This window comes from Paenibacillus radicibacter, from assembly GCF_024721995.1.
Lineage (GTDB): Bacteria > Bacillota > Bacilli > Paenibacillales > NBRC-103111 > Paenibacillus_AM > Paenibacillus_AM radicibacter.
Genome location: NZ_JANQBC010000018.1, coordinates 1 through 57,671 on the forward strand (window position 1 = coordinate 1; position 57,671 = coordinate 57,671).

The following is a 57,671-nucleotide window of genomic DNA, read 5'->3' on the forward strand; positions in this document are numbered from 1 at the left end:
GGTGAGCCATTACCTCACCAACTAGCTAATGCGCCGCAGGCCCATCTGTAAGTGATAGATTGCTCCATCTTTCCTAACTCTCTCATGCGAGAATGTTATTTATCCGGTATTAGCACACGTTTCCGTGAGTTATCCCAGTCTTACAGGCAGGTTGCCTACGTGTTACTCACCCGTCCGCCGCTAAGCTATCCCCGAAGGAATAACTCCGCTCGACTTGCATGTATTAGGCACGCCGCCAGCGTTCGTCCTGAGCCAGGATCAAACTCTCCATTAAAAGAGCTGATTGCTCAAAATTTACTTACTAGCTTGTCTCAATCAATCGCTCGAAAGCGATGATCTTGATTGTTTGAGATTCCTTAGAATCTCATCTATTCATTCACTCGTTGTTCAGTTTTCAAAGGACAATTTCTCTTTTCTAGCTTCGCGCCGTTTTTAGCGGCGACTTCTTTAATATATCACATTCAAGTTCTCAGTGTCAAGCGCTTTTTTTAATTCTTTTTTCTTGCTTCGTGCTTGTCTGTTCTTGTCGAATGCTGCCGTTTTCAGCGGCGAGTTATAGAATAACAAATATATTAGGATACGTCAACACTTTTGCTAAAACTTTTTTGAAAACATCTAAAAACCGTTGTTATGCGAAGTCTGAATGCGGAAAACACGCGGTATATCGCTATTCCTAGGATTATCGTTGCTTCGCAATACTGACTTCCCCACCTACAAAAGTTTTGTTAATTGGGTAATCGCAAGCGGATACTTCCTTATGAAATCAAAAAAAGGATCGCAGTTCTTTAAGAAAAATGGTTTTTTCTTAAAGACTGCGATCCTTTGATATGCTCCTGAATAAGAACATTACAATATAGAATTAGTTACTTTCAGCACGCATGTGCGGGAATAACAGTACATCACGGATCGAAGGAGCGTTCGTTAGTAGCATTACTAAACGGTCAACACCGATACCTAGACCACCTGTTGGCGGCATACCGTATTCAAGCGCACGAATGAAATCATCATCCATCTCATGTGCTTCATCATTACCATGCTCACGTTCCACGATTTGCGCTTCGAAACGTTCACGTTGGTCAATTGGATCATTAAGCTCTGTAAATGCATTCGCATGCTCACGCGCTACGATAAATAGCTCAAAACGATCCGTAAAGCGAGGATCTTCTGGATTCTTTTTCGCAAGTGGTGAAATTTCAAGCGGATGTCCATATACAAAAGTAGGTTGAATCAATGTTTCTTCAACAAATTGCTCGAAGAATGCATTTAGAATATGACCAAATGTCATATGCGGCTCAACCGGTACTTTATGTTCTTTTGCCAAAGCATGAGCTTCTTCATTCGTCATCTGTACGCCGAAGTCTACGCCAGCTACTTCTTTAACAGCATCAACCATGGATACACGACGCCACTGTGGAGTTAGATCCACTTCATGACCTTGATAATTAATCTTTGTTGTGCCTAGTACTTCTTGCGCGATATGCGCAATCAGATTCTCTGTTAGTGCCATGATGTCTTTGTAATCTGCATACGCTTCATACAATTCAATCATCGTAAACTCGGGATTGTGGCGTGTAGATACACCCTCATTACGATAAACGCGACCGATCTCATACACTTTCTCTAAACCACCAACAATTAGACGCTTCAAATGAAGCTCAATTGCAATACGCATATAGATCTGCATGTCCAATGCATTATGATGCGTAATAAACGGACGCGCAGCTGCACCACCAGCGATCGTATGAAGTGTAGGTGTTTCAACTTCTAGATAACCCTTGCTATCTAGGTAACGACGCATCGCTTGAATGATACGTGAACGTGTAATAAACGTTTGTTGTACGTCTTGATTCATGATTAAATCGACGTAACGCTGACGATAGCGCATTTCTACGTCTTTAAGGCCATGATATTTCTCAGGCAAAGGAAGAAGTGACTTCGTTAACACAACAAGTTCTTTGACTTTAACGGAAGTTTCGCCTGTTTTTGTTTTAAATACAGTTCCTTTAATTCCTACCATGTCACCAAGATCAAGCAGATCAAACGCGCTGTATAACACATCGCCTACTGCATCTTCACGCACGTAAATTTGAATTTTGCCTGTGATATCTTGTAAATGTGCAAAGCTAGCTTTACCCATTGCTCTTTTTTGCATAATACGTCCAGCAAGACTTACCTCGATTGCTTGCGCTTCAAGATCTTCCTTGCTTACTTCGTCATATGCCTTAAGTACATCAGCAGCATGATGTGTACGCTCATACTTCGCACCAAACGGGTCAATCCCCATACCACGAAGCTCATCGAGCTTGTTACGTCTGATTTGCAGCAATTCATTTAACTCTACTACTACTTCTTCACTCATACGATCATCTCCCTATACAGCGTCTGAAAAGTTGCGATTTAAGCGGAAAAAGCCTCCAAAGGAAGCTTTTCGAAAAGCGTATCTTATGTCATGTAAAATACCTTATTTTTTAATATCTAAAATTTCGTATTGGATCGCGCCAACTGGCACTTGAACATCGACACGGTCACCTTTTTGCTTACCTATAATTGCTTTACCTACTGGACTTTCGTTCGAAATCTTATTGTTAAAAGGATCCGATTCTGCAGTACCCACAATTGTATATTCAACTGTGTCACCGAATTCCATATCCTTCATCGTTACAATGGAGCCAACACTCACTACATTCGTATCCACTTCATCGTTATTAATGATTCGAGCATTACGGAGCATCTTTTCAAGTGTCATAACACGACCCTCAACAAAAGCTTGCTCGTTCTTCGCATCTTCGTATTCGGAGTTTTCACTGATATCGCCGTAGCCGATTGCTATTTTGATTCGCTCCGCTACTTCACGGCGTTTTACTGACTTGAGGTATTCAAGCTCTTCCTCAAGTTTTAACAACCCGCTTTGCGTAAGAAGGATCTCTTTCTCGCTCATTTCATCTAATCTCCCGTCATGTGAATATTTTTCCAATCGCTAAGCGAATGAACTCACTTAATCCTAATATATTTCGAAGGCATCTCATGATGACTTGTCATAGAAGTAGGCTCACTGGAAACATATAAATTTACGCATAAAATCTGCCGTACGAAACACTTCGCAGGGCAGATTTACCAACAAATGTTGGGAATTGCTAACTATTGACTGATTATATTGCAACAGGTTTAAAAAGTCAATGAAAGCGCCTTATTGAACCATCGTTTTTGCTTCGTCATTTTCCGCGGCTGCATCAGCCTCGCCAGAAGCAATATAGCGCTCCAAAATGCTAACCATGCCTGATCTTGTCGTCTCTTCCATGATAGCATCCTTCACTCTTGCAGCACCGCGCATTCCTTTTAGATACCACGCTAAATGCTTACGCATTTCCTTGACAGCTACCCGCTCCGTCTTAAGCGCAATGAGGCGGTCCATGTGCAAAATTGCAATGCGCATTTTCTCTGCAGCTGTTGGATCTGGTGCAAGCTCACCATTGGCCAAGTATTGAACGGTACGATACAACATCCATGGGTTACCTAGTGCTGCACGACCGATCATGACACCGTCACAGCCCGTTTGATCGAGCATGCGTCTAGCATCTTCTGGTGTATTCACATCTCCATTACCGATTACCGGAATCGATACGTGCTCCTTCACCTGACGGATCATTTCCCAATCTGCTACACCTGTATACATTTGCTCACGTGTACGACCATGTACGGATACAGCTGCACCGCCGCCGCGTTCAACAGCCTTCGCATTCTCGAGTACGTAAATATGATCGTGATCCCAACCGATACGCATCTTCACTGTTACGGGCTTACTAACTGATGCTGTAACTGTACGGATCATCTCTTCAATTTTATCGGGACGAAGCAACCAACGAGCGCCTGCATCGGATTTAACAATTTTGGGAACCGGGCAACCCATATTGATATCAATAATATCGGCATTGGTCTGTGTATCGACAATTTTAGCAGCTTCCACTAAAGTCTCTGTGTCACCGCCAAAAATTTGCAAAGATAGTGGTTTTTCACGCTCATCCACATACAACATTTCAAGGGAGCGTTCATTTCCATGTAAAATGGCTTTGTCACTTACCATCTCCGCACAAACCAAACCAGTTCCAAACTCCTTTGCAATCAAACGGAACGCTGGATTACATACGCCTGCCATCGGTGCTAATACAACTTGGTTTGGTACTTCAATATTTCCAATCTTAAGCATTTACTTTTACCTTCTTTCTAAAGTTGTGCCGCCGGCACTTGCAATTCCTCTACATCCACTTGGAGTACGCTTGAAATACGGTTTAACATCTTCGTATCTGGCTTCTTCGCTCCACGCTCAATTGCGCCTAGAACGGCGATAGAGACACCAAGTGAATCAGCAAGTTCAACTTGCGTGTATCCTTTTAACTTACGAAAAGCGCGAATGCGCTGTGCTAATGAGCTTTTCTCCATAACTTGACGCCTTCCTTTCCACCGAGTCCTTCAAGGATGTGCTGAAGTCTAGTTATACGCTCTTGATCGGACATACATTGGGCTATGACTTCGACGAAAGGAATCATAACAAAAGCTCGTTCTTCCATTCGAGGATGAGGAAGGTGGAGATCTTCCGATTCAATCTTTGTGTCACCATATACCAATAGATCTAAATCTATAGTCCGTGGTCCCCAATGAATATCACGTGTACGCCCAAGTTTCAATTCAATGCTTAACATGGTGTGTAGTAATTCATGAGGGCGAATTGAGGTACGTACAGCAATAACCATATTCAAGAAAGCGTCTTGATCCGTAAACCCTACAGGTTCTGTTTCATAAATAGAAGACTTTCCTGCTAATGTGATTTGCGGATGTTGTTCTAAATATTCAATCGCTTGTTCCAAATATTCATGACGGTCTCCCATATTGGAACCTAATGCAATATAAGCAATAGATGTGCTACTCTCCATTCGTAATCGTCTCCCGGCTGCGTGTAATTTCTACGGTAACCCCTTGGAAATGAATATCAAATGGTGGATGTGGCTTAATGACGCGGACTGTAACCTCGTTAATGATATTATAAGTATCAAGCAAACGAGATGCAATGCATTCAGCTAGTGCTTCTATGAGCTTGAACGGTTCACCTTGTACCACTTGTTTAATATGTTCATATGCCTCCGCATAGTTAACAGATTGCTCAATATCATCCGTTAACCCCGCTTTGCGCAAAGGGAACATCATCTCAACATCCACATAGTAACGTTGACCTAACATGTTCTCTTGTGGAATGACTCCATGGTAACCGTAAAATTCCATTCTAGTTAATATGATTTTATCCAAGTTAAAGCCTCCTATACGAGTTCATGCTGCATTCTTACAATCGCATCTGTCATGACAGCCACACGTTTCATCGCCTTAACATCATGCACCCGCATAATATCGCAGCCTTGTGCAATCCCAATTGCAACCGTAGCAGCTGTTCCTTCCACAACATCTTCTGGCGGCAGACCACCTAATGTATTACGAATCATCCGTTTGCGAGATGTGCCTAGCAGCACCGGATAACCTAGTTTCACTAAATCACTCAAATGATTCATCAGCCATAAGTTCTGTTCATGACTCTTGGCAAAACCAATACCGGGGTCGAGCATGATCTGCTGATCTACCACACCTGCGGCACGTGCAATGTCGATACTTTCTTGTAAATCGTTAATGACATCTAATAAAAAATCATTATAGTTCTCATCCATACGATTGTGCATAAGAATGACAGGACACCGATGCTTCGCAGCAACTTCTGCCATTCGAGGATCACGTTTAAATCCCCACACATCATTTATGATCGACGCACCTGCCTGAATGGCTTGATCAGCTACTTCAGCTTTGTACGTATCAATAGAAATAGGAACAGACATTTCCTTAGCAATGGCTTGAATCACAGGAATGACACGACGCAATTCTTCTTCTTGTCCAACTTCATCAAACCCTGGACGAGTTGATTCTCCACCGATATCAATAATATCTGCACCTTCAGCTACCATCTGCTTCGCCCGCTCAATAGCGGTCTCTACCGTTACATAAGAACCACCATCTGAAAAAGAGTCTGGTGTAACATTCAATATGCCCATAATCAATGTTCGATGTCCTAATTGTATATCTTGATGCTGACAACTCCATGTACGAATCATGTTTCACTTCCTATATGTTGTTGATACTTATTCATTAACATCTCAGTAATCAATCCTGGGACACTAAGGAGAGAACCACCTTTCAGCACATTCGTCCCCTCTCGATTCCAAAGTGTATGCACAGGTGAAATTTCCTGAATCGAATTGGTCATTAAGATTTCATCAGCTTGCTGCAGTTGTTCTACTGTATACAAACCTTCCTCAATCGACACCCCTGCTTCAACAGCTATGTCCATAATGAATTGACGTGTTATACCAGGTAAGATTCCTGTTGTTAATGCTGGTGTACATAACTTACCTTCACTCACAAAAAATATATTTGAAACAATCCCCTCTGCTACATAACCTTCCTCTGTCAGCATAAGCCCTTCAACAGTGGATGCAGCTGTCCATGGGTATTGCAGCATTTCCCGCTTCGCTAAAATATTGTTCATATAGTGCAATGATTTCAGTCGTACTGTACCTTCTGGTGTATTACGCCTCAAGTCTAATAACTGCAACGCTTTACCCTGGCGCATCTGCTGCCTATTACGCGGTGGTAAACCTTTGACATATAGAATCTCCGTTGGGCGTTCATAGGAATGCCCAGGCAAACCAAGCAGATCATCACCCGCCGTTATTGTATAGCGAAAATAGCCATCTTCAAGGCCGTTAGCTTGAAGTAGACTTTGAACCAATTCATGTACTCGCTCCTGATCTGGCTCAAATGAAATTCCGAGCTCCTCACATCCAGCAGTTAATCGCTCTAGATGCTGTGCCAACAAGAAAGGACGCCCTTCATAAGTGCGAAACGTTTCAAACAAACCCATACCGTAAAGAAAACCGTGATCATAAATGGAGATCACGGCTTCTTGATCATCAATTAAACGACCATTTAAACTTATCTTCATCCGAGCAGTTCTTTCTCCCTTAACCTAAGGAAATTACGAAGCAACTGTAATCCATGTTCCGTAATGATCGATTCTGGATGGAATTGTACACCTTCAATCGCATACTCTTTATGACGCAGTCCCATAATCTCACCCTCAGCTGTCCACGCACTGACTTCCAGACAATCTGGCAATGTCTCTTTGCGAACAATTAAGGAATGATATCGAGTTGCTGTATAAGGATCTGGTATATCCTTAAATATCGTTAATCCATCATGATGAATTTGCGATGTCTTCCCATGCATCAAATTTGCTGCACGCACAACTTCGCCGCCGAACGCTTGCCCAATCGTCTGATGACCCAGACAAACACCCATGATCGGCACTTTGCCTTTAAAATGATCAACAACCGTGAGGCACACACCCGCTTCATTGGGTGTACAAGGTCCTGGTGACAGCAAAATGTGATCCGGCGCAAGCGCCTCAATACCTGCGATGTCAATCTCATCATTACGACGAACGATAATCTCTTCTCCTAGCTCTCCTAAATACTGCACCAAGTTGTAAGTAAATGAATCGTAATTATCAATTACTAAAATCATCTTCGGTACCCTCCCTAAGCTCTGCTCAATTCTTGCTCACTAAACTCAATTGCCTTCCATACTGCCTTCGCCTTGTTAAGCGATTCTTTGTACTCTTGGCTTGGCACCGAATCAATCACGATACCTGCACCTGCTTGGACATGTCCCATTCCTTGCGCAGTAACCAAAGTACGTATAATTATATTAAATTCCATATCTCCATTATAGTCAATCCATCCCATCGCACCTGTGTATGGTCCACGACGAACGGGTTCTAATTCTTCAATGATTTGCATCGTACGAACCTTAGGCGCACCCGTGATCGTACCTCCTGGGAAAGTAGCGGCAATGGCATCAAAAGCATTTTTGCCTTGAGCAATCTTACCTTCTATTTGAGAGACGATATGCATCACGTGTGAATAATATTCAATCACCATAAAGTCATCGACTTTAACACTGCCATACTCCGAAATGCGACCGAGATCATTACGCTCCAGATCGACAAGCATCACATGCTCAGCTCGCTCTTTTTCATTATGAATCAATTCATCCGCAAGCCTCTGATCTTCTCTAGCATTCGCACCACGGCGACGCGTACCAGCAATAGGACGCGTACGAAGGACACCTTGTTCCAATTGAACAAGCAATTCAGGCGAAGCGGACGCAAGCGTAAAGTCTCCAAAACGCATCAATCCCATATAAGGAGATGGATTAATAATACGCAGCCACTCATACACTTCCTCGGGAGAAGAATGCATCGGACGACTTTGTCTAACAGATAAATTCACTTGGAATACATCACCCGCAGAAATATACGATTGAATGCGATCTACAGCATGTTCGAAGTCTTCACGGCGAAAAGCCGGCTTCAGATCACTTAATTGCTCTACATCAATAGTCAAACCTTCACCACGACTGTGACTCTGCTCAAGAATAAGCTCGCGACGTTTGCGATAATCATATGTCTGTGATGCATAAATAAGTTTATTCCACTTATCCAACATCAAATTAGCTGTTCGTTCAGCAGAGCGGTACGCTTCCAGCAACGCATGTTCATCTTGTGCAAGATTATGCGTAAGAGCCGTATGCACAGCCATATATATATCATTCTTCTCTTGATCCACAACCCAAATTTCATTGTACATCGCAAAACTATAATCAGGTACTGGCAAATCATTCGCAGCTTGCTCAGGTAAATGTTCAATACAGCGCGCAACATCATAACCCCAGAATCCGACACAACCACCAATAAATTTAGGTGCTTCTTCCACTCGTGGAGAACGATAAGGAAGCATCCAGTGCTGCACGGCTTGTAAGGCATTTTTCTCCAGCACAATTCTGCGCGGACTGCCATGCCCATCTTCTTCCCATACTTCTGCGCGTTCTACAGTTCCCCGTATTATCGACACTGGCTTAAGCCCAAGCATCGTGTATCGGCCACCTTTGCCACTTTCAAGGACGAATGACTCTGGTGCCGCTTCTTTCCATGCTTCTTCCCATGAAGGAATCACCTGTTGCTCTAACTCCTTTTTCATTACAAATGGAAGCACGGTATAGCTCCCACAATTCGCCCACTGTTTCCAATTCTCATAAGATGTAACGTTCAACTGTATTCTTACTCCCCTCTACAACCAAATGCTGCCTGTCTTGCTGAGTTGTCCATTAGTATACTTCAAACTGGAAAATTTAAAAACCCCTCAGCCTCAAGCTGAAGGGTCTTATGTTCTAATCTATGATTAGTCCTCGAAATGATAAAGTGGTGTGGACAAGTAACGCTCACCATTACTAGGTACAACAGCAAGCACTCTCTTACCAGGACCTAAGTCTTTCGCTATTTTCAATGCTGCATAAATCGCTGCACCGGAAGAAATACCACCAAGGATTCCTTCTTCTTTCGCTACACGGCGAGAAGTCTCGAATGCATCATCATTCTCAACCGCAATAATCTCATCATAAATATTCGTATCAAGAATGTCAGGTACGAATCCTGCACCAATTCCTTGAATCTTATGAGGACCCGGCTTACCACCAGATAGTACAGGCGAACTGCTAGGTTCTACCGCAAAAATCTTGATGTTCGGGAAGTTCTCTCTAAGAATCGAACCCGTTCCTGTAATTGTACCACCTGTACCAATACCCGCTACAAATGCATCGAGCTTGCCATCATAGCCATTGATCGCTTCCACGATTTCTGGACCTGTTGTTTCACGGTGTACTTTCACGTTCGCTTGATTCTTAAATTGCTGTGGAATAAAGTAAGTCGGATTCTCTGCTTGCAAAGCTTCTGCACGTGCAATCGCGCCTTTCATTCCTTCTGCACCTGGTGTTAATACAAGCTCAGCACCATATGCACGAAGCAAGTTGCGACGTTCCATACTCATCGTCTCAGGCATAACGAGAATCGCTCTATATCCTTTAGCGGCAGCAACCATTGCAAGACCGATACCTGTGTTACCACTAGTCGGCTCAACGATTGTGTCGCCTGGCTTTAGCTTACCTTCTTGTTCTGCTACTTCGATCATAGAGATCGCTATGCGATCCTTCACGCTAGCACCTGGGTTCTGGAACTCCAGCTTCACATAAACCTCAGCACTACCTTCTGGAACAACACGGTTTAAACGAACAATCGGTGTATTTCCAATCAATTCTGTAATACTCTGCACAAGCTTAGCCATCGTCATCTTCCTCCTTAAGCATTCGCAAAAAAATATGATCTATAATTTCCGAGTAAATCAGTTGGTATTCGTTAATCTAATCTTATCAAGGCTTCCATAGATTGTCAACCAAGTCACTCGGATTTACTGCAAAAATTTTCCGTCCAAGATTTGCGCGCCATGCTTGGATCGAAGGGCATTCACCACTTCTTTCATTGGAGGTGCTTTTTGGATAGCAAGCTGCTTTTTAACTTTCTCACGAATGATAGCAGGATCTTCCTTTTCTTCTGTCTTTTTATCTTTCAACAAAATGATGGCATAGCCGTTCGTCAGAGGAATGATGCCGCTGTATTCATTCTTTTTCAGTTTCTTCGCTGCTGTCATGATCGGCGAAGAGATGAAAGGATCATTTTCAAAAATCCAACCTAGATCTCCGTCTGTGCTTGACGTTGTTTCATCAATGGAACGATCTCGTACAAGGGTTGAGAACTCCTGTCCTTTGTTCAGCTCTCTAAGCGCCTTATCGGCATGTTCTTTCGATGCCAAGATCATCTGTTGAATATGGTACTCAGATCTTGCTTTGAATTCTTCTGCATGGGTGCGCATATACTCCGTTACTTCTTCGTCAGTGATCGTAACACTTCGCGTCGCAAGACGTTCGAGCAACAGCTTGTAATAGGCATCGTCATGTAGTTCCTCTTGGGACAAACCCAGCTGATCTTTCATTGCTTTAAAATAAGCTTCCAAACTCTCGTAGCCTTCACTATTCATCTTGAGTTCGCGGTTAATCTCTTCATCATCTACCGTGATACCAACCTCTCTCGCTTCTATGCGGATGGCCTCACGATCGATCAATTGATTCACCATTTCATTGCCATAGTGTTTAATTAATTGTTTCTGAATCTCTCCCATTGTGATCTGGCGGTCACCGACCTTGGCAATGACTTGAGTGGAATCCGCATCTCCTCTAATATCTTTCGAATTGCCTTTATCCGAAGATGCGCCTCCTCCACTCAGTACTACAACCAGCAGCACCGCAATACAGACACAAAGCCCGCCAATGATTGCTCCTACTCCTCTTTTTGCCATGACCCCTAATTGCTCGCCTCAGCTTCACTATAATTTGTCGATGATCGACTGTATGTCCTCTGATGTAAATCCGAATGTCTCATTGCAAAAATGACACTGAATTTCTGCTTTACCGTCTTCAGTAAGCAACTGCTCTAATTCCGCCTTGCCTAGAGAAACCAATGTTTCTTCTACACGCTCACGTGAGCACTTGCACTTAAAGGAAACATCCATGGTCTCAAACAATCGGAAAGAAGGAAGAACTTCTCCTAGAATTTGCTCAAGATCCAACCCGCGTTCCAACATTGTTGTCATTGAAGGGATTTGCGATAGACGCTGTTCAAGCTCTGTTATCTCTTCATCGGTTAAACCTGGCATTAATTGAATAATAAATCCACCTGCTGCTTTAACTGAATAGTCCACATCCACAAGTACACCCAATGAAACAGCTGAAGGCGTCTGCTCGGATACGGTAAAATAGTACGTAAAATCTTCAGCAAGTTCACCTGATATGATCGGTGTAGAACCGCGATATGGTTCTTTAAGACCTAAATCTTTAATGATATAAAGAGCACCATCTGTTCCTACTGCTCCAGCCACATCCAGCTTACCTTTGGCATTGAGCGGTAAATCAACAGTTGGATTAGAAATGTAACCACGCACTTCCCCATACGCATTGGAATCCACGATAATCTGACCGATTGGACCGCCACCTTGTACTTGAACTGTCAGCTTCTCTTCACCCTTGAGCATCGCCCCCATCATTAAGCTGGCCGCTACTGTCCGTCCAAGCGCCGCTGTCACGGTTGGTGTTGCCTGATGTCTACGACTTAGTTCGTCTGTGATCGATGTTGAGCATACTGCAAATGCGCGAACTTTCCCCGCAAATCCAGTTCCGCGAATCATATAGTCTTTCAATTGAAGTCACCTCTAATACGTATATGTTCTAAACGTTTTTTTCATAAATAAGTTGCAAGCCTTGCAGCGTTAAAAGTGGGTTAACTAAATCAATTGTTCGGGATTCCGACGCAATTAACTCTGCAAGTCCACCTGTTGCGACAACGGTTGGTTCAACATTGAATTCTTCTTTTATACGCGTCACAATGCCATCTACCTGAGATACGTATCCAAAAATGATCCCTGCTTGCATCGCAGATACGGTATTCTTCCCAACTACACTCTTCGGTTTCACAAGTTCAATACGCGGTAGCTTGGCTGCACGTTGATATAAAGCTTCAGTCGAAATACCGATACCTGGTGCAATTGCGCAGCCAACAAGTTGACCTGCATGATCAATATAGTCGTAAGTTGTTGCTGTACCGAAATCCACGATCACACATGGTGATCCATATAGTTCAAGGGCCGCTACTGCATTCACAATGCGGTCAGCACCTACTTCTTTAGGGTTGTCCACGCGAACATTAAGCCCCGTCTTAATACCTGGGCCAACGATATAAGGTGTCTTTTTCAAATAATCCAGACACAGGTTTTCTAGAACAAACATCAGCGGCGGTACGACAGAAGAGATGATCACACCTTGAATCTGATCCAATTTAATATCTGCATGTCGGAAAAGATTCGATACGATCATCCCATACTCATCCGTGGTCGCTGATCGGTTTGTACTAATCCGCCAATGATGAAGCAAATCCTTTTCTTTGTACAAGCCAAGAACAATATTCGTGTTGCCCACGTCGATAACTAAAATCATGCAAACGTGCTCTCCTTCCGCGCATTAAGATCGAGTGATATATCTAAAGCAGCTACGGAATACGTGAGCTGTCCTATAGAAATAATATCTACACCTGTCTCTGCCATTACTCGAATCGTCTGTGGAGATACAGAACCAGAACCTTCCACGATAATATGCGGTGCACGACTTTTAATCACCGCAACCGCTTCTTTCATTTGAGCAGGTGGCATATTGTCTAGCATAATGATATCCGCGCCTACTTGAAGCGCTTCTTCTAGTTGCATAAAATCTTCTACTTCAACTTCAATCTTCATGGTATGAGGGATCGCCTCACGCGCAGCTTGAACCGCAGCTGTAATACTTCCGGCACCCTTAATATGATTATCTTTTATCATAACAGCATCATATAAACCAAATCGATGATTATGACCGCCACCAACACGCACAGCGTATTTCTCAAGCAGGCGTAATCCCGGAGTGGTCTTACGCGTATCCACAAGACGAACCGGTAAATCTGCAACTACTGCCGTAAATGCATGTGTCTTCGTCGCAATTCCTGACAAGCGCTGAAGCAAGTTAAGTGCCAAACGTTCTCCAATCAAGATGCTTCGGGTACTGCCAGTTACAGTCGCAATAATGGTTCCTTTCGTAACAGGTGTTCCATCCATTACTTCCGCTTTGAATTGTAACTTCGGATCAACCTCTGCAAATACAGCTTCAGCAATGCTGATTCCTGCTAATATCCCGTCTTGCTTCACATGGATAATACCCGTAGACTTACTTGCTACTGGAATTGTAGAAAGGGATGTGACATCCCCTGCTCCAACATCCTCTTGCAACCAAGCTTGTATTTGCTGCGCCAATAAACGCTTATTCAAGTTATGCATCTAATATCCACTCCTCAGACATGCCCGTTTCAATATGGAAAACAATATGTTTCTGCCATTTGGCATTATTGGATTCTGGAAAATCTTCGCGATAATGTCCACCACGACTTTCATCACGATGAAGCGCCGCTTGCGCCGTTAATAGCGCACATGTGAGCAAATTGGCAAACTCATATTCTTCACGACGAGTCAGACGTGTATCGAAGAACGAATGCTGTCTAGATAGTTCATCAATCGCCTTCTGAAGTGTCTTCGCTGTTCGAAGTAAACCAACATACCGCAGCATAACTTTCTGCAGTTTAAGCCTGCGCTCAACAACAGCTTGCTGCGCAACGTCTTTGCGTAGTTCAGGAGCAGAGTCAAGTGAACTTGCATGCTCTAGAGCTGCTTCACTCGATGTGAGAGATCTACCTTGTATCGCTAGGGGTTCAAGCAGCTTGATCCGTTCAATAATGCGACGACCAAATACAATCGCCTCTGACAATGAATTAGATGCTAAACGATTCGCACCATGTACACCTGTAGAGGACACTTCGCCACAAGCGTACAATCTTGGCACAGCCGTTGCCCCATGTAAATCCGTCTTCACTCCACCCATCATATAATGAGCTGCAGGTGCGACCGGAATCCAGTCACTCGCCAAATCTAAACCATAGCGCATGCAAAATTCATAAATGGTTGGAAAACGATGCTTCACCATCTCTTCCGGTTCATGTGTCACATCAATGTATACATAGGTAGACTTGGTCGATTCCATTTCGGAAACGATTGCTCTCGCTACAATATCACGTGGTGCTAATTCAAGTAATGGATGATATCGCTCCATGAAACGTTCACCCTTAATATTGCGCAGAATCGCACCTTCTCCTCGCACAGCTTCTGATATTAAGAAACGCGGCGCTCCTGGATAACATAGCGAAGTAGGATGAAATTGAATAAATTCAACATCCTGAATGAGTGCTCCCGCTCGATAAGCGATGGCGATACCATCACCTGTTGCGATATCCGGATTCGTCGTATAACGATAAAGCTGGCCAGCACCACCTGTACATAGGATCGTCGCTTGACCACGCGCTATTACACGCGAACCATCCGGTTTCTGGACAAGTGCGCCATAACATTCACCAGCTTCATTCTTCAATAAATCGATGACAAAATGATCATCCCAAAGTGTGATATTCGGATCACTCTTCGTCTTCTCTGATAATGCGCGTACAATCTCTGCCCCAGTTGCGTCTCCATTGGCATGTAAAATACGACGCTGACTATGTGCTCCTTCTTTCGTCAGAGCCAGTACCCCATTCTCTTCATCAAAGGTAGTACCCATTCGAATCAGATCTTTGACACCATCGGGACCTTCATGGACAAGTACATCTACGGCATTGCGAGAACATAGTCCTGCACCTGCCATTAGCGTATCTTGCAAATGGTACTCTGGTGAATCATCATCTGCAATGACGGCAGCGATTCCACCCTGCGCGTACCTTGTATTCGAATCAAGCAGTGACTTCTTCGTAATCATCAAAACTTGATAACTCTCACTTGCTTTGATGGCTGTAAATAACCCCGCTATTCCTGCACCAATTACGATGACATCCGTATCCACTACAGGTAAATCATCTAAATCGACATCAACTAACGTACTAGGTATCTTCATCTTATAACCACCTCTAAACAAGAGAGTAGCGCATGCTACTTCACGAGTAACATGCGCTCCAGTGATTGTCTAGCTTGCTCAGCCACGTGATCCGGCACATAGATCTCCGGTTTCATCGTTTCGAGCGCTTTAACCACTTTTTTCAAATTATTCACTTTCATATTCGGACATACCAAATACTTTGTTGCAAAATGGAATTGCTTATCTGGGCTGTTTAGACGAAGCTGATACCCAGTCCCATCTTCTGTTCCAACTATAAACTCCTGACAAGGAGATTCTTTGCAATATTTAATAATCGCTGTTGTGGACCCTACGAAATCCCCCATTGCCACAACTTCTGGTCGGCATTCTGGATGCACAACAAACTGTGCATTCGGGTGCAATCGCTTCATTTCTTCCACATCTTTAATGGTAAGCATATCATGCGTATTGCAGTATCCTTCCCAGATGATCATTTTCTTGTTTGTGAATTTAGATACATAGTCGCCCAAATTTTTATCTGGAACCCAGATTACCTCGTCCGAATCCACAGAATTCACGACTTTAAGCGCGTTAGCTGATGTACAGCAAATATCAGTTTCTGATTTCACTTCAGCTGATGTATTAATATATGCGACTACTTTCGCATTCGGGTGCTGGCGTTTGAGTGCGCGAAGACCTTCTACGTTAACCATATCAGCCATCGGACAGCCTGCACGCTCATCTGGAATGATGACCGTCTTCGTCGGTGCTAATATCTTGGCGCTCTCGCCCATAAAATGAACACCACAGAACACGATGACATCGGCATCTGTTGACGCTGCCTTCTGTGCTAATAAGAAGGAATCCCCACGGAAATCTGCGATTTCCTGTATTTCATCTCGTTGATAATAATGAGCTAAAATAATTGCATTTCGTTCTTTCTTTAACTGAGCTAATCGTTCTCTAAGTACACGATTCTGCTCTGCCTTATGCTGTAAAGCTAAAGCCTCCATGATCTTCCCCCCGATCATAACACCTTGCAATATCAATTATCTGTGTAACAATTTGGAACACACGATTTACAACTAATTTACAGGAACCTACCCGTAGTGTCAATCCACAAAAAAGCCGCGTTATAAAGCAAAACCGGACTATGCAGATCGCATAGTCCGGTTTATTCGTTCGTATTAAACGTCCTTGGAATCTTTGTTCGGATCGGAGTTATTATCTTCGATCTTCTCTTCTGTTTCTTTTGCAGATTCAGGAGTAGATTCTACAGGAGCAGCTTTAATCACTTCTGCTTCCTTATGTGTGCCGATTGTTACTTTGATATCGTCACCAGAAAGTTCATCATTCTTGATTACGCCATTTTCTAAAAGCTCAACAATCTGATCTTTATCCAATGTTTCACGTTCAAGAAGTGCGTTCGCAACTAAGTGAACTTCTGCGGAGTGATCCGTCAAAATCTGCTTCGCACGATCATAACACTCACGAATCATACGCTGCATTTCTTGGTCGATCTCATAAGCAATCGCATCGGAGTAGTTCTGCTCATGGCCGATATCGCGTCCAAGGAATACTTGGCCTTGTGTGGAGCCAAATTGCAATGGACCAAGCTTATCACTCATACCGTATTCCATGACCATGCTGCGAATCGTGCTCGTCGCTTTCTGGAAGTCACTGTATGCGCCTGTACCGATGTCGCCGATAAACAATTCTTCCGCAACACGTCCACCAAGTAAACCTGTAACTTTATCAAGCAATTCGTTCTTCGTATAAAGCATACGGTCTTCGCCTTCCTTCGGAAGCATAAGCACGTATCCTCCTGCACGACCACGAGGGATAATCGTAACTTTGTGAATCTTATCTGCATGCTCAGCATAGTAACCAATTATCGCATGACCTGATTCGTGGTAAGCAACAGTTTTCTTCTCGCGTTCAGATACTACGCGGCTCTTCTTCTGTGTTCCAACAATCACACGGTCAAACGCTTCTTCGACCTCATCCATCGAAATATCTTTACGATTACGGCGAGCCGCAATAAGTGCCGATTCGTTCAATAGATTCTCAAGATCAGCGCCTGTAAATCCAGTTGTATAACGAGCAATGGTATCCAGCTTCACGTTAGCAGCTAAAGGCTTATTGCGGGCGTGTACTTTAAGTACCGCTTCACGGCCTTTAACATCTGGACGATCGACTGTAATCTGACGGTCAAAACGTCCTGGACGAAGCAATGCCGGGTCAAGGATATCAGGGCGGTTCGTTGCAGCGATGATAATGATACCTTCGTTCGCACCGAAACCATCCATCTCAACGAGCAATTGGTTGAGTGTTTGTTCACGTTCATCGTGTCCACCACCAAGACCAGCTCCACGCTGACGACCTACTGCATCAATCTCATCGATAAAGATGATACAAGGTGCATTCTTCTTCGCATTCTCGAACAAGTCACGAACACGGGAAGCACCGACACCGACGAACATCTCTACGAAATCCGAACCGGAAATCGAGAAGAACGGAACGCCAGCTTCACCAGCTACTGCACGAGCAAGCAATGTTTTACCCGTTCCTGGAGGACCATTAAGAAGGACACCCTTCGGAATACGAGCTCCAACTGCCGAGAATTTGCGAGGGTCCTTGAGGAATTCAACGATTTCCACTAGCTCTTGTTTCTCTTCGTCAGCACCAGCTACATCTTCAAATGTAACTTTCTTCTTCTCGTCGTTGTATAGACGCGCTTTACTCTTACCAAAGTTCATCACTTTGCCACCGCCGCCTTGCGACTGGTTAAGCAAGAAGAAGAACAATACGAACATAATGACAAAAGGAATAATCGAGGTAAGGAAGCTCAGCCATAGGCTCTCGCCTTCCATTGGCAGATGCTCTTGAGCGACTCCGCTGTCGTCAATCATCGCGAGCATTTTATCGCTTGCTGGACCTCGTGTTTCGAACGGAGCATGATTATTACTCTTTAGCGTTCCTTTTATCAAATAGGTATACTTGTCAAATTGAACCTTGACTGACTCTACGTTATTATTCTTGAGTTCAACTTTGAACTTGTCATAACTAATACGATCAGTTCGCTCATTCTGATTGCTTACAAAGCTGACAATACCAACGACTACCAGCACTACAATTAAATAAAAGCCACTAGTCCTAATAAACCGATTCATTCTCTACCACCTCTCAAACAACACACTTTTATTATTTTACCACAGCTGTTAAGTGCATCACAACAATGCAACTTAAGCGCTGATGATTGTCCTGTTTAGCTTGAATAAACCTCTGGTTTAAGGACACCTACATAAGGTAGGTTTCTGTATTGTTCCGCATAGTCTAGCCCGTATCCAACGATAAATGCATCTGGAATGGAGAACCCTTTGTAGTCAGGCTCCAAATCAACTGTTCTACGCTCTGGCTTATCGAATAAAGCAACAACAGCAATGGATTTCGCATTACGGCGTTCCAATACGTCGATTAGGTAGCTAAGCGTGAGTCCACTATCAATAATATCTTCGACAATAAGGATGTGACGACCTTCAATTGCTACATCAAGATCTTTTAAAATTTTCACAACTCCAGAAGATTTCGTGGAATGTCCATAACTGGATACTGCCATGAAATCAATTTGAAGCGGGCAGTCGATCTTCTTAACAAGATCAGACATAAAAATAAATGCGCCTTTCAGAACGCAAATAACAAGCGGGTTCTTATCTGCATACTCCGCTGTAAGTTGTGCGCCTAACTCGGCAATTTTGTTCTGAATAACCTCTTCACTGTAAAGCACTTCTTGAATATCGTTGTGCAAGGGTATTCCTCCTACATCATAATATGAGTGAGTACATGTTTCCATGCTCTTGTGAGAATGCCCCTAATCGAAGGAATCCACCTTCACATGCAGCACACGCCGCGTGTTCGGATCAACAGCTGCAAAGCGAGATCGCCCATAGCCTGGAATCCACAAAATCTGCCCTTTTGCATCGAGCAGGATTGGAATTCGATCACGTTCACGTTGCGCCACTTTGGCGTCAATGAACATATTTTTTACTTTTTTTGATCCATTTAAACCAAAAGGTTCAATCCGATCACCATCTCTGCGATTACGAATACATAAAGGCAGTTCTAGCTGATCCATATCAAAAAAAGCTTCTTGTTCCTTCGCTGAAAACAAACGTGTTTTTCTCTCTTTTTCGTGCCTATGATCCAAATGATCGATAACATGAAACTCGAATGTGGATGCAATCTCGGGAATCGATACTGCACCACCAAGCGGTTGGCACTCATACTGAAAAGATGCTGTTTCCCGCCATTCTTTAATAAAAGAAAGCTGTTCGTATTCGCGAACGAAGTACATATGTCCATAGATTAATTGCCGCATATTCGGGCCGGTCTCGCGAATCATAGATTCACGAAGCATTTCAATTCTTGTAAAGTCTAGCCATTCGGCCGGGCAAGCAAGATAACTTAATATTAATTTAATCAAGCGTCGTTGTAAAGCGAGGGGGAGTTTCATAAATCGATGACGAGGCAATCTTACATCCTCATTATGAATGAATACGATTTCTTGAAAAACCCGCTCCGTCTCTTGCTGCATGTACGCTTCCTCCGCCTGCATCACTTCGCTTAAGCGAATTAGAGCGTGTGGAAGTTCTTCATTATATTTTTGCAAAAAAGGAATAATGTCTAACCGAACTTGGTTTCTAAAATATTTGCGAGATGCATTCGATGCATCCACACTATAAGGAATTTGTTCTTGATGACAATAGTCAATAAGTTGTTCTTTGTGTATACGAAGTAAAGGACGAATCAGTTTCACATTACGATCCATCCGAACATCACGAATACCACCTAACCCTGATGGTCCTGTACCACGAACAATTCGCATCATCATCGTCTCAGCCTGATCGTCGGCATGATGGGCAAGTGCGATACATCCCGCTTCATACTTACGAGCGATTTTATGTAAAAAATCATAACGCTTCTCTCTCGCTGCTACCTGGGGATTCAGCGATGTTGCTGCAATGTAAGCTGGCACATTTACTTCTGCAATCTCGCAAGGCAGTCCCAATGTTCGTGCGAGTGCCTCCACTTGAAGCGCTTCTTCTCTCGATTCTTCAACTCGAAATCCATGATTCACATGTGCGACAACGAGCTTCCATTGATGTTTGCTAGATAGCACGTAGAGCAGATGGAGCAGTGCGACCGAATCTGGACCTCCTGAAACGGCAACTACGATGCAATCTCCATCCGCAAGTAATTGCTTCGCTGCAATATGCTGCTCTACGGTAAGTTGAAGTTCCATTCCATCCCTCTTTTCTGGTTGCTAGGTATAACTCTTCCACATTATCTAGGCCAATACAAATAAAGTGTAAGCCCAAATACGACTAGAGAGGCTGTAAAACATATCGAAAGCCAATTCCCACGGACTGGTTCTGCTTTACGCTTACTGGCATGACGAAACAATTGCCGCCACGCTGTACTTGCTTCCTTCGCCGTAGAAAAACGCTGCTGCAACATTTGTTCCAAGACAGGCTTCGCATTACGCGGAACCGACACCTCATCTAATAACTGCGATAAATCGCTCGTACTCCGATTCTGAGGTAAGCCTTGCGACCAGTTCGTAATCTTTTTTCCCGTATCAAATGCACGAATCATTAATACTGCAAATGAAAAGAGATCATAGCTGGGCTCTGCAACACGTGACCCGCTTCCCCAGAATCCGCGATCATACAGCTCTGTAAACTGTTTGACAGATTTGCCTATTGGCGTAACACCGCCAAAGTCAACGAGCTCGACATGCCCATAGGCGCATACGAGCACATTTTCCATTTTTAAATCACCAAAAACATATCCCTGTTCATGCAGTTCTCGCAATTTACTCAGCAAATGCAGACCAATGACATACACCCAATCCGGCTCATGCGTGTCCATAAACTGGGTTAAGGAAGTACCCTCAATGTATTTCATCACAAAGAAAGGGTACTCCTTACCCATCCAGACAAAATCGTCTACATCTCGGAGCATATCCCGAAAGGAAGTCGAAGTGTCTGATAGACGACGAAGTGCATTAATCTCCGATTGATGATCGACCGTCTCAAAGCCTATTTTGAGTGCAAATTGAGCTTTACCTGATCGGACCAGATACACCTGACCATTTGCCCCTGCACCAATTAATCGTTCAATTGTATATAACTTTCCATTCCACTTCCCACGCAGTGTAATGCCTGGTCGTAGATCTAGATTAAACAACGTAGTCACCAAGAATCCCGTCCTTACTACTATCTAGCGATGGTTTTTCTGCTACATACTCCACAACATTCAGCAGTGCTGGGCCTGTAGGTGTCGTGCCCCTCATGTTTATTTTATAGAACATCTTATGTATATTTGCAAGATCTTGGGTCCAAGGAGAGTCCATCTCAACTTCTACTTCCCCACTTAATGAACCTGGAAAATGGAATACAGCAACCTCACTTTGGCCCGCTCTTGCTCGCAATGAAAGAAGTAAATCTTGCAAAGCATCGCGCACGGCTGCAAGCTTAGGCTTCATAGAAGCGCTTGTATCTACAAGTAAGGCAACCCGCATCGCGCTATTCTCGCTCATCTCATCGATAACATGAACGACTTCTGCACGCTGGGCAGGAGGCAATTGTGTAATTTGATCGTCACCTAATATATTGCGTAGTTCTTTCCCTACTGCCTTCTCTATTGTACCGACAACCGTCTTTCTCGTCATCATCTGCACCGTTTGCGATAATTGTCTCGATGATACGATACGACTGAGTCCACCACCTGCACGTGCAATCTCAATAATTTCTTGTGAACCTAGCTGTCCGAGCTCCCCATGATCGACAACCCCTATCACGTTAACCGTGATCCCTTCTTCCATGGCATGAGCAGCCGCGATAACCGGACTCATCCCTACATTGGAACAACCATCTGTAATTAATAGAATTTGCTTTAACATTACTTATTCCTCCCCATTGCTTTACTAGAATCTATATTTCTAGTTTCGCCAATATTTAAGAGGGATAAACGATAGTTTAGGAATGCAATATAAGAAGCAGCTCCAGACTTAGGTCCAGAACTGCTTTCGATTCATTCACCTTATATTTAACCTAGCTAACGACTTTCGGACGCTCGATACGGGCCATACCCGGCCAGCGGAATGTTGCCCACTCTGGTTGACGCTTCTCTATGCGTGCCACGACCACCATCATGTCGTCTTGCATCGATCCAGCATGACGCAGCACTTGATCCAGCAAGGTATCTGCCATATCCTGCGTAGTCAATGCATCAAGCTCACTAACCATTCGCTGCATCCACATTTCCTTATTCACTATATGTTCAGGTGCATCCAAGATTCCATCCGTCATGAGAACCAAATAATCGCCATCTTGCAGCTTCATCGACACGAGATCAACTTCAATGTCCTTAATGATGCCAACTGGCAAATTGCTAGCCATAATCGGAATAACTTCTCTACCACGTTTAATAAAGCTAGGGGTTGAGCCAATCTTCATAAACGTCGTATCTGCACTGTACAGATCAATTAATGCCATATCTACTGTTGCGTACATCTCTTCAGGTGAGCGAAGAAGCAGCACCGAATTCACCGATTTAATCGCAAGTTTCTCATCCATTCCCGATTGTAAGAATTGCTGCAGCATACCAAGAGCTGTCTCACTCTCTCTACGCGCCCGTTCGCCATTTCCCATCCCATCACTTAACGCAACTGCGTATTTGCCATTTCCAAGCTCTACCGTACTATATGAATCCCCTGACAAGTAACTGCCACCCTTCCCGATAGCCGCAATACCTGTCTCCACGTTATATTCCTTCGCAGATCCGAATAACACAGAAGCATATCCTTCACGCTCGAGCTGCTCTTCGCTTTTGACCGCAATATTCTCACCGACAATCTCACTTAGCAGAGGGGCTATAATTTTGCGGCATTCGTCAAATCCGCGCGTATACTGATGAATCATCTCAATCTCAACTTTCCCTTCATCTAGCGACACGATATTCACACTGTGAATGGACATTCCCAAGTCCTCTAGAGCCTCACGAATCTGTTCTTCTTGTAAAAATAATTCTTGACCTTCGCGTTTAATCTCCTTCGCTAAATCCTCCATCACTTGAGAAACACCTGTAAGCTGTTCCGCAACAAGCGCCCTCGATTCTGTTAGCTGCTTGCGCCAATGAATATCGTGCTGATAATACCCGTATTGCTCTTTCATCACTTGGAGTACAGAATCCGTTCGACTGCAAATGTTTTTCCATTCTCTGCGAATATCTCGCTTATCCATTTGACCTCGCACTTCAATTTCAGTCATCATATCGGTCATGTACGAATACGTTTTTAAAAAGTTCTGATCCCAGCAACGTTCACGCTTGAAGCAGCTCTTACATGTCTGAGATGTCACAGCATTCATAAAATGCTCCACATCGTGCTCTTTCTGCTGCAAAGGACTTTCACCCGTCAATTGTTTAAACGATGTGGCGAGCTGACGAAATACTTCAGAGAACTGCTCGACACGTCCTGCTGTCACATCACGTACTCGCTTGGCATAATCTTGCTGCCCCTTCATATTCTCTTGTGTACCCGGCACGTATTTCGCCAGTGTTTGCAATACACTTTTTGGTGTCAGTAAAAATAGTCCGATCGCAATTAACGATTCCCATGTGGAGTTAATAATCGAAACGGCGCTTCCCAGATAGAATGATAGAATCGAAGAGCCAATTAATAGACCTAACGAGACGGTTACTCTGCGTCCATCCTTCAGTAGCCCTGCCAGTAATCCTGCAAAAGCAAGCAAGCTCATCTGGTAGATCGCATTTGAATCTGCCAAGCTTAAGATCAGTCCACTTACGACACCAACTGATGCTCCGAATGGCGCACCGCCTACCATTGCGAATAATAGAATCAAATAACGAGATTCCACATTCTGAATCATAACAGGGCCAACACTCCAACCAACTGCTCCTGTCATGACAGATGCGAGTAAGATAATTAAGCAGATAATCTCTTCGTGTCGCAATTGATAATTCCGACGAGTAAGTGTGAATACCGGCAAGGCTTGTATAAAAATATAAGTGAGCACACCACTTAACAGCGCTTCCACACCGATCAACATCATGGCATACCAGGATAGTTCAGTTGCTACTAGCTGAAAGAATAACTTCACCATAAACATAATGCCAAATACGATAAAAGGTGCCATCGAAACGTTCGAGCGACCATACTTCTCAATTGCCTTCTGAATCAGGAGGAACACTCCGATCCCGATCACAAATTGTCCCACATTCGGATGTGCGGACACCAAACCTCCACAGAATAGAGAAACAATCACCCAAGGGACAAGTTCTTTGCGTTGAAAATAAATAACTGCAAAATAGGCCAGCGCAAAAGGAGCAAGTTCGTCCAATATCATCGCTCTCCCGAGTAAGAATCCAATTAAAAGTAGAAAGATCGACCACTTCCGAGCAACAACAGCTTGAATAAATCGATTCCCGATCGCAATCGTGTATAATCCACCTTGAATTCGACTTAACACGTTCTTATACATGTTTGGCGACACCACCCAATTCTATTAGTGTTCCCTATTATATGGATGCTCTCGTATAAAGTTTGTCACAATACGTGATCTAGTAAAAAGAAATTTCCGACACCGTGCGGCATAGAGCGAAATCGAGCGCAAATCATGCGCAGCAAGTACTTTCGGACCCTTTTTGCTTAAAAATGTCAAATGTTTACCAGTTTGTCCGCCACATACTTGCAGGGATTGCCGCCAATTTATGTCGAGATTGCACACAAAAAACCACACTCCGTATAAACAGAGTGTGGTTGATTATGAAATATTGGATTAGTCGCGTCTTCCGCCACGACCACCGCGTTTAGATTCAGTGCTCTTTTTCAAAGATGAAATGCGTTCTTCACTATCTTTTAGGAAACGAGACATTTTATCCTCGAATGTCAACCGACCGCCTTGCGGCTTGAATCCGCCACCACGAGGGCCACGATCTCCGCGAGGTCCACGGTCTCCACCTGGACGACCCATACCGCCGCTAGGACGACCCATACCGCCGCCGCTAGGACGACCTGCGCCACCTGGAGGACGGCTGCCAGATCCATCAAATCGACCGCCTTGTCGTTCTGGACGAGGGGCATCTGCAGGCTTGTCAATCGTCTGCTTAATCGATAAGCCAATTTTCCCATCCTTGTCCACATTGATCACTTTAACAGTAACTTTGTCATTTAGCTTCAAATGATCATTGACGTCCTTCACATAGTTGTCTGCAATTTCCGAGATGTGAACTAGGCCGGTGACTCCTTCAGAAAGTTCGACGAATGCTCCAAAGTTAGTGATTCCGGTCACTTTTCCTTCTAACTTGCTGCCCACTTCAATTGCCATAAAATAAAATGTTCCTCCCTGTAATATGTTCATAAAACAATGGCTATGCAGATTATAACCGATGAAAAGAGCACGGTCAACACTGCTAGCGCCTTTTTTTCCATCTATACCCAATTATGGGCTTGGGGTCGTAAATAACGTTTCCCCGTCTTTGGTGTAGTTCAGTTCTTTACGAATTTTTTGTTCGATATATTCCTTATCGTTCAAACGCGCAATCTCTTTCTTAGCTGCTTCCGTCGTCTGCTGAACTTGCGCCAATTCCTTGCTTAAATCCTGCAATTGCGATTGCTTGTCCTTCAGCATGCTCTGTTGATCCCAGAGTGTGACTAATGCCCATCCTAGAAAACATAGCAGAAAAACCGGTAGTAAACGTAATTTACGACCTGATTTCTTAGAAGTTCGTTGCACTGCTTTTTGTTTGGATTGACTTGGCATCGTGCAACTACCCCCTTGCTACAAGCAATTAAGTATCTTTACGGCGAAATCGATTGCGTACCCACCCTACTGTACGTTTAACAAAAACAGGTGTTTTGATATAACGAACGATGGGACGAGTCATCCACACAAACAATCGCCAAAAAGGATACAACAATTGTAGCACAATTTTGCCGAGGAAAATAGCTATCGCACATAATATCCCCCAAATCACTACACTAACGCGGTACAATCCTACTAATGGCGCGATAATAAAAATTTCTACAATTCGCACACACAGCTTGTACAGCCATTTGACAGCACGAATGAACAATTCAATTGTCCAAACAACAAGCCGACTAAGTATAAAATAATAGAGAATAACACCTATTACTAGTCCTATGAAAACAAACAATCGTATTTGTCCATGATTGCTTTGGTATAACAGACGGAAAATGAGGATCGTCGCCACAATCCAATAGACCGTGTCGATTACCATTAAGCTCCACCGGGGCAAGCGCAATTCCCTGTGCAGCACGCGAAATAAGTCGTATATCGCGCCGAGTGCGAGGCCCCCACAGAACATCATGAATAACGTAGTAAATTGAACATGAAGTGTCACTTAAATAACTTCCCAAACAGTCCCTTGGATTTCTCCTGGGTGTTTGCGTCCACATAAGTAAGAGAATTTACGAACCCTTCAATGGCGACAAGACCCTGCTCTAAATTCAAGTTCTTAATATGCAAATTTTGTCCTTTAATCATTAAGAAGCCGCAGTCCGTCTCAAGCAAAAATTCTTCACTGTCAAAGCTCTCGACGTTCAGAACTCCTGAAATTTCTAGCAGCTTGCGATTTAACATCTTAATCTCTTGACGTTTATTTTTTGTTATTTCGTGCATAGGCGTATACCCCTCCTTATACTATTAACGTATGGAGGAGCTTGACCCTTTAGAACTTAAAAATAGAGTTGCGAGCATTACGAGCATAAAAAAAGAGAGCCTCAGCTCTCTTTTTCAACTAAAAAAGTGGTTCATTCTTGTAGGGTTCTTCCTTCAAAAGCGTAAACATGTTCGCTGCATCATCCTTGCGTGTTGACTCAGATAACAACTCTACCCTCACAGTTACTTTCTTCTGTCCGAATTGAATTGCGATCTCATCGCCCACCTTCACTGAAGAGCTAGCTTTTGCATCTCGTCCATTAATCCACACGCGTCCTTGATCGGAAACATCCTTCGCCACTGTGCGGCGCTTAATCAAGCGAGATACTTTTAAAAACTTGTCTAAACGCATTACTTCACAGCTTCTTTAAGCTTGTTACCAGCTTTGAATGCTGGAATTGTGGATTCAGGAATTGAAATCTCTAAACCTGTTTGTGGGTTACGTCCCGTACGACCAGAACGCTTACGAGTTTCAAAAGTACCAAATCCGATTAATTGCACTTTATCTCCTGAAGAAAGAGCCTCCGTAATTTCACCAAGAACACCGTTTAATACCGTTTCAACGTCTTTTTTAGTTAATCCGCTTTTTGTCGCGATGTTGTTAATCATATCCGTCTTATTCATAAATTCATTTACCTCCCAAAAATAGTAGAGTCAGTTCGTTTGGATCAGTGATCCGCATTTAATTATTCTGGGTCGCCTTGCAAAATCCTGCTAGAGAATCTTAGGGTTTGAGAACTTTTTTTGCCTCTTGCCACAAGGCTTCCATTTCTATTATATCAGTTTCGTCAAAAGATTTCCCCTTTGCGCGTAAACCTTGTTCCACATAGTGAAAACGATTCGTAAATTTACGCGTTGCCGCAATTAATGCTTCTTCTGGGTCGATACGAAGCTTGCGAGCAACGTTCACAATAACAAAGAGTAAATCTCCGAGTTCCTCAAGCTGCTCAGGCTCATTACCGCTCTCGATCGCCTCACGCACCTCTGCAAGTTCCTCTTGTACCTTATCTAGTACATCAAGCGCACTCGGCCAGTCGAAACCGACCTTCGCCGCTTTCTTCTGCAGCTTCCACGCTTTGAGAATGCCTGGCAAGTCACGTGGAATACCCGCGAGAATGGATTGTTCCTCTGGCTCTATGCCTTTCATGCGTTTCTCTTCTGCCTTGATGCCATCCCAATTCGCAAGTGCTTCTTCGGCATTGTTCGCATCCCGGTCGCCAAATACGTGCGGATGTCGACGAATCAGCTTTTCATTAATCGCTTGAATCACATCATAGATGGAGAAAGCTCCCGTCTCTTCTTCGATCTGAGAGTGGAACATCACCTGCAGCAGCAAGTCTCCAAGCTCCTCACACATGGCATCCGGATCATCATCATCGATCGTCTCGAGCACTTCGTACGTCTCTTCTATTAAGTTGTTACGAATGGACGCATGTGTCTGATCCCGATCCCATGGACAACCGCCTGGGCTGCGCAAAATCGCGACGATTTCATGCAAACGTTCAAATGAACGTGCTTTAACAATTTCATTATCCGAACGCGGTACCCAGATGAGCGAGAGATTACCGTAATCTTGAATGCGATCCAGTTCATAGATCGGAACCGTTACGATCTTCTCTTGTCCCATTACGCCAAGCGCATGTCCAACGGTCACCTGATAATCATCTGGATAACGTTCCATTAACGTCAGCTTTGCATCGGATGCCGTATACACGTCATACACTTGTCCGATAATGATGTGCGTCTGTGTATTTAGCATACCAGGTGTCATACTTGTCGCATCAAGCAGCTGGAAGCCATCAATCGGATCAAAGCCAAAGCGAGTAAACGTCTGATCGAGGAAGCTCTCTCCACCTGTTATCGTCAGTTCAATCCCGAGCTCTGGACATCTCTTGCGTAACAATTGAACGGTGTATTCAGCTACCATAGGATGACCCGGAACGGCGTAGATGACTTCTTCATCCGGACGCTCAGTCGCTTGATGGATTAAATCATTGGCAATAATCTCGTATACTTCCTCAAAGCTTGCATTCTTCTCATATTCCGCATCAAATGACTCATAAGCGATGTTATTTTCTTTAAGCATATGAATCATGGGGTGCTGATCCGTTCTGAGATAAATTCGCTTCGCTTGCTGGAGCTTTCGCCATACGCCAAGCGTTAGTTGATCCGCATCTCCTGTCCCTAAGCCTACTACCGTAATTCGACCGGTATGTACTGTCATCTGTGGTTCCTCCTTTAGTTTCATATCGTAAGCCAGACCGAACATCTAGCGTTTCTTCATAAAAGGTTTCAGCCGCTTATACACGACTGGCATGTGCTCCAAGGTGCTGATGTCCAGCACCTTGAGCCTTATCAGGGCGCCGGCATAGACGGCGGCGCCCACAACCACGGCGACCAGCGTCAGCGCTGTCGCCGCAAGGCGCTCTGGCAGCGGATGCCCCGCTGCCGCAAGCCCTGCCTCGCCCGCCCATAGCAGGGCGAGGACGGCCGCCCCCATCACGCCAGAGGCGACGATGGGGAGGGTAACCGCGCGCGAGCCAAGCAGGCGCGCGAGTGTGTCGGTGCGCGGCGTGTATACGCGCACCAGGTTTAGCGCCGCGGAGACGGCGAATGCCGCGACGGCGGCTATGGCTCCCCCCGCGATGCCAAGCGCAGGGACAAGCACGAGATTGCCGGCGACCTTGACGACTACGGCAATCAGCATATGAACGGCGGGGGCGCGCACCACGCCAATCCCATTTAGCACGCTGGTCGTGACGATGTTCAGCGTGCTAAATATCGCGGCGAATGCGAGAATTGCCATCGCCCCTGTCCCTTCCGCGGTCGCAAATAGCATGACATTTACCGGCTCTGCCGTAAGTGCCAACCCGACCGCCGCAGGCAGTCCGATGAGCCACGTTAGGTTAATCGCTGTATTCATACGCTGGCGGAGCAGTACATGTTCACCACTAGCTTTTGCTTCTGCGAGCGCAGGTACAATCGCTGCGCCCATCGCAGAGACAATCATTGCAACAAGCTGCACGAGTGGCAAGCCATGATTATACAATCCAAACTGGCGCATAGCTTCATCCGCCCCACTAGCACCATCGTGAAGCAATCTTGGCATCGTAAATGTATCTACAATGTTAAGCAGTGGTACTGTAATCGTACCTAAACATACAGGAATCGCATAACGAATCATACGACGAGCAAGCACTGCTGTATCTTCTTGACCAAATCGAGCACGCTTCTGGCTATTGCGGCGAATCTTAACCGTTACCTTATGAGCATTACCCAAGCGCCACCAATAATACAACATAACAGCTAATCCGCCAATTGCACCAATCACAGAACCGAACATCCCGCCTGCTGCAATGGTTGCCGCATCTTCACCTGCTCTTACAAATAACCATAACATAATGAGCATACCGATGACACGTACAAGCTGTTCCACAACTTGAGAAACAGCCGGGGCTGTCATTTGTTGATAGCCTTGAAAGTATCCCCGATATACAGACATAAGCGGAATAAGCAGCATCGCCCAAGAAACTGCGCGAATCGCTGGTGCTGTTCCCGCTACACCAATTAGACTAGCGATTAGATCTGCACCAAAGTAAGTCAAGATAAAGAACAACACCCCTGACAAACTAAGCAGTACGCTGCTTACACCAATGACACGTCGTGCCCCATAATGATCGCCAAGCGCAACCCTTTCGGACACAAAAGCAGCCACAGTCGTAGGAAGCCCTGCTGTCGCAAGAAACACAATGAACAAGTATAAGGGGTATACAGCGCTATAGAGCCCATAGGCCTCATCCCCTGCGATATTTTGCATCGGAATCTTCTGCAAGGTACCGAGAAGCTTAGAGACGATCGCGGCAATCGCAAGTATGGCTGCGCCTTTAAACCATTTACTATCCATTTTACGATTCGATTTATTATCAGACGGCGTACTCACTTGTCTTCGCGCCATTACATCGTTCCTCCATCACTTGCTAGACCCCAATTATAGCTTAACCTAAACAAAAAAGCTTCGCTTACTCATGAATGGCTTTAGCCTGTGAGTAAGGAAGCTTATCGTTTTCAAATCCATCTTACTGTTCCATTTGTTTCGCTAAGAATGCTGCTGCTGTTTCAGACATCTTCGTTTCCATCTGAGCCATTTTCACATTCTCATCTTTTGTAATCAAGATGACTGCACCGATCGGATCTCCACCTGCTACGATAGGAGCTACAACAAAAGAGCTGTACGCCTCAGGCAAATCCTTTAAGATATCATAGCTTGCGGAATTATTCTCGATCATCGATTTGCGGTTTTCCATACAACTTTCCACAATCGCTCCGATTTGCTTGTCGAGATACTCCTTCTTCGAACCACCTGCAATCGCGATAACATTATCACGATCTGTGATGATCGTTATGTGTCCTGTACCTTCATACAAGGATTCTGCATATTCCTTTGCAAAATCACCTAGTTCACCGATTGGCGAGTATTTTTTAAGGATAACTTCTCCATCACGGTCTACGAAAATTTCAAGGGGATCCCCCTCACGGATACGGAGGGTGCGACGAATTTCCTTCGGAATCACAACTCTTCCCAAATCGTCAATGCGACGAACAATGCCAGTAGCTTTCATATTTCTAGTTGCCTCACTTTCCTCGGAAGAATAATTAACTGGGCTTTAAATACTGATTTATTGTTGCAAGTGGAGGGAGTCATCCAACTTTACCCATAGTATTTAACGTCTCTCTCCATCTTATACAAAATGCTTCCAATCCTCCCAATCCTATGTACATCCATGGAAGCTGTTGGTTACATTATGTCCATAAAAAGCAAATAAAAACAGGATGCTCCTAGAAGCATCCTGGTAAGTTATTACTTTGTTGCAGGACTAGGACTTGGACTTTCTTCAGGCTTCGCGCTTGGGGAAGGTGAAGGTTTTGGCAAATTGTTTTTCTCAATTAGGCCAGGCGCTTCTTTCTCCGTAAATTCACTCATTTGTTCTTGTGCTAACGTAGAGCGAATTTGTTGCTTCAGCTCGTCATACGTGCTTGTCTTACGTGAATCCACACGCATTACATGATAACCAAATTCAGACTTGACGGGATCACTAACTGTATTAATAGCAAGTGTCATTGCTGCGTTCTTAAATGGTTCAACGAAACCGTTCATCATTTGAGAATCAACATTTTCGTACAAACCGCCTTTATCTTTTGAACCTGGATCATCAGAATACTCTTTCGCAAGTGCATCAAAGTCGCCGTTAGCTTTTAGCTTCGTTTGAACTTCTTTTGCTCTTGCAAGTGCTTCATCTTCAGTACGAAGATCTTTTTGTGTTTGTGGATCTTTAGTCGCAATTAGAATATGACGTACATTCGTCACATCAAAAGCATGCTTATCATCAGCAAGACGCTTATCATACTCTGCTTTTACTTGCTCATCTGTTACTTTGCTTTCTGCAGCAGAAGCCGCATAGAAGCTAAGCTTCATGAAATCCTCTATATCTTTGAACTCTAATTTGTTATCTTTAAGGATCTTATCCTTACCGCCTTCTTGGCTCTTCAACATTTCGTCAAAAGCTTTCATTTGCTCAGCAAGCTTCTTGTCAGCTTCTGCTTTAACCTTATCATCTGCACGAGATGCCAATACTTTGTAAGATACTAGCTGTTTCAACAATTCTTGTTGGAAAGCTGGGTCTTCTGTGTACTGTTTGAACATCGGATTAAGCATTGCATTTAGATTTAAGAAGGTGTCAAACTCTTTTTTCGTAACCGTACCATTGTCTTTATAAGTAGCTACGACGTCATCCTTCTTTCCGCATCCCGTAAGAGCGGCTACAACTACTAAAACAACAATTAGAGCAAGCGACCATTTCTTAGACCATTTGTGCTTATTTAGCTGCATTCTGTAGTTCTCCCTTCGCCTTCAGCGCATCTTTATATTTTTTTAAAAATTGTTCAATTGCATCTAGCGCATCTTGTTGTTTCAAGCCTTTTCCTTGGTAAGTGACAATCAATTGTGCACCTGCCGTAAGCTTGATTCTTCCGCCGAAGCTATTTGCAATCTCAAATAATTTTTGACCATCAACTCTCGTGTTCTGATCGGGATGCACTTTAATGAAGTAGTCATCACCCTTCTGACTGAACGACTCAATGTGATATTCAGCCCCATACGCTTTCAGACGCGTAGCAGCCAATAATTGAACGACAGCAAGTGGTGGTTCTCCAAAGCGATCTAATAATTCATCATATAAATCTTCTGCTTCTTCAACAGAACGAATTGCTGCTACTTTTTTATAAATCTCTATCTTCTGCATGCTATCATAGATATAGTCAGAAGGCAAATAAGCGTCTAACTGAAGCTCTATCGCGGTATTCCACTCTTCAACAGGAGCTGTTACTTCTCCGTTTAGTACGAGTTTCTGCTTCTTAATTTCATCGGATAACATCTGTGAATACAAGTCAAATCCGACAGATGCAATGAAGCCATGCTGCTCTCCCCCAAGTAAGTTACCTGCGCCGCGAATCGATAAGTCTCTCATCGCAATTTTGAAACCAGAACCTAGTTCTGTAAACTCCTTGATTGCTTGCAAGCGCTTCTCCGCAACTTCAGTTAGCACTTTATCACGCTGATAAGTAAAGTACGCATATGCCACTCGATTAGAACGACCCACACGACCTCGTAGTTGATACAATTGAGATAAGCCCATTTTATCGGCATCATGTACGATTAAGGTATTCACATTCGGAATATCCACGCCTGTCTCAATAATGCTTGTGGATACAAGCACATCAAACTCCCCGTCCAAGAAATCAAGAATTGTCTTCTCAAGTTCTTGTTCCCCCATCTGACCGTGAGCAACTGCAACACGCGCATCTGGCACGAGCATTGAGATTTGATCCGCAATTTGCGTAATCCCTTGTACTCGATTGTACAAGTAGTAGACCTGGCCTTCACGAGCAAGCTCACGCTCAATCGCTTCACGAACCAAAGTGTGACTATGTTCAATGACATAGGTCTGCACGGGGAAACGGTTCTCAGGAGGCGTTTCAATGACGGAAAGGTCACGAACACCTAACATCGACATATGAAGCGTACGCGGAATCGGAGTAGCAGTCAGAGTCAGAACGTCCACATTGGTTTTTAAACGCTTTAGTTTTTCTTTATGGGATACACCAAAACGCTGCTCTTCATCGACGATAAGTAATCCTAAATCTTTAAACACCACATCTTGTGATAATAAGCGATGCGTGCCGATAATAACGTCTACGACACCTTTCTTCACCCCTTTAAGCGCTTCCGTTTGCTCTTTCTTTGAGCGGAAACGGCTTAATACCTGGATGTTAAATGGATAGCCTGAGAAACGTTCTTTGAATGTTTCGTAATGCTGCTGAGCTAAGATCGTAGTTGGAACGAGCACCGCTACTTGCTTGCCGTCAATGGCTGCTTTAAATGCGGCACGAATCGCAACTTCCGTTTTCCCGTAACCCACATCTCCACATAATAGACGATCCATTGGACGGGTTTGTTCCATATCGCCCTTAATTTCCTCGATGGTCCGTAGTTGATCGTTCGTCTCATCATAAGGGAACATGCTCTCAAATTCATTCTGATAAGGCGTGTCCTTTGAGAAACCGTACCCAACCGTCGCCTGCCGCTGCGCATACAGCTTGATCAAGTCATCTGCAATATCTTTAACAGACGCGCGAGCCTTGCTCTTGACGCGATTCCAATCTGCACCGCCTAATTTATATACCTTCGGCTCCTTCTCTTCTGAGCCGACATACTTCTGAACCAATTCAATCTGATCAATCGGTACAGACAGTTTGTCTCCTCCAGCGTAAAGAATATGAAGATAATCTTTATGCATACCGCCAACGACTAAAGTGCCGATACCGACATATTTACCGATACCATGATTCACATGAACAACATAGTCACCGATCTTAAGCTCTTGATAGCTTTTAATCCGCTCCGCATTTTCAATCTTCTTATCTACTTTTCTAGCTTTTCGCTGCTTCTGAGTGAACATCTCACCTTCTGTAATCACAACTAGATGAATAGAAGGTAGTTCAAAACCTGCCTGCAGATTGCCGTTCACAATTTCCGGTTTTGGGATGTCATAATCCCTGAGCACACGTTTCACACGATCAATACGCTCTTCCCCTGAGGCAACAAGCATTACTTTACCGCCAGTCTTCTTCCACCGTTCCATCTCAGATTTGAGCAAATTCATTTGACCATGGAAACTTTGCATCACACGGCTCATGAAATTCACGATATTCTGAGGTTGAGTCTGTGGGACTTGGCGAAGGAATAGCGACAAATACACCGTAGGCCATGCCTTGCGGTGAAGCAATGATTCATATGGTTTGGACAATACAAGCGCAGGAAGCGAATGTCCATCTTGAAGGGCATGGACCATCCATTCCGCTTCATCTCGTTCAAGCTGCTTGGCTGTCTCAATTAAGCGTGTTGGTTCTTCAATAATAAGAACAGAGTCTTTAGACACAAAATCAAGGAACGTCTGGCGCTCTGGATACAAGAGAGAGATATACGAGAATAACTCCGTAAAAATAACCCCTTCGCGCATCCGCTCTATATCATGGTTTATACCTTCTACAAGTCTATCTTTTGCTGTGCGGTCCGTCATCTTTGCAAGCTGTGCTTGGAGCAGTTCATGTGCGCCATTCGCAGCTGACTCTAAGCGTGTACGGTCTGCTAGGATTTCGCGACATGGCAAAACAGTCACCTGCTGCAGCTTCTCTATGGAGCGCTGGTCGGCAACATCAAATGTACGTATGGAATCAATCTCATCATCAAACCATTCAATCCGGACAGCATGCTCGGACGTTAATGGGTAGAAATCAACGATCCCCCCACGAACACTTAGCTCTCCTTTGGATTCGACTCGTTCAACTCGCTCATATCCAAATGAAGTCATGCGCTCGAGGAACGTATCCATCGCAAGTGATTCGCCGACTTTGAGATGAAGCTGAGAAGACATGAACACTTCTTTATTCGGTAAAAATCTACGAATCCCCGCATAAGGCACAACCACAACACCACGATAACCACAGGCAAGCTTGGTCAAGACCTCAATACGCTGAGCCATCATCTCTGGGGAAGCAACTGCAGTCTCAGCAGCAAGAAGCTCTTGTGCTGGATACAGAAGCACCTCATCTTCTGACATACACTCGATTAAATCTTCCGCAATTTTCTGAGCAGCAAACATATTGTGTGTGACCACAACAAGCGGTTTATCGAGATCTCTATACATGGCTGCAATCATTACTTGTCGGGAGGAGCCGGCGAGGCCAGCAACCAGTTGTTCTTTCATCCCACTGCGTATACCTGTCACAATGGATTGAAAATCAGAATCTGCAGAAAAAGCTTTGATCAGTGCTTGCAAACAACTACACTCCCCTCACAAAAAGAAGCCGAGGCGTAAGGCCTTGGCTATGTTTATTTGAAATTTTAGACCGTGAATAACGATGATTACTGCAAAGGGTTGCCAATTAGGGACAACTCCGGATTCGTATGAAGCGCTTCCTTACAATAATCACACACGACCCGAACCGTTACATCTCCATCTAAGTCATACGATATTATATCGCTGCGCTCTTCTGGGGTCAAGAAATGGAAACCCAATTGATATTCCGTCACAGCAGAACCTTGAATTTCCCCAAGATTCGTCTGGCAATGAGGGCACATATACTTTATTGTCATCTAAATAGTATGCCTCCTTCTGAGATCATATTACTTCCTAGTATGACCATTTCCTCAGAAAGTAGGCATTCATCTAATAATTTGTTACACCCCATATGAATTAAGCATTAAATTTAGCCATTGTTCGCTCAAAATCATTCGCAAGTGAATACTCCATTGCATCACTGAGCTTGTCCAATATGGGCTCCATTTGCTTAAATTCTTCTTTACTGAACGACTGCAGCACATAATCTACAACTTGTCTTCCTGGCTGCGGTCTTGAAATCCCAATCCGCATTCGATTGAACTCTTGTGTCCCCGTGTGACCAATGATGGACTTAATTCCGTTGTGTCCGCCGGCACTTCCTTTATAACGAAGACGAATCTTACCATACTCCGTATCCAAGTCATCATACAGAACAACAACATCCGCGATATCTATTTTATAAAAATCCATCAAGGCGCGCAGTGATTCCCCTGACAGGTTCATATAGGTCAAAGGTTTGAGCAAGTACACTTTCTGCCCGTTTACATGCCCTTCCGCAAGCAAGCCTTTGCATTTCTTCTGGAAAGGTCCGATGTTCCACTTCTTTGCAAAGTGATCAACCGCCATGAATCCGATATTGTGCCTTGTATCCTCATATTGCCCACCTGGATTACCTAACCCGATAAAGCATTTCATTGATTGTCCTCCTTGCAAACAAAGGTTACGACTGCTTGTGCAGCGTAACCTGTTCTTGATGAATATTAAGATTTGTTCTTACGTGCTATTAATTTGTTACGCATTTTTTCAGCGTACCCTTCCTTATTCTCTTGACGTACACGTCCGATCGCAAGGTCATTATCATTCACATTATGTGTAATCGTGGAGCCTGCGACAACAAAGCTGCGATTGCCAATTCTAACAGGTGCAATTAGATTGACGTTCGAACCAATGAATGAACCATCGCCTACTTCTGTCTTGTGTTTGTTAAAGCCATCATAGTTCACTGTAATTGCGCCGCAACCAAAGTTCACATCCGAACCGATTGTTGCATCACCTACATAGCTTAGATGGGATACTTTCGAGTTATCGCCAATCGTTGCATTCTTCACCTCAACAAAATCACCGATCTTAACGCCTTTACCAAGCTTCGCTCCTGGACGTAGGTAAGCAAATGGTCCAACATGCGTTTCGTCACCAACTTCTGCTTCAAGGAGAACGGATTTCTGAATCTCAACGCCATTACCTACCTTGGAATTCGTAATCTCTGTTTCCGGCCCAATTACACAATCTTCTCCGATGACCGTTTCTCCACGAAGCATGATACCCGGTAATAGCACAGTGTCCGCGCCGATCTTCACATCTTTTTCAATATACGTATGTTCAGGATCAATGATCGTAACGCCATTTACCATATGACTGAGGTTAATACGCTCACGCATATAGCGCTCTGCTTCTGCTAGCAGTACACGATCATTCACACCAATAGATTCTTTAACATCATCTGATAAATAAGCTTGCACGTTCTCACCAGCTGATTTCATAATGTGCAGCACATCTGTTAAGTAATACTCACCTTGTGCATTGTCATTCTTCACCTCTGCTAGTGCCGCGAACAACTTCGCATTGTCAAACACATACGTGCCTGAATTAATTTCAGAGATCAGTGCTTCTGCTGGTGTGCAGTCCTTCTGCTCTACAATTTTCAAGACATGACCCGCTTCATCGCGGATAATTCGTCCGTATCCTGCTGGATTCGGCATATCGACTGTTAGAATCGTCGCTGCTGCTTGTTCGGCATGATGCTGCTCAAGCATGGTCTGCAAAGTTTCCGCCTTCACAAGCGGCGTATCACCGCAAATGACAATTGTCGTGCCCGCAAGACCTGCTAGTAGCTCCTTCGTCTGAAGAACTGCATGACCCGTACCTTGCTGTACGGCTTGTAGTGCATATTCCAAACCTTCGCCTAAATATTGTTGCACAGCTTCCGCCCCATGCCCGACAACAACAAACGTACGATCTACTTTTATCTCATTTAATGTATCTACGACATGGCCGACCATTGGTTTGCCACATACGGGATGCAACACTTTATACAATTTAGACTTCATTCGTTTCCCTTGCCCTGCCGCTAGTACAACCGCATACAGACTCAAATTCAACAACCCCTTTTTTTATCACGATCTTAAATCCGATTCACAACCAATATATCTTAATTCGATTCAAAAGAAAAGAGAGCCCAACTGGGCTCTCGTTCTCATCCAACCTATTACGCGCCTTCTTCGATAACTTCTTCTTCCGCTGCTGCGCGATCGTATTCCGCTAGCACTGCCGCTTGAATCTTCTCACGAGTCGTGGAAGAAATCGGGTGGGCTATATCTCGGAACTCTCCATCTGGAGTACGCTTGCTTGGCATTGCTACGAACATACCGTTGTTACCATCGATAACACGAATATCGTGAACTACGAATTCATTATCAATCGTAATCGAAGCAATCGCTTTCATTCTTCCTTCGGAGTTGACCCGACGAAGTCTAACATCTGTAATTTGCACTGTGCTCACCACCTTTTTTCTATCGAAGACTTGGTGTATATTTCAACATTTCAATTTAAATTCCTGCAAGAAAAACTAGCAAATTGCTTAAAAATTAAAAATAAATTGCAAATTAATTATTATTCGACATTTGCTATTAAAAATAGCGTTTATTCGACAGTTTTCCCGCTATTTCCAGCGCTCAAACCCTTACGAATAAACCGCTATTTTTATGACTTACTATAAAAATAATTACCTGGTTCCACAATAATTTGCTTTGTTTTAGAGTCCACACCCGAAAGTTTAGCCAGCGATACGAAATCTTCAATCAAATGTTCTTCTACTTCACCGGATTGAACGAATACGCCAACACCACTTACACTAGCTTTAAACTCTTTAAGCAAATCCTTCATCCCTTGAATCGTACCACCCGCACGCATGAAGTCATCAATAATAAGCACCTTAGATTCTTCCTTCAGTGCACGTCTTGATAAGGACATCGTCTGAATGCGTTTATTTGATCCCGAAACATAGTTAATCGATACGACCGAACCTTCGGTTACTTTATTATCTCGTCGAACGATAATGACCGGTACATTGAGATAAGATGCCACTGCATAAGCAAGTGGAATTCCTTTGGTCTCCACCGTCATCACGCAATCAGCGCCGCTCTCTGCGAAAATCGTTGCAAACATTTTGCCGACTTCATTCAAGATCGCCGGTTCACCCAGAATGTCTGACATGTATAGATATCCACCCGGCAAAATCCGATCAGGCTGTCTTAAATCCTCACAAACCTTCTGGACATATTGCAGCGAAGCATCTTTACGCAATTTCGGTATAAATTTCACACCGCCTGCTGCTCCTGCCATTGTGTTTAGCTCGCCAAGTCCCTCTTCCTCAAAAACTTCTTTTATTATCGTTAAATCCTCACTAATCGAAGATTTAGCGGAATTGTAGCGTTCAGCAAAAGTCGTTAAAGGTATGAGTGTATGTGGACGAAAGAGCAAATACTGCGTCATCTCAACCAATCTGGCGCTTCTTTTTAACTTTTTCATGCCGCACCCCCTAAAATCCGAATATTATAATCAAAATATACCATCTTTATCCGTGTTTATACAAGCTTTCCGAATTAGCAAAAAAGGGATGCTGGAAGCACCCCATTCTTTCTTAAGTCAACATCCTTACTGCGTACACATCTTTGCAGAAACCGCGCAGTCCGTTATAAATCCTTGCTACTTTGGATTCCTTCGAAACCAGACCGAACACAGTCGGCCCAGAGCCTGACATGAGCACCCCATCAGCACCTAACTTTTGCATGCACTCTTTCAAGTGTCGAACCTCTGGGTACAAATCCAATGTCACTTCTTCAAGCACATTGCCAAGACCCTGACACAGTTCATCGAACTGCTTATACTTGATCGCATCTGCAACACGCTGCGTGGAAGGATGAGATACAATTTTCGATGCATCCAATTTACCATACACTTCGGCAGTCGATACGTTGATCGGTGGTTTCGCCAGGATGACCCAACATTGAATTGGATTTTCGATAGGCTCTAGAATTTCACCACGCCCACGGGCAATAGCTGTTTCCCCTGTCACACAGAAAGGAACGTCCGACCCCAGCTTCTCACCTAGCTTTTGCAACTCTGTTGTCCCAAGACCAAGTCCCCATAGACGATTTAGTCCTCGAAGTGTTGCAGCTGCATCACTGCTTCCTCCTGCAAGTCCCGCAGCAACAGGAATTTTTTTGTCCAAATGTATGTATACACCCTTCTTCACACCGCAATGATCTTTAATAAGTTTTGCAGCTTGAAAGGCTAAGTTTTTCTCATCGAGTGGAATGTACCCAGCTTGTGATGAGATGATAATCGTATCACGCGGCAGTTCCTGCATCTCAATACGGTCAGCAAGATCCACCATTGTCATAATCATCTCTACATCATGATAACCATCAGCTCGTTTACTTAAAACATCAAGTGACAAATTAATTTTTGCGGGCGCTTTTTCAAATACTTTCATCGATTCACCTACTTTACCTATGCGTTTGCCCAATAATATTTGATCTTATTATAGCAAAAGCCCATAAGAAAAGCTAAAGCACCATGGCGCTTTAGCTAGATCGTTCAAACCACTCATTATTTATAACCTTTGGAAGCCGCATTTTCAGCAATTTGGATTGCACGCTTGACCATATTGCCTGCATCTTTCGTGCGAATGCCTCCCCAGCCTTCTTTTTCAACCGTTTCATAAAAGCCTAAATCCTTCGCTAATTCATACTTGAATTGTTCTGACATGACACTGCGTCTACGAGCCAAAATTCATGCCCTCCTTTATCTATAAAGTAACGTTAGTATGTACAAGTCGTTAAACCCTCATTCCAGCTTGAATGCCTCAACTAGACAAAAAAAAGTAAGCTCACAAGTAAGCTTACTTCTTAATTCTGTATATAGGTAATTCGGACTTGCCCGTCATTATCACATACGGTAACTTCTACGGACTCAGTCAGTATATCTGCATAGCTATAAGATACGCGCTTGAACGATTGTTGTTCTTCGTCCAATTTGACAATGAAAACAGATGGATAGGTTTCTTCTAACACACCAGAGCGTTCAATGGTTTTACGACGGCCACCGTTCGCACGCAACATGATCTTCTGACCAACATGAGGTTCAAGACTACGTTTGATTTCGAGTAGAGCATTCTTTGCCATTACGAATACCACCTCTTTCCATTTGATTATAACCGATAGCGTGTCCCTTGTCAAACAAAGCTAAATATTATATCAGCGAGGTAAACGGGTTGTCAACGATACTTCTCACATTTCTGTTGAATCGACTTTATATTTTGTAATTGTAGTAATTTTTATACATTAGACGACAAAAAACACCAGAAACTTATCTCTGGTGTTCTTCTTTATCCGATTGTGTTAACATGCACAGCTTAAACAGATAGTGGCTTCTGAGACGGAATTTTTTCCAATCTTGGAAGTCCCATTCGATGACAGCCTCTGGACTCTACACCACCTAAACCTTCTAACCCGGTCACTGTAGACTCCATTAGCTCTAGCATGGATACTGTATTCTTCGAAGGTGTGTAGGACACTTTAGATGCAATAAAAAGCGGATCTAGAGCGTGAATGAGTACCCTTGCAGGGGATGAGGCGAAGTTCGCACCTGCACTCAGCAGTGCCTCAAAATGAGACTGACACGCCCCAGCTACGACGATAAGTGCATCCCGATTCCGTTCATAATTACGAGCCACTTCAACTGCCTTGACAAAGTGCCCGGAATTCTTATAAGAAGACAACGCATAAATATCGAGATCCGAACGATTCTTAATAAACCCATCATGACCGGTTACAACTACAATATCCGGCTTCACTTGTGGCAATAACCGTTCCAGTGCACTCGCCATTTGCGACTCTTGCATATGAAGCCCTTGGGCTGGAATATGCAGGTCCTCATACATGGTCATGCATTTACGCAAATAGAGCGGATCACCATCTAGATGGAGCACCTTCCCTGGGACTTCAAAATAAAAATTTCCGACCTGCTGTCCCTTTAAGGGTGTACTGCTCTGCTCCCGATACATGGCCATACGCTCGCGCACTAATCTACGCATCGGCTCAACAGTTTGCGGTGAATGAAACCGCGATGAGTCCACGAACTGGTCTGACTTGACTTCTATAAGATCCGCAACGGGTGCATCTGCAAGCAGTCTATAATCAACACCTCGCAGGATAACCCGCTGATTGGTTTGATCCACTGATTGAACTCGGAAAATGATGTCTCCGCCATATGACTTCCTCTTAACTAGGTCACCCTGCCTGATCACAGAATCCCCCTCCTTAGAGTTTATCCTATGGCTTTTGGGCGTAATAGGTGCCTATCCGCACATGACTATTGTTTAACTTGATTGAGGTAGGCACGAAGCTGCTTACTTAGATCCGCATACTCGCTGATGCTCACTGTCTCTGCACGTCTATTCGGCTCAATACCGCTGGATAGTAATATCGCTTCAAGCTCTTTCTTCGTCTCCTTGGAGAAGAAGCGTGCGCCGAGGTTGTTGTAGATCGTCTTGCGACGCTGTGTAAATGAAGATTGCACGACATCGAAGAAGAAGTCTTCGTCCTCCACCTCAACAGGCGGCTTACCGCGAAGTGTTAATTTAATAACAGCAGAGTCCACATTCGGTGCAGGTACAAATACGGTACGAGGCACGATGCAGACAATCTCAACGTCACAATAATATTGAACAGCAATGGAGAGCGATCCGTACTCTTTACCGCCCGGCTTCGCCGACATACGTTCCGCAACTTCTTTCTGAATCATGACTACGATATTCTCAAGAGGTAGCTTTTCCTCTAACAATTTCATAATGATTGGTGTCGTAATGTAATACGGCAAGTTAGCAACTACGCTTACACTGTCAACATCTTTGAAGTGTTCCTCAAATATCCCGGATAGATCTTGTTTCAACACATCGCCATGTACGACAGATGCGTTCGGATATGGCTCTAGCGTCTCTTCTAAGATTGGCAATAAGCGTTGGTCAATCTCCAAAGCTACAACCTTGCCTGCGGTTTGTGCAAGCGGCTGCGTTAATGCACCAATCCCTGGACCAATTTCAAGCGCACCCTTACTGGAAGATAATCCAGCAGCGTTTACAATTTTACGTAAAATATTCGGATCCGTTAGGAAGTTCTGGCCTAAGCTCTTCTTCATCACTAAGCCATATTTTTTTAAAATCTGATTCGTTCTACTCGGTGTACCTACACCTTCATGTGTCGTCTGATTCTGATTGTTCATTTACAACCCTCTTTTATCAATAAGTTCAACTGCAGCCTCAAATTCCTCACGAGAAATTTGGAAAGCGGTACAGCGTTTATGAAACTGTTTTCCATTACAATACCCTATTCCGAGAATTTTGCCCACTTCCAGGCGTCTTGCTGCCGCTTGTGGATGGACGAGCATACCTGCCTCTACCAAATCCTCTATCGTGAGTTCCGAGACTGCTCCTGCATACTCTGTCTTCACTTGTTTAAGCGCGGTGCGGATCGCTTCAGGTGATGCATTCTCGATACCAATGTCCCCACGATACTCTGCAAGCTCTCTTGGTAGGAAGGCATGCTTACATCCCGGAACTTTGGACGAAATAATTTTGCGAATACGTTCCCCTGCGTGGTCAGGATCTGTGAACACGATAACACCCCGTCTTTGCTGTGCTAACGCGATCCGATCAAGAATCGCTCGATTGATTGCAGATCCTCCTGTCTCAATCGTCTCCGCATCTACAGCACGTTTGATCGCAACTGTGTCATCTTTGCCTTCCACAACGATGATTTCTTTGATCATCCCTACCCTCTCCCGTCTGAAAGAAATTACTCTATACGCACAAAAAGAAGAGGGGGCTCCCTCTTCTTTGCAATTATCCATCTATGAAGTATACAATAATTTTCCCAAAATCGGTAATTTTACTCGGTCTCCGGCTTTTTAGGTCCTATTACATATACGGTATATCCCCGTTTACGACCGAAACGGTTCACATAATCTGCACTCTCATAGTATACATCCATTGTTAAACCTTTTACAGCGCTGCCTGTATCCTCAGCGCGGCGGTATCCAATGCCTTCGATGTACACCCACCATCCTAATGGAACAACATTAGGGTCCACGGCAATCGTTCTTCCTTCAGCAGCTCTTGTACCAGAGGCTGTCATCCCATAATAAGGGCTTGATTTAGATTTACCGCCATCACCTGCAGAATATGCAGTGAGCGATACATTGTTCAATATCTGTTTAGCTGCGAAATTCTTACCTTTAACCGAACTATCTGCACTACTTGCACTTAGTGTGGTAACTTCTTTCTTCGTTCCGATCGCAATAACCTTCATGATACTTGGCGATTGAATAGACTCATCAACAATATTACTTGCAACGAGCACGCCATTTTCATACACCTTTTCCATCTGCTTCACTTTTGTGCCTTCTTTACCGTTTTGAACGACTTGCTCTTTCCCTTTGGTAAGCTTGGCTTCATTTTGTTTCACAGTTTCGTAAGGAATTTTCTCTGTAACTTGTTCTGTTTCCTTACGCACTCGAATCACTTCAATACCTGCTACAACAGCAACTGCTTGTTCCAGTGCTGGTACTGTGCGATCGAGATTACCTAGTTTTATATTGGATTCATTCAATGCTTCTCCCACCGTTTTAGCGGCAGTATACACAGTTGCGGTTTCTCCATCTGCTGTTATCTGAATTGGTGATGCATAGTCGATAATAATCCTCTGACCCTCTTTAATTCTTGAATCAAGGGCAAGTGAAACTCGATCGTGTTCTCCAACCCGAATAGCTTGTTCATCCAGTAGGCGTTTTAGGACCCATTGCTTTGTTTTAACAATGGTTTCTTGTCCGTTCACAACTACGGATACGCTCTTGGTAGCCGTACCGTATAACAACACCAAAAACATGAAAGTCATAGCGAATGAAATAATTGATATCGTTGAGATCAAACGCAAGTTTTCACGCTTCCATCGCATTACGAAGGACATGCTGGATGATCGTTTTACATGGGTCTCTTTCTCTGAGATGTTTCCCACTTCTTCGGTCCTCCTTCAAAGCCTCGCCGTCGAGAGTTACGTATGATAAGAATTGACGCGACTTATTAGATTTATTTTTATATGACTGTCCGTGAATTCGACCCATCCTTATGACCAGAATGTCCGAACCTTCCTCATCCCCTCCTTCATCACGGTTATGATTATACAAAAGACAAACTTCTGCTAATCCAAGTTTTGTGAACTAAAAAGAGACCAAGAGGAAGAGAAATCTTCCCGTTGGTCCCTGTACACACATGTGCAAACAAGACAACGACAATGATTTCCTCTCAAAAATACGCTTACGAGGTTAGCTGACGGATTCGGGCGCGAGAGTCGCCCTACTTTGGCACATAAGGGTTAACATTATGTTAATCTTACTTCCAAAGATTCACCCCAATTGTTTCTGCTACGACAGTGACTATTACATTAGTCCCAGTTTTTACAGCGGTTCCCCCGTTTCCCAATATGGAAACTCAGCGATAAGAAATTGAATGATCGTATTTAAGTTATATGACAAGAATATTACTTTGAACTTTTGAAGCTGTAAAGCGAAGTATTCGATCAAATTTGGCTAAATTTATCATTTTTATTGGTAAAACTTACTTATTAATTGATTTTAACCCTTTTTATCTTTCAAAAGCTCTTGTTTTTGCCATTTTTATTGGTTAATGTTACTATTTTGAGTAAAAAGGGCGCTTTTTTAGCTCAATAATTTGGATTTAACACCCTAATTCTAGCGCACTACTTCCAACGAACAGGTAGGTGGGACTTATGAAGGACATGCTTCAAATTGCGAATTTATATGGTGGATATTTACCAGGTAAATCGATCATTAAGGACGTTACATTTTCTGTAAAAAAAGGAGAAATGGTTGGTTTAATCGGACTCAATGGTGCGGGTAAAAGCACGACGATTAAACACATTCTGGGGCTCATGCTTCCCCAACAAGGAAGCGTGCTTATAAATGGACAATCACTCGAAGAAAACACAGAAGCTTATCGTAAATCATATGCTTTTGTTCCTGAAACACCTGAACTTTATGCAGAACTTACAGTCTGGGAGCACTTGGAGCTAACAGCGATGGCATACAATATCCCAAGAGATGAATTTGAACAGCGAGCAGCACACTTCATGCAAGAATTTCGGATGGAAAATAAGAAAAACAGCTTATCCACCCAATTATCTAAAGGGATGAAGCAGAAGGTTATGATTATGAATGCTTTACTCATCCAACCTTCGCTCTACATTATTGACGAACCTTTCTTGGGGCTTGATCCGCTTGCAATGCGCTCCTTACTGGAAACGATGGATCGATTAAGGCAGGATGGAGCGTCATTCCTCATATCGTCGCATATTTTGGCAACAATTGAATCTTACTGTGATCGTTTCGTCATCCTTCACGCCGGACAAGTTGCAGCCCAGGGAACTTTAGAGGAATTACGACAACAAGCGAGTTCATCTGGCGGGGCAAATCTAGCAAATAAACCAATGTCTCTAGATGATCTCTTCTATTATTATATTACCCGAGAGGAGAATCGCGGATGAACATGCAGGCGTTATGGCAACGCCGCCGACAGGCATTCAGCCAGGAAGCAATGAAGTACTGGCAGTTCGTGCTCCGTAGTAATTTCGTCGGCTACGTGTTCCTACTCTTTATTCTTTCTACCTATTATTATCTGCGCATCTTAAATGATATTCCGACAGATTTCCCCTATATGTGGATTTCGACAATTGTGCTTCTTCCTCTGCTTGCGCCGAGTCCGATCCGAACGTATATGCAAGAAGCGGATCGCATGTTCTTACTTCCGATGGAAGGACGAATGAATGACTATTTCCGTTCATCGCTTCGCTACAGCTTCATCGTACAAGGCATTCGGCTGCTACTTGGGTTACTTGCGATATGGCCACTTTATCGCCAAGTAGCTGCCACAACTGCGCAGCCGCTGTGGTTCGTGCTTGGCCTGTTACTGCTGGCCAAGCTGGCTCTTCTGCTCTCCGCATGGCAGGAGAGCCGGATGGTGACCGCACGAGCGCGCGCGGTCAGCTCCTTGCTGCGCTGGCTGGGCGCAGCGGTACTCATCCCCCTACTACTTAGTCAAGGGGGATTCTGGACCGCGCCGCTTCTGATCGGCGCGGTAGCAGTATGGATGCTTGCGCTGCGGCTTGTCCCACGTTATCACGTAGGATGGGAGACGCTCATCGCAAGAGAGGAAGCAGCGAAGCGGAGGCACTACCGCTTCTTCTCATACTTCATCGACGTGCCGCAGCTGCCTTTTCAAATGAAGGCACGCAAATGGGCTGCGTGGGTAACTAACTTCTACCCATTCACAGCCCATTATGCTCAAAGCTATTTATTTACCAAAACCTTATTGCGATCCGATCTACTTGGCATGTTCCTACGTACGACAATTATCGGCATCGCCATTACGACAATCGTGTCGAGTGATACTGTCCGAATGATCGCCTCGGCAATCACATTATTATTATCTGCCGTTCAACTCAGTACGTTAAATGAAGCGCACCGCTACTCGTTCTGGCTAAGCATGTATCCTCTATCTGCTGTTAGACAGGCAAGTGCTGTAATCAGCATTATGATCTATACCTTAGCTATACCAACGGTAGTACTTACAATTGTAATTTCTATTCGCTCTGAACAATGGTTACATGCCATTGTCCCGCTTCTTACATTTGCTGTAATTGCCTTCTTCTTGCGTGTAATCAAACGCCGTACTTGGGAGCGACTACTTGAATCCGAATAAGCGATTTGCGTTATCCGTCGTAATTTGAGCCAGTTCTTCTAAGCTCAATCCGCGAATTTCAGCAGCTGTCTCAGCAACTAAACGCACATAGCCCGTCTCATTTCGCTTTCCACGAAACGGATGTGGAGTTAGATAAGGAGCGTCGGTTTCGATTAACAGACGATCTAGCGGAACTTGCGCGACTATCTCCTTAGGCTGCTTCGCATTCTTGAATGTGATCGGTCCGCCGAATGATAAATAGAAATTCATATCCAAGCATTCTTTGGCGGTTTCCCATGAGCCAGAGAAGCTATGCATGATGCCGCCGACTTCGGCGGCATTTTCTTCTTTTAATATTTTCAGCGTATCCTGATGGGCATCACGATTGTGAATAATGATTGGCTTCCCAATACGACGAGCAAGACGAATTTGTTCACGGAATACGCGATCCTGTACATCCTTCGGTGACGTATCCCAATAGTAATCAAGTCCAATCTCACCGATTGCAACAACTTTCGGATGTTTGCATAGTTCCTCGATCCACTCTAAATCCTCTGGAAGCATATCCTTCGCATCTTGTGGATGCCAACCTACAGCTGCGTATACAAAATCATATTTTTCAGCGAGTGCCATCGTAGTTGGAATCGTTTCGCGGTTAAAGCCAATATTCACAATTCGAGTCACACCAGCATCCCATGCGCGCTGAATCGCCTCATCTCGATCTTCCTCAAATGCAGATGCATCCATATGTGTATGTGTGTCAGTTAACATCATTAATAAACTCCTTTACTTCATTAAATAAATCAATTATCTTTTAAATTCCAAACCACTCTTGAAACTGTTTACGTCGATGTTCATCGATACGAGCCAGCATTTCCTCGGGATAATAGATGTGACATTTTCCCATATGAAGGCCAGAAATTGAGCGAACTATCTCCGATTTTTCGGATATTTCCGTTAATCCATTAACCTCATTAAGTAACAAGATCGGCAATTTCTCAGTTTGACCTGGACGATATATATCATAAGAAAGATCAGATGGGAAATCCACCTCAAAATAATAAGCAGGATCAAATCCACACTCCTCTAACATCTCCTGCATCAAATTGAGAACCTCATTATTCGGCTGATCGATCGTAATAAATTTAAATAATTTACGATGCAAGAAGCGATTGCATAGATCGGCAAGTATCTCATCTTGCTCTTGTGTCCAGCACATAAGTACCGTTTGCATAAATGACTCATCTAATAGGAAGTAGTCCGCTGAAGTCAGCTTTTTACAAAATAGCTTATCCAGTGGATGAAGCATGAATCCAAACGAATATCCTTCTTCATATAAAGCATGTGCTCGTTCAAATATTTTGTTCAAAATAACTTCTGCACTTCGGGTTACAGGATGGAAGTACACCTGCCAATGCATCTGATAACGAGACATTAAATAGTCCTCCACCGCATGCATGCCACTTTCCTTCACGACGATGTGACCTTTGTACGGACGCACCACACGAAGAATTCGTTCCAAATCGAACGTGCCGTAATTGACCCCTGTAAAATAGGCATCCCGCAGCAAGTAATCCATCCGATCTGCATCAAGCTGAGAAGACACGAGTGCGACGACAACTTCGCGTGGGTATGTCTTAGAAATAACACTGGCAACTGATTGTGGAAAATGAGGAGACACCTGCGCAAGCACTGCATGTACTTCTGTATCTTCAAGGAGCATTCGACATGTCCAATCTTCATGGTGTGTACCAAACACACGCTCGACGGAATGAGAGAAAGGTCCATGTCCAATATCATGCAATAGTGCTGCACACAAACAAACCAATCGTTCCTCCTGCGGCCAGTCCTCATATCCATTACGTTCAAACTGCGAAATAATTTTGCGAGTAACCTCATATACGCCCAGCGAATGAGAGAAGCGGCTATGTTCTGCTCCATGGAATGTTAGGAAGGATGTACCCAGTTGTCTAATTCGACGAAGACGCTGAAATTCTTTGGTATTAATGAGATTCCAGATCACCTCATCATCCACGTAAATGTACTTATGGACAGGATCTTTGAACACTTTTTCCTCTTTCATGTCGAAGCCTCCCCTCAATTCTCTATCGATTCGACAAATTAGTTATGGATTTTGTCGAATAATATTAATTTGTAGTTACCAATAATGACCATTATTCAATCACGAATCTTTCAAGTATAATTTCATATATATTCATTAGTTCAATAAAAACTCTAATAATCCCTTTTATATCAAGGACCTTGCGGATTTGCTAGATTGTAGTACGTATACGTTCACGATTTTGCCCCAAAAAGTGGTTGACTATTTTGGGAATCGTTGGTATTATAACTAATGAAAAGAATGTCGAAAGTTGACGATTACATAACTTTTTTTATATTACAGGAGGATTTATACATATGATGAAATCTACCGGAATTGTTCGTAAAGTTGATGAGTTGGGCCGTGTTGTTATTCCAATCGAGCTTCGTCGTACGCTAGGTATTGGGGAAAAAGACGCTCTTGAAATTTATGTAGACGGCGAGCGCATCATGCTTAAGAAATATGAGCCTGCTTGTATCTTCTGTGGCAATGCGGAAAACGTTACATACTTCAAGGGAAAAATTGTTTGCCATATTTGTTTATCAGAAATGCCAGTACCTGTGACAAAATAAGAAAAATAGTATATAATAGAACTATCAACATTTCCTATGGTAATTCTAACCTTTTTCATACTCCTTTATATCTCTAAATGCGAGCTGCACGCTTCGCAATTAGAGATATCTTTTTTTTATTCCGCGTATTTACGATTATTCATGTAGTGCATTATAGACTTCCCGCTTCGGTACACCACGATCAATCGCAGCAAGCTTAATCGCTTCTTTCTTATTCCCAGAAGTTTGAGCGTAATGCTCCACATGTTCCTCAATGGACAAGCTAGCCCACCACTGTGAATTTCCGGCAACACCCGAAGCGTCATCACCTGTGTAACCTTCTACGACGATACAATACTCACCTAGTGGTGCATGTTCTTCCAAATAAGCAATCGCTTCTTCAAGTGTACAGCGAACAAATTCCTCATACTTCTTCGTGAGCTCTCGTGCTAAGCAAATACGTCGATTCCCCCACGCTTCTATCATCGCCTTCAGTGTCTTCTCCACTCGATGTGGTGCTTCATAGAAAATCAATGTCTCTTGCAGCAGCTTCAAGCGTTCCAGTTCCTTCATTAAACCTTTCTTCTCACGTGGCAAAAATCCAATGAACGTAAACTTCTCAGTAGGTAGACCTGATGCTATGAGTCCAGACAAGGCTGCATTCGCTCCAGGAATCGGCACAATGGGAATATCACTTTCCACAGCTAAGCACACAAGATCATAACCTGGATCAGAGATCGCCGGAAGCCCTGCATCACTTACAAGCGCTATGGATTGACCCTCAGATAACAATCGAACAAGTTCAGGACCCGAATTCTGCTTGTTATGCTCATGATAAGCGAACAATCGTGCAGGTGAGATTTCGAAGTGGGATAGTAACTTACGTGTCTGCCTTGTATCTTCAGCTGCAATGATCTGTACTTCTTTTAGGATACGGACAGCTCGATACGTCATATCTTCTAAGTTGCCGATTGGCGTAGCAACGAGGTAGAGCGTTCCGCACGCTCCCCCGTCTTTATAACTTTTTTGGATATTCATAAAGATTCCTTCTTTCCGCCAAACACACCTTCAAGCTCTGGACCATATTGTCTGCCTTCATCATTATAGACAATTAATGGAGGGAGCATGCGAACCTCTGGCTTACCATCTTTCATACCCTCAATTAATATCATATTCGCCTCTTCATCAATTCTGGAATGGACGAAACGCACACGCTTCGGTTCGATCCTATACTTCCGCATAAGCGTCATAATATCTACAATACGTGCTGCACGGTGTACCATCGCAAACTTCCCACGAGAGCGTACAAGCTTCGCCGACACAGAGATAACATCCTCTAATGTACAATGCACTTCATGACGAGCTGCAGAAAAATGCGCATTCTCATTCTGATCCCCTTCTGATACAGGCAGATAAGGTGGATTCACCGTTACAAGATCATACCCGCCATGACCCAGTTCATGATGGGTTGTACGCAAGTCACCACATACCATTCGAATCTGCTCACCCATCTCATTCATTTCCATACTACGCTGTGCCATATCTTCTAGACGCTCTTGAATCTCCACACCTGTAATATGAGCTTTCGTCCGCGTTGACAGTAGAAGTGGAATGACACCGTTACCTGAGCATAGATCAATAATCTTCCCCTTCGTCGGGACCGAGCAGAATCTCGCAAGCAGCACAGCATCCAAAGAGAACGCAAACACTTCTTCACTTTGAATAATCCCTAGTCCGTGTGTTAATAAATCATCCACTCGTTCTGACGGGTGGAGTACAACTTCTTTAACCATGATGTAAATAGCCTCCTTGATTGTTCAACCTAAACCTTCATTTCTATATTTACAAAAAAGAAAACCGCAGGTGCTCTCGATGAAAATGAGAGCTCTGCGGCATCTACTTTTTAAGAAAAGACAAGCAGAACAGACAATCTCCTTCTGTCCGAAGATGTCCGTAATACACGTTGCAGATGTGGAACCCTTCTTGATACAAGCGGGCTAAATTATCTATACCCCCGCCACTTGTCGGTACAACAGGTTCCTTCGTTCCAGCAACCTCAGTAACAGGTGTTTCTTCATCCACTTCCTTGAGCACTTTGCGGAGCTGCTGATTCTCGATGCTTAAACGCTGATTCTCTTCTAGCAGTAGAATAACCCGTTGTTTCAGCGCACTTAAATCCGCATAAGCCATGCCCATTTGTTCTTCAAGTTGATGGATCTGTGCAAAAATGTCTTGTTTATCCACTGTCTCACCTCAGTGCATTTCGCATCTGTAAATCTTAAATACTACCATCTTGTTCAACAACGTCATCAAAAGGTAAATCGAGTACTTTACCTAGATCAAAAAGATGTACTTTCGCTGTACGATCACCCATATTTAAAGCTAACACTTTACCGTTCCCGTAAGAGGTGACAACCATTCTACCTACTGTCGGTAACGAATCTTTGGCGCTTTCATAATTATCATGCTCATATTTGAGGCAGCACATCAAGCGACCACATAGTCCTGAAATTTTGGTTGGGTTAAGTGATAAATTCTGATCCTTCGCCATCTTAATGGATACAGGTTCAAAATCACCCAAGAAGGACGAACAGCATAGCACACGGCCACATGGACCAATCCCACCTAACATCTTCGCCTCATCTCGCACACCAATTTGACGAAGTTCGATTCTCGTGCGGAAGATGGATGCTAGATCCTTCACCAATTCACGGAAATCAACACGACCTTCAGCTGTGAAATAAAAAATAATTTTGTTGCGATCAAACGTATATTCCACATCAACCAGCTTCATTCGCAAGTTATGCTCTTTGATTTTATCAAGGCATATAGAGAATGCGTCTTTCGCTGCTTTCTTATTCTCTTCAACGAGTTTAGCGTCTGTATAATCCGCAATTCGGATTACCTTTTTGAGTGGTAACACCACATCGTTTTCTTGTACCGTTTTTTTGCCGATTACGACTTTACCATACTCAACGCCTCTTGCTGTCTCTACAATTACAGAACTTTCTTTGTCTATATCAAAATCGAGCGGATCAAAATAGTATACTTTACCCGCCTTCTTAAAACGGACACCAACGACCGAATACATGTTACACCCCCTGCATCACAACCAACATTTTCTCTAGTACGAGCTGTGGGTTTGCGTTAAAGCGTAATCGCTTTTGCAATTCCACTGCTTTCTCTAACATCCTAATCCAAGCAGCCGAACTCCGGCTATAAGCTAGAGATGTCATCCATTCCATCTGATCTATATAAACGAGCTTGTCTTTATGCCCTACACATAGTTGTACCATATCTTTGATCCATAGGATAAGTAAATCGAACATCGTCCCTGCATGATCGCCTAGCTCAGACTTCGTCCATTTCTGTCCTACGGTTACAAAGGAAGATGGAAACCTCGTCATTGTTTCCCTTGCTAATTGTATCACTACGTTTCTGATTTCTGCAAACCAATTTGTTTCGATCAGTTGTTTTGCAGCTTCAGTTCCTGCTGTGAGGTAGGAAGCTGGATGTACCAAATGGGCAGGAAGCCCATCGGCTAGCAACTTTGCGATCATCTCATCACGTGCCATCGGATTAAACGTAATCCACTGCGAGCGCGATTGAATCGTAGGGAGCAAGGCTTGTCCATTTTCGGTAATGAGAATAGCAACGACTCGTGATGTAGGTTCTTCTAAAAATTTTAGAAGTGCATTGGATGCTTGTGTCGTCATTTTCTCAGCAGCATGAATCATGTAGATTTTCGTACTTGTTGTGGTTGCTGTTGCGCGGTAAGCGAAATCCTTCTGTAATTCACGAATTTGGTCAATCTTAATCGATGCTCCATCAGGCTCAACGATATGCAAATCCGGATGATTACCATGCTCAACTTTTCGACATTCTAAGCAATGCCCGCAAGCATCGTCTTTCATATTTTCACAAAAAATAGCTTGAGCAAGTGTGACTGCCATCGCTTTACGACCAGTCCCCACAGGCCCACTGAATATATAAGCATGCGAAATCTTATCTAACCTTAAACTTTGCTGTAAGATACGTTTCGCGAATTGTTGACCTTGAATTTGATTAAAAGACATCTTTCTCTCCAGTGCTATTGTCACAAGTGACAGGTTTAGAATAATAAGTTCACCAGCATGCCGCGGATTTCTCCAACACGCTGTAATAATTCAATTCTTCCTTGCTCGGTATCTAGCAGTTCATCTGCCATTGCAAGCAATTCTTGATCGATCTCATCGAGAATCTTATAACGCTTACCACGTCCTCGACGATCCCAACCTCGGGTATCCTTCAGCACAACACCCCGTCTAGCCGTTTCTTCAAGAAATTGTTTCACAAACTGCTTATATTGCAAAAGCTCTCGAACCGTCATCGCTTTCGCTAGACGATCACCTTGCTGATTGATTTGGTGGATTAGGCGACTTAATTGTTCCTTACTCGTTACCTCGTCCTGCCTTTTGAGCACATCGCCAAAATTTCGAACAGCAGCCTGCGGAGGAGCCATGTTGTCATTCACTTTTACATTCTTGCCTATTGGTCCCCATCCCGGATTAATTTTCAACGTGAACACTCCTTATATCTGCTAATAATCGTGGATTTAAAAGTGTTCAAATCGTTCAACCGGAAGTACGAATACGGCAGCGCCACCAACCTGTACTTCAACTGGGAACGGAATATAAGAGTCAGCTGTTCCTCCCATTGGTGAAACGGGCGTTACAAGCTGATCGCGAACTTTGCAGTTGGTCTGAATAATCTTGAATACTTCCTGTACACGTTCATCTTCAACACCTACCATAAAAGTGGTATTACCTGCTCTTAGAAAACCGCCAGTAGATGCTAATTTAGTTGCACGAATGCCTGCTTTTATTAATGCATTGGATAAGCGATTGCTGTCTTTATCTTGAACCACAGCGACAAGAAGTTTCACGGATATCCCGTCCTTTCATTATAATAGATAATAGCCGTTTTGGCTTACGTATAATCCCTGTTACCAATAATTGTGCCTACATCTATATAAATTAGACATCAAACAGGAATAATCCTGCATTTATCCTGTTTTATATATTATACTCCACTCCAGCCCATTTGCTCCAACCTGCTCGTACCTAAATATTAAAGAATCTTACAATAAAATTAATCCTATTAAAAAACACCTCATATTGAGGTGTTTTACATTTAATTTAATGTGTTTACTTCGTTCAATTTGTTCATGATCAGCTGATTGACCTCTGCACAGATTTTATCCGGTGTACGCTCTGCATTTACTTTTACAATCCGATTCGGGTATTTATCCAGTAAGATCTGATAGCCTTCATACACTTTATCGTGAAAATGATTCGTCTCCATATCCAGTCGATCCACATCACGACTTGCATTCGCATGAATTCTCGCGAGTCCAACCGCTGGCGTTACATCCATAAAGATGGTCATATCTGGCATACAGCCATCAATCGCGAATTGATTCATGCTATAAACTTCATCCATACCTAGCCCACGAGCATGACCTTGATAAGCAAGACTGCTATCAATAAATCGATCACACAGCACAACTTGATCGTTAGCCAGTGCAGGTATGACTTTCTCGACTAAATGTTGACGACGCGCTGCTGCATACAACAAAGCTTCTGTACGTCCGTCCATCATCGTATGCACCGGATCAAGAATAATGGTACGAATCTTCTCCGAGATTTGAATACCCCCAGGCTCTCTTGTTAATACCACTTCTATCCCTAGCGCTTCCAAATGAGCAGCGACCTCTTTAATAACTGTCGTCTTTCCTGCCCCTTCTCCGCCTTCAAATGTAATAAACAACCCTTTGTTCACAATCGTTAACCCCTTCCGAATCTTGCTGACGTTCGAGTGTGTTCAAAAAGGTGGATCACTGCGAAAAATGAGGGTGCTTCCGGTCACTGTCTCAATCATGAATTTTGAATTTATTTAATGGTATTTTCATGATTTCAAAGGCGAACGCTACGCTCCTCCAACACCCTCATTCTTCTTCGTTTAACTTTTTGAATACACTCTAGCTATTATTTAATTACATTAACCATTCTTGTATTACCGACTTCAGATCCTTGAATTCGAACATTCGCTTCTATTAACAGCTGGATATAGGCAGCAATATCACTGGTGATAATCTCTCCTGTATACACAATCGGGATACCCGGTGGATATGGAATGATCATCTCTGCA

General features: G+C 43.7%; 60 protein-coding genes, 1 rRNA gene and 1 riboswitch (1 of these 62 running past the window's edge). Of the genes, 3 read left to right on the forward strand and 58 right to left on the reverse strand.

Annotated features, from left to right (window positions below):
• The 47 genes from NV379_RS24650 to NV379_RS24880 form a co-directional block, all read right to left on the reverse strand.
• Positions 1-274: ribosomal RNA gene (locus tag NV379_RS24650) — 16S ribosomal RNA — on the reverse strand; the annotation flags it as partial.
• Positions 275-859: 585 nt separating this feature from the next.
• Entirely contained in the window at positions 860-2,359 is a 1,500-nt protein-coding gene (gene lysS, locus NV379_RS24655) for a lysine--tRNA ligase (RefSeq protein ID WP_258210005.1), read from the reverse strand.
• A 102-nt stretch (positions 2,360-2,461) separates the two neighbouring features.
• On the reverse strand, positions 2,462-2,938 hold the full coding sequence (gene greA, locus NV379_RS24660; protein WP_258210006.1) for a transcription elongation factor GreA: 477 nt from the start codon (positions 2,936-2,938) through the stop codon (positions 2,462-2,464).
• A 249-nt stretch (positions 2,939-3,187) separates the two neighbouring features.
• The gene (gene dusB, locus NV379_RS24665) at positions 3,188-4,204 is read right to left on the reverse strand and encodes a tRNA dihydrouridine synthase DusB (RefSeq protein ID WP_258210007.1); all 1,017 of its coding nucleotides are present in this window, start codon (positions 4,202-4,204) and stop codon (positions 3,188-3,190) included.
• A 17-nt stretch (positions 4,205-4,221) separates the two neighbouring features.
• Positions 4,222-4,437, reverse strand: a complete 216-nt coding sequence (locus NV379_RS24670; protein ID WP_258210008.1) for a helix-turn-helix domain-containing protein — start codon at positions 4,435-4,437, stop codon at positions 4,222-4,224.
• Positions 4,419-4,928, reverse strand: coding sequence for a 2-amino-4-hydroxy-6-hydroxymethyldihydropteridine diphosphokinase (gene folK / locus NV379_RS24675; protein WP_258210009.1), 510 nt, complete (start codon positions 4,926-4,928; stop codon positions 4,419-4,421). Before folK ends, NV379_RS24670 begins: the two co-directional genes overlap by 19 nt.
• Positions 4,918-5,298, reverse strand: a complete 381-nt coding sequence (gene folB, locus NV379_RS24680) for a dihydroneopterin aldolase (RefSeq protein ID WP_258210010.1) — start codon at positions 5,296-5,298, stop codon at positions 4,918-4,920. Before folB ends, folK begins: the two co-directional genes overlap by 11 nt.
• An 11-nt stretch (positions 5,299-5,309) precedes the next feature.
• The gene (folP, locus tag NV379_RS24685; RefSeq protein WP_258210011.1) at positions 5,310-6,146 is read right to left on the reverse strand and encodes a dihydropteroate synthase; all 837 of its coding nucleotides are present in this window, start codon (positions 6,144-6,146) and stop codon (positions 5,310-5,312) included.
• On the reverse strand, positions 6,143-7,036 hold the full coding sequence (gene pabC, locus NV379_RS24690) for an aminodeoxychorismate lyase (RefSeq protein ID WP_258210012.1): 894 nt from the start codon (positions 7,034-7,036) through the stop codon (positions 6,143-6,145). The genes folP and pabC overlap by 4 nt, the downstream gene beginning before the upstream one ends.
• Complete coding sequence (gene pabA / locus NV379_RS24695) at positions 7,033-7,617, reverse strand: aminodeoxychorismate/anthranilate synthase component II (RefSeq protein ID WP_258210013.1); 585 nt, start codon at positions 7,615-7,617, stop codon at positions 7,033-7,035. The genes pabC and pabA overlap by 4 nt, the downstream gene beginning before the upstream one ends.
• A gap of 14 nt (positions 7,618-7,631) precedes the next feature.
• The gene (locus NV379_RS24700) at positions 7,632-9,203 is read right to left on the reverse strand and encodes an anthranilate synthase component I family protein (RefSeq protein WP_258210014.1); all 1,572 of its coding nucleotides are present in this window, start codon (positions 9,201-9,203) and stop codon (positions 7,632-7,634) included.
• 129 nt (positions 9,204-9,332) lie between these two features.
• Complete coding sequence (gene cysK / locus NV379_RS24705) at positions 9,333-10,271, reverse strand: cysteine synthase A (RefSeq protein WP_258210015.1); 939 nt, start codon at positions 10,269-10,271, stop codon at positions 9,333-9,335.
• A gap of 123 nt (positions 10,272-10,394) precedes the next feature.
• Entirely contained in the window at positions 10,395-11,339 is a 945-nt protein-coding gene (locus NV379_RS24710; RefSeq protein ID WP_258210016.1) for a peptidyl-prolyl cis-trans isomerase, read from the reverse strand.
• Between the two features lie 27 nt (positions 11,340-11,366).
• The gene (gene hslO, locus NV379_RS24715; RefSeq protein WP_258210017.1) at positions 11,367-12,236 is read right to left on the reverse strand and encodes an Hsp33 family molecular chaperone HslO; all 870 of its coding nucleotides are present in this window, start codon (positions 12,234-12,236) and stop codon (positions 11,367-11,369) included.
• Positions 12,237-12,264: 28 nt separating this feature from the next.
• On the reverse strand, positions 12,265-13,029 hold the full coding sequence (locus NV379_RS24720) for a type III pantothenate kinase (RefSeq protein ID WP_258210018.1): 765 nt from the start codon (positions 13,027-13,029) through the stop codon (positions 12,265-12,267).
• On the reverse strand, positions 13,026-13,898 hold the full coding sequence (gene nadC, locus NV379_RS24725) for a carboxylating nicotinate-nucleotide diphosphorylase (RefSeq protein WP_258210019.1): 873 nt from the start codon (positions 13,896-13,898) through the stop codon (positions 13,026-13,028). The genes NV379_RS24720 and nadC overlap by 4 nt, the downstream gene beginning before the upstream one ends.
• On the reverse strand, positions 13,891-15,555 hold the full coding sequence (gene nadB, locus NV379_RS24730; protein WP_258210020.1) for an L-aspartate oxidase: 1,665 nt from the start codon (positions 15,553-15,555) through the stop codon (positions 13,891-13,893). Before nadB ends, nadC begins: the two co-directional genes overlap by 8 nt.
• 35 nt (positions 15,556-15,590) lie before the next feature.
• Complete coding sequence (gene nadA / locus NV379_RS24735; protein ID WP_258210021.1) at positions 15,591-16,529, reverse strand: quinolinate synthase NadA; 939 nt, start codon at positions 16,527-16,529, stop codon at positions 15,591-15,593.
• Between the two features lie 174 nt (positions 16,530-16,703).
• A complete protein-coding gene (gene ftsH / locus NV379_RS24740) occupies positions 16,704-18,689 on the reverse strand; it encodes an ATP-dependent zinc metalloprotease FtsH (protein ID WP_258210022.1) in 1,986 nt (661 codons plus the stop codon).
• Between the two features lie 95 nt (positions 18,690-18,784).
• On the reverse strand, positions 18,785-19,324 hold the full coding sequence (gene hpt, locus NV379_RS24745; RefSeq protein WP_258210023.1) for a hypoxanthine phosphoribosyltransferase: 540 nt from the start codon (positions 19,322-19,324) through the stop codon (positions 18,785-18,787).
• Between the two features lie 63 nt (positions 19,325-19,387).
• A complete protein-coding gene (gene tilS / locus NV379_RS24750) occupies positions 19,388-20,818 on the reverse strand; it encodes a tRNA lysidine(34) synthetase TilS (RefSeq protein WP_258210024.1) in 1,431 nt (476 codons plus the stop codon).
• Positions 20,819-20,859: 41 nt separating this feature from the next.
• Positions 20,860-21,774 carry a serine/threonine protein kinase gene (locus tag NV379_RS24755; protein ID WP_258210025.1) on the reverse strand — a complete coding sequence of 305 codons (915 nt, stop codon included), beginning with the start codon at positions 21,772-21,774 and terminating at the stop codon, positions 20,860-20,862.
• Positions 21,758-22,480, reverse strand: a complete 723-nt coding sequence (locus NV379_RS24760) for a vWA domain-containing protein (protein WP_258210026.1) — start codon at positions 22,478-22,480, stop codon at positions 21,758-21,760. The genes NV379_RS24755 and NV379_RS24760 overlap by 17 nt, the downstream gene beginning before the upstream one ends.
• 151 nt (positions 22,481-22,631) lie before the next feature.
• Positions 22,632-25,082, reverse strand: coding sequence for a stage II sporulation protein E (spoIIE, locus tag NV379_RS24765; protein ID WP_258210027.1), 2,451 nt, complete (start codon positions 25,080-25,082; stop codon positions 22,632-22,634).
• A 297-nt stretch (positions 25,083-25,379) separates the two neighbouring features.
• Positions 25,380-25,928, reverse strand: coding sequence for a S1 domain-containing RNA-binding protein (locus tag NV379_RS24770; RefSeq protein WP_258210028.1), 549 nt, complete (start codon positions 25,926-25,928; stop codon positions 25,380-25,382).
• A 114-nt stretch (positions 25,929-26,042) separates the two neighbouring features.
• A complete protein-coding gene (locus NV379_RS24775; RefSeq protein WP_258210029.1) occupies positions 26,043-26,363 on the reverse strand; it encodes an FtsB family cell division protein in 321 nt (106 codons plus the stop codon).
• Between the two features lie 28 nt (positions 26,364-26,391).
• Positions 26,392-26,964: a spore cortex biosynthesis protein YabQ gene (gene yabQ, locus NV379_RS24780; protein WP_258210030.1), complete on the reverse strand. Its 573-nt coding sequence runs from the start codon at positions 26,962-26,964 to the stop codon at positions 26,392-26,394.
• Positions 26,961-27,242 carry a sporulation protein YabP gene (yabP, locus tag NV379_RS24785; protein ID WP_258210031.1) on the reverse strand — a complete coding sequence of 94 codons (282 nt, stop codon included), beginning with the start codon at positions 27,240-27,242 and terminating at the stop codon, positions 26,961-26,963. Before yabP ends, yabQ begins: the two co-directional genes overlap by 4 nt.
• A gap of 118 nt (positions 27,243-27,360) precedes the next feature.
• Positions 27,361-27,633 carry an RNA-binding S4 domain-containing protein gene (locus NV379_RS24790; protein ID WP_258210032.1) on the reverse strand — a complete coding sequence of 91 codons (273 nt, stop codon included), beginning with the start codon at positions 27,631-27,633 and terminating at the stop codon, positions 27,361-27,363.
• On the reverse strand, positions 27,633-27,905 hold the full coding sequence (locus NV379_RS24795) for an HU family DNA-binding protein (RefSeq protein ID WP_258210033.1): 273 nt from the start codon (positions 27,903-27,905) through the stop codon (positions 27,633-27,635). Before NV379_RS24795 ends, NV379_RS24790 begins: the two co-directional genes overlap by 1 nt.
• 100 nt (positions 27,906-28,005) lie before the next feature.
• Positions 28,006-29,505 (reverse strand): bifunctional methyltransferase/pyrophosphohydrolase YabN, encoded by a 1,500-nt coding sequence (yabN, locus tag NV379_RS24800; RefSeq protein ID WP_258210034.1) that lies wholly within the window; start codon positions 29,503-29,505, stop codon positions 28,006-28,008.
• 45 nt (positions 29,506-29,550) lie between these two features.
• Positions 29,551-31,236: a putative polysaccharide biosynthesis protein gene (locus tag NV379_RS24805; protein WP_258210035.1), complete on the reverse strand. Its 1,686-nt coding sequence runs from the start codon at positions 31,234-31,236 to the stop codon at positions 29,551-29,553.
• Between the two features lie 121 nt (positions 31,237-31,357).
• Positions 31,358-31,900, reverse strand: a complete 543-nt coding sequence (spoVT, locus tag NV379_RS24810; protein WP_258210036.1) for a stage V sporulation protein T — start codon at positions 31,898-31,900, stop codon at positions 31,358-31,360.
• A 239-nt stretch (positions 31,901-32,139) separates the two neighbouring features.
• Positions 32,140-33,168, reverse strand: coding sequence for a peptidylprolyl isomerase (locus NV379_RS24815; RefSeq protein ID WP_258210037.1), 1,029 nt, complete (start codon positions 33,166-33,168; stop codon positions 32,140-32,142).
• On the reverse strand, positions 33,155-36,676 hold the full coding sequence (gene mfd, locus NV379_RS24820) for a transcription-repair coupling factor (RefSeq protein ID WP_258210038.1): 3,522 nt from the start codon (positions 36,674-36,676) through the stop codon (positions 33,155-33,157). Before mfd ends, NV379_RS24815 begins: the two co-directional genes overlap by 14 nt.
• 86 nt (positions 36,677-36,762) lie before the next feature.
• On the reverse strand, positions 36,763-36,993 hold the full coding sequence (locus tag NV379_RS24825; RefSeq protein WP_258210039.1) for an anti-sigma-F factor Fin family protein: 231 nt from the start codon (positions 36,991-36,993) through the stop codon (positions 36,763-36,765).
• A gap of 100 nt (positions 36,994-37,093) precedes the next feature.
• Positions 37,094-37,654, reverse strand: coding sequence for an aminoacyl-tRNA hydrolase (gene pth / locus NV379_RS24830; protein WP_258210040.1), 561 nt, complete (start codon positions 37,652-37,654; stop codon positions 37,094-37,096).
• A 65-nt stretch (positions 37,655-37,719) separates the two neighbouring features.
• Entirely contained in the window at positions 37,720-39,111 is a 1,392-nt protein-coding gene (glmU, locus tag NV379_RS24835) for a bifunctional UDP-N-acetylglucosamine diphosphorylase/glucosamine-1-phosphate N-acetyltransferase GlmU (RefSeq protein WP_258210041.1), read from the reverse strand.
• Between the two features lie 113 nt (positions 39,112-39,224).
• Positions 39,225-39,509 (reverse strand): septation regulator SpoVG, encoded by a 285-nt coding sequence (spoVG, locus tag NV379_RS24840; protein WP_036655543.1) that lies wholly within the window; start codon positions 39,507-39,509, stop codon positions 39,225-39,227.
• A gap of 209 nt (positions 39,510-39,718) precedes the next feature.
• Positions 39,719-40,546, reverse strand: a complete 828-nt coding sequence (gene purR, locus NV379_RS24845; protein WP_258210042.1) for a pur operon repressor — start codon at positions 40,544-40,546, stop codon at positions 39,719-39,721.
• Between the two features lie 112 nt (positions 40,547-40,658).
• Positions 40,659-41,513, reverse strand: coding sequence for a 4-(cytidine 5'-diphospho)-2-C-methyl-D-erythritol kinase (gene ispE, locus NV379_RS24850; RefSeq protein ID WP_258210043.1), 855 nt, complete (start codon positions 41,511-41,513; stop codon positions 40,659-40,661).
• A 116-nt stretch (positions 41,514-41,629) separates the two neighbouring features.
• A complete protein-coding gene (locus NV379_RS24855; RefSeq protein ID WP_373426167.1) occupies positions 41,630-41,788 on the reverse strand; it encodes a small, acid-soluble spore protein, alpha/beta type in 159 nt (52 codons plus the stop codon).
• Positions 41,789-41,928: 140 nt separating this feature from the next.
• Complete coding sequence (gene veg / locus NV379_RS24860; protein ID WP_258210045.1) at positions 41,929-42,204, reverse strand: biofilm formation stimulator Veg; 276 nt, start codon at positions 42,202-42,204, stop codon at positions 41,929-41,931.
• 230 nt (positions 42,205-42,434) lie between these two features.
• The gene (gene yabG, locus NV379_RS24865; RefSeq protein WP_258210064.1) at positions 42,435-43,325 is read right to left on the reverse strand and encodes a sporulation peptidase YabG; all 891 of its coding nucleotides are present in this window, start codon (positions 43,323-43,325) and stop codon (positions 42,435-42,437) included.
• A 68-nt stretch (positions 43,326-43,393) separates the two neighbouring features.
• Complete coding sequence (gene rsmA / locus NV379_RS24870) at positions 43,394-44,302, reverse strand: 16S rRNA (adenine(1518)-N(6)/adenine(1519)-N(6))-dimethyltransferase RsmA (RefSeq protein WP_258210046.1); 909 nt, start codon at positions 44,300-44,302, stop codon at positions 43,394-43,396.
• Positions 44,303-44,848: a ribonuclease M5 gene (gene rnmV / locus NV379_RS24875; RefSeq protein ID WP_258210047.1), complete on the reverse strand. Its 546-nt coding sequence runs from the start codon at positions 44,846-44,848 to the stop codon at positions 44,303-44,305.
• Between the two features lie 119 nt (positions 44,849-44,967).
• Positions 44,968-46,092: a resuscitation-promoting factor gene (locus tag NV379_RS24880; protein WP_258210048.1), complete on the reverse strand. Its 1,125-nt coding sequence runs from the start codon at positions 46,090-46,092 to the stop codon at positions 44,968-44,970.
• Between the two features lie 279 nt (positions 46,093-46,371).
• A riboswitch (cyclic di-AMP (ydaO/yuaA leader) is annotated at positions 46,372-46,581 on the reverse strand.
• A gap of 282 nt (positions 46,582-46,863) precedes the next feature.
• Here NV379_RS24880 and NV379_RS24885 point away from each other — a divergent pair.
• Positions 46,864-47,637 (forward strand): ABC transporter ATP-binding protein, encoded by a 774-nt coding sequence (locus NV379_RS24885; RefSeq protein WP_258210049.1) that lies wholly within the window; start codon positions 46,864-46,866, stop codon positions 47,635-47,637.
• Positions 47,634-48,851 (forward strand): ABC transporter permease, encoded by a 1,218-nt coding sequence (locus tag NV379_RS24890; RefSeq protein ID WP_258210050.1) that lies wholly within the window; start codon positions 47,634-47,636, stop codon positions 48,849-48,851. Before NV379_RS24885 ends, NV379_RS24890 begins: the two co-directional genes overlap by 4 nt.
• Here the strand turns inward: NV379_RS24890 and NV379_RS24895 are convergent.
• Together NV379_RS24895 and NV379_RS24900 are read right to left on the reverse strand one after the other, a co-directional pair.
• Entirely contained in the window at positions 48,834-49,601 is a 768-nt protein-coding gene (locus NV379_RS24895) for a TatD family hydrolase (RefSeq protein WP_258210051.1), read from the reverse strand. The two genes, NV379_RS24890 and NV379_RS24895, sit on opposite strands and share 18 nt — an antisense overlap.
• Before the next feature lie 43 nt (positions 49,602-49,644).
• Positions 49,645-50,913, reverse strand: a complete 1,269-nt coding sequence (locus NV379_RS24900; protein WP_258210052.1) for an HD domain-containing protein — start codon at positions 50,911-50,913, stop codon at positions 49,645-49,647.
• Between the two features lie 335 nt (positions 50,914-51,248).
• Here NV379_RS24900 and NV379_RS24905 point away from each other — a divergent pair, with 335 nt between their 5' ends.
• A complete protein-coding gene (locus NV379_RS24905) occupies positions 51,249-51,503 on the forward strand; it encodes an AbrB/MazE/SpoVT family DNA-binding domain-containing protein (protein ID WP_258210053.1) in 255 nt (84 codons plus the stop codon).
• A 135-nt stretch (positions 51,504-51,638) separates the two neighbouring features.
• On the opposite strand, the gene rsmI is transcribed toward NV379_RS24905, so the two are convergent.
• From rsmI to NV379_RS24950, 9 genes are all read right to left on the reverse strand, one after another.
• Positions 51,639-52,520, reverse strand: a complete 882-nt coding sequence (gene rsmI, locus NV379_RS24910; protein ID WP_258210054.1) for a 16S rRNA (cytidine(1402)-2'-O)-methyltransferase — start codon at positions 52,518-52,520, stop codon at positions 51,639-51,641.
• On the reverse strand, positions 52,517-53,275 hold the full coding sequence (locus NV379_RS24915) for a tRNA1(Val) (adenine(37)-N6)-methyltransferase (protein WP_258210055.1): 759 nt from the start codon (positions 53,273-53,275) through the stop codon (positions 52,517-52,519). The genes rsmI and NV379_RS24915 overlap by 4 nt, the downstream gene beginning before the upstream one ends.
• Positions 53,276-53,378: 103 nt before the next feature.
• A complete protein-coding gene (yabA, locus tag NV379_RS24920; protein WP_258210056.1) occupies positions 53,379-53,726 on the reverse strand; it encodes a DNA replication initiation control protein YabA in 348 nt (115 codons plus the stop codon).
• Between the two features lie 34 nt (positions 53,727-53,760).
• Positions 53,761-54,573, reverse strand: coding sequence for a PSP1 domain-containing protein (locus NV379_RS24925; protein ID WP_258210057.1), 813 nt, complete (start codon positions 54,571-54,573; stop codon positions 53,761-53,763).
• 1 nt (position 54,574) lies between these two features.
• Positions 54,575-55,558, reverse strand: coding sequence for a DNA polymerase III subunit delta' (gene holB / locus NV379_RS24930; RefSeq protein WP_258210058.1), 984 nt, complete (start codon positions 55,556-55,558; stop codon positions 54,575-54,577).
• Between the two features lie 35 nt (positions 55,559-55,593).
• A complete protein-coding gene (locus NV379_RS24935) occupies positions 55,594-56,040 on the reverse strand; it encodes a YaaR family protein (RefSeq protein WP_258210059.1) in 447 nt (148 codons plus the stop codon).
• 36 nt (positions 56,041-56,076) lie between these two features.
• The gene (gene darA, locus NV379_RS24940; protein ID WP_258210060.1) at positions 56,077-56,406 is read right to left on the reverse strand and encodes a cyclic di-AMP receptor DarA; all 330 of its coding nucleotides are present in this window, start codon (positions 56,404-56,406) and stop codon (positions 56,077-56,079) included.
• A 248-nt stretch (positions 56,407-56,654) separates the two neighbouring features.
• On the reverse strand, positions 56,655-57,302 hold the full coding sequence (gene tmk / locus NV379_RS24945) for a dTMP kinase (protein ID WP_258210061.1): 648 nt from the start codon (positions 57,300-57,302) through the stop codon (positions 56,655-56,657).
• Between the two features lie 206 nt (positions 57,303-57,508).
• A protein-coding gene (locus NV379_RS24950) for an aminotransferase class I/II-fold pyridoxal phosphate-dependent enzyme (protein WP_258210062.1) crosses the window boundary here: on the reverse strand, positions 57,509-57,671 show its 3' end. It continues 1,316 nt past the right edge of the window; 163 of the gene's 1,479 nt are visible here — the last part of the coding sequence; the start codon falls outside the window, past its right edge; it ends in the stop codon at positions 57,509-57,511.

Bases quoted from the DNA above. Each gene is read 5' to 3' on its own strand.
- NV379_RS24775 (WP_258210029.1), bottom strand. From the start codon at position 26,363: ATGCCAAGTCAATCCAAACAAAAAGCAGTGCAACGAACTTCTAAGAAA.
- pabA (WP_258210013.1), bottom strand. From the start codon at position 7,617: ATGATTTTAGTAATTGATAATTACGATTCATTTACTTACAACTTGGTG.
- rnmV (WP_258210047.1), bottom strand. From the start codon at position 44,848: ATGATCAAAGAAATCATCGTTGTGGAAGGCAAAGATGACACAGTTGCG.
- ftsH (WP_258210022.1), bottom strand. From the start codon at position 18,689: ATGAATCGGTTTATTAGGACTAGTGGCTTTTATTTAATTGTAGTGCTG.
- pth (WP_258210040.1), bottom strand. From the start codon at position 37,654: ATGAAATGCTTTATCGGGTTAGGTAATCCAGGTGGGCAATATGAGGAT.
- NV379_RS24915 (WP_258210055.1), bottom strand. From the start codon at position 53,275: ATGGTTAAAGAAGTTGTACTCCACCCGTCAGAACGAGTGGATGATTTA.
- yabN (WP_258210034.1), bottom strand. From the start codon at position 29,505: ATGACAGTACATACCGGTCGAATTACGGTAGTAGGCTTAGGGACAGGA.
- NV379_RS24855 (WP_373426167.1), bottom strand. From the start codon at position 41,788: ATGTCAGAACAATTCAAGTATGAATTAGCGAAGGATTTAGGCTTTTAT.
- veg (WP_258210045.1), bottom strand. From the start codon at position 42,204: ATGGCAAAGAATGCTCTACTCGAAATCAAACGTAGTCTTGAACCTCAT.
- nadB (WP_258210020.1), bottom strand. From the start codon at position 15,555: ATGAAGATACCTAGTACGTTAGTTGATGTCGATTTAGATGATTTACCT.
- pabC (WP_258210012.1), bottom strand. From the start codon at position 7,036: ATGAAGATAAGTTTAAATGGTCGTTTAATTGATGATCAAGAAGCCGTG.
- folP (WP_258210011.1), bottom strand. From the start codon at position 6,146: ATGATTCGTACATGGAGTTGTCAGCATCAAGATATACAATTAGGACAT.
- NV379_RS24760 (WP_258210026.1), bottom strand. From the start codon at position 22,480: ATGTTAAAGCAAATTCTATTAATTACAGATGGTTGTTCCAATGTAGGG.
- dusB (WP_258210007.1), bottom strand. From the start codon at position 4,204: ATGCTTAAGATTGGAAATATTGAAGTACCAAACCAAGTTGTATTAGCA.
- NV379_RS24905 (WP_258210053.1), top strand. From the start codon at position 51,249: ATGATGAAATCTACCGGAATTGTTCGTAAAGTTGATGAGTTGGGCCGT.
- NV379_RS24795 (WP_258210033.1), bottom strand. From the start codon at position 27,905: ATGAATAAGACGGATATGATTAACAACATCGCGACAAAAAGCGGATTA.
- rsmA (WP_258210046.1), bottom strand. From the start codon at position 44,302: ATGAACAATCAGAATCAGACGACACATGAAGGTGTAGGTACACCGAGT.
- NV379_RS24890 (WP_258210050.1), top strand. From the start codon at position 47,634: ATGAACATGCAGGCGTTATGGCAACGCCGCCGACAGGCATTCAGCCAG.
- cysK (WP_258210015.1), bottom strand. From the start codon at position 10,271: ATGGCTAAGCTTGTGCAGAGTATTACAGAATTGATTGGAAATACACCG.
- NV379_RS24770 (WP_258210028.1), bottom strand. From the start codon at position 25,928: ATGGCAATTGAAGTGGGCAGCAAGTTAGAAGGAAAAGTGACCGGAATC.
- nadA (WP_258210021.1), bottom strand. From the start codon at position 16,529: ATGGAGGCTTTAGCTTTACAGCATAAGGCAGAGCAGAATCGTGTACTT.
- yabP (WP_258210031.1), bottom strand. From the start codon at position 27,242: ATGCACGAAATAACAAAAAATAAACGTCAAGAGATTAAGATGTTAAAT.
- folK (WP_258210009.1), bottom strand. From the start codon at position 4,928: ATGGAGAGTAGCACATCTATTGCTTATATTGCATTAGGTTCCAATATG.
- ispE (WP_258210043.1), bottom strand. From the start codon at position 41,513: ATGAAAGTATTTGAAAAAGCGCCCGCAAAAATTAATTTGTCACTTGAT.
- holB (WP_258210058.1), bottom strand. From the start codon at position 55,558: ATGTCTTTTAATCAAATTCAAGGTCAACAATTCGCGAAACGTATCTTA.
- greA (WP_258210006.1), bottom strand. From the start codon at position 2,938: ATGAGCGAGAAAGAGATCCTTCTTACGCAAAGCGGGTTGTTAAAACTT.
- NV379_RS24790 (WP_258210032.1), bottom strand. From the start codon at position 27,633: ATGCGTTTAGACAAGTTTTTAAAAGTATCTCGCTTGATTAAGCGCCGC.
- NV379_RS24895 (WP_258210051.1), bottom strand. From the start codon at position 49,601: ATGTTAACTGACACACATACACATATGGATGCATCTGCATTTGAGGAA.
- tilS (WP_258210024.1), bottom strand. From the start codon at position 20,818: ATGGAACTTCAACTTACCGTAGAGCAGCATATTGCAGCGAAGCAATTA.
- nadC (WP_258210019.1), bottom strand. From the start codon at position 13,898: ATGCATAACTTGAATAAGCGTTTATTGGCGCAGCAAATACAAGCTTGG.
- NV379_RS24825 (WP_258210039.1), bottom strand. From the start codon at position 36,993: ATGACAATAAAGTATATGTGCCCTCATTGCCAGACGAATCTTGGGGAA.
- NV379_RS24710 (WP_258210016.1), bottom strand. From the start codon at position 11,339: ATGGCAAAAAGAGGAGTAGGAGCAATCATTGGCGGGCTTTGTGTCTGT.
- NV379_RS24885 (WP_258210049.1), top strand. From the start codon at position 46,864: ATGAAGGACATGCTTCAAATTGCGAATTTATATGGTGGATATTTACCA.
- purR (WP_258210042.1), bottom strand. From the start codon at position 40,546: ATGAAAAAGTTAAAAAGAAGCGCCAGATTGGTTGAGATGACGCAGTAT.
- NV379_RS24900 (WP_258210052.1), bottom strand. From the start codon at position 50,913: ATGAAAGAGGAAAAAGTGTTCAAAGATCCTGTCCATAAGTACATTTAC.
- NV379_RS24720 (WP_258210018.1), bottom strand. From the start codon at position 13,029: ATGATTTTAGTTATCGACGTGGGCAACACGAATATTGTTCTTGGCTTG.
- NV379_RS24670 (WP_258210008.1), bottom strand. From the start codon at position 4,437: ATGGAGAAAAGCTCATTAGCACAGCGCATTCGCGCTTTTCGTAAGTTA.
- spoVT (WP_258210036.1), bottom strand. From the start codon at position 31,900: ATGAAAGCTACTGGCATTGTTCGTCGCATTGACGATTTGGGAAGAGTT.
- rsmI (WP_258210054.1), bottom strand. From the start codon at position 52,520: ATGAATATCCAAAAAAGTTATAAAGACGGGGGAGCGTGCGGAACGCTC.
- NV379_RS24925 (WP_258210057.1), bottom strand. From the start codon at position 54,573: ATGTATTCGGTCGTTGGTGTCCGTTTTAAGAAGGCGGGTAAAGTATAC.
- spoIIE (WP_258210027.1), bottom strand. From the start codon at position 25,082: ATGTATAAGAACGTGTTAAGTCGAATTCAAGGTGGATTATACACGATT.
- NV379_RS24805 (WP_258210035.1), bottom strand. From the start codon at position 31,236: ATGGCGCGAAGACAAGTGAGTACGCCGTCTGATAATAAATCGAATCGT.
- lysS (WP_258210005.1), bottom strand. From the start codon at position 2,359: ATGAGTGAAGAAGTAGTAGTAGAGTTAAATGAATTGCTGCAAATCAGA.
- NV379_RS24815 (WP_258210037.1), bottom strand. From the start codon at position 33,168: ATGCAGCTAAATAAGCACAAATGGTCTAAGAAATGGTCGCTTGCTCTA.